The organism is Actinokineospora inagensis DSM 44258 (genome assembly GCF_000482865.1).
GTDB classification, from domain to species: Bacteria; Actinomycetota; Actinomycetes; order Mycobacteriales; family Pseudonocardiaceae; genus Actinokineospora; species Actinokineospora inagensis.
The window spans coordinates 1-57671 of record NZ_AXWW01000052.1 but is presented as its reverse complement, the minus strand read 5'-3'; the positions used below and the strand labels follow the sequence as shown (position 1 = coordinate 57671).

43 protein-coding genes, 1 tRNA gene and 5 pseudogenes (1 of these 49 running past the window's edge) are annotated in these 57671 nt (G+C 69.0%); 19 read left to right on the top strand and 30 right to left on the bottom strand.

Translation table 11 applies throughout. The features are described 5' to 3' along the window. The 3 genes from H504_RS0119825 to H504_RS0119815 all read right to left on the bottom strand — a co-directional run. Positions 1 to 2203: the 5' portion of an FtsX-like permease family protein gene (locus tag H504_RS0119825; RefSeq protein ID WP_026424190.1), read on the bottom strand. Its footprint begins 209 nt before the window's first position; the window shows 2203 of its 2412 coding nt (coding positions 1–2203); its start codon is at positions 2201 to 2203; its stop codon lies beyond the left edge, outside the window. After that, positions 2203 to 2946 carry an ABC transporter ATP-binding protein gene (locus H504_RS0119820; RefSeq protein ID WP_026424189.1) on the bottom strand — a complete coding sequence of 248 codons (744 nt, stop codon included), beginning with the start codon at positions 2944 to 2946 and terminating at the stop codon, positions 2203 to 2205. Before H504_RS0119820 ends, H504_RS0119825 begins: the two co-directional genes overlap by 1 nt. Before the next feature lie 94 nt (positions 2947 to 3040). Continuing rightward, the gene (locus H504_RS0119815; RefSeq protein WP_026424188.1) at positions 3041 to 3757 is read right to left on the bottom strand and encodes a class I SAM-dependent methyltransferase; all 717 of its coding nucleotides are present in this window, start codon (positions 3755 to 3757) and stop codon (positions 3041 to 3043) included. Positions 3758 to 4149: 392 nt separating this feature from the next. On the opposite strand from H504_RS0119815, the gene H504_RS43230 reads away from it, so the two are divergent. Beyond that, the gene (locus tag H504_RS43230) at positions 4150 to 4455 is read left to right on the top strand and encodes an ArsR/SmtB family transcription factor (protein WP_026424187.1); all 306 of its coding nucleotides are present in this window, start codon (positions 4150 to 4152) and stop codon (positions 4453 to 4455) included. Continuing rightward, complete coding sequence (locus H504_RS0119805) at positions 4440 to 4832, top strand: VOC family protein (RefSeq protein ID WP_026424186.1); 393 nt, start codon at positions 4440 to 4442, stop codon at positions 4830 to 4832. The genes H504_RS43230 and H504_RS0119805 overlap by 16 nt, the downstream gene beginning before the upstream one ends. Positions 4833 to 4886: 54 nt before the next feature. Here H504_RS0119805 and H504_RS0119800 read toward each other — a convergent pair whose 3' ends face one another. The 3 genes from H504_RS0119800 to H504_RS0119790 all read right to left on the bottom strand — a co-directional run bounded on the left by H504_RS0119800 (position 4887) and on the right by H504_RS0119790 (position 11503). After that, positions 4887 to 9872 (bottom strand): SdrD B-like domain-containing protein, encoded by a 4986-nt coding sequence (locus tag H504_RS0119800; RefSeq protein ID WP_026424185.1) that lies wholly within the window; start codon positions 9870 to 9872, stop codon positions 4887 to 4889. 186 nt (positions 9873 to 10058) lie between these two features. Beyond that, positions 10059 to 11216 (bottom strand): class E sortase, encoded by a 1158-nt coding sequence (locus tag H504_RS0119795; protein ID WP_245614372.1) that lies wholly within the window; start codon positions 11214 to 11216, stop codon positions 10059 to 10061. A gap of 83 nt (positions 11217 to 11299) precedes the next feature. Beyond that, complete coding sequence (locus H504_RS0119790) at positions 11300 to 11503, bottom strand: hypothetical protein (protein ID WP_026424183.1); 204 nt, start codon at positions 11501 to 11503, stop codon at positions 11300 to 11302. 117 nt (positions 11504 to 11620) lie between these two features. On the opposite strand from H504_RS0119790, the gene H504_RS0119785 reads away from it, so the two are divergent. From H504_RS0119785 to H504_RS0119765, 5 genes are all read left to right on the top strand, one after another. Continuing rightward, positions 11621 to 12478 carry a helix-turn-helix domain-containing protein gene (locus tag H504_RS0119785; protein ID WP_026424182.1) on the top strand — a complete coding sequence of 286 codons (858 nt, stop codon included), beginning with the start codon at positions 11621 to 11623 and terminating at the stop codon, positions 12476 to 12478. Then, a complete protein-coding gene (locus tag H504_RS0119780) occupies positions 12475 to 12660 on the top strand; it encodes a DUF397 domain-containing protein (protein WP_026424181.1) in 186 nt (61 codons plus the stop codon). The genes H504_RS0119785 and H504_RS0119780 overlap by 4 nt, the downstream gene beginning before the upstream one ends. Continuing rightward, on the top strand, positions 12657 to 12827 hold the full coding sequence (locus H504_RS40290; protein ID WP_084467902.1) for a DUF397 domain-containing protein: 171 nt from the start codon (positions 12657 to 12659) through the stop codon (positions 12825 to 12827). The genes H504_RS0119780 and H504_RS40290 overlap by 4 nt, the downstream gene beginning before the upstream one ends. A gap of 466 nt (positions 12828 to 13293) precedes the next feature. Beyond that, positions 13294 to 13908 carry a DUF6879 family protein gene (locus H504_RS0119770; RefSeq protein WP_051386050.1) on the top strand — a complete coding sequence of 205 codons (615 nt, stop codon included), beginning with the start codon at positions 13294 to 13296 and terminating at the stop codon, positions 13906 to 13908. An 89-nt stretch (positions 13909 to 13997) separates the two neighbouring features. Beyond that, positions 13998 to 16304 carry an ATP-binding protein gene (locus H504_RS0119765; RefSeq protein ID WP_211239362.1) on the top strand — a complete coding sequence of 769 codons (2307 nt, stop codon included), beginning with the start codon at positions 13998 to 14000 and terminating at the stop codon, positions 16302 to 16304. Between the two features lie 3 nt (positions 16305 to 16307). Here H504_RS0119765 and H504_RS0119760 read toward each other — a convergent pair whose 3' ends face one another. From H504_RS0119760 to H504_RS0119735, 5 genes are all read right to left on the bottom strand, one after another. Continuing rightward, positions 16308 to 17006, bottom strand: coding sequence for a FadR/GntR family transcriptional regulator (locus tag H504_RS0119760; RefSeq protein WP_026424178.1), 699 nt, complete (start codon positions 17004 to 17006; stop codon positions 16308 to 16310). A gap of 4 nt (positions 17007 to 17010) precedes the next feature. Beyond that, on the bottom strand, positions 17011 to 17772 hold the full coding sequence (locus H504_RS0119755; protein WP_026424177.1) for a 3-oxoacyl-ACP reductase: 762 nt from the start codon (positions 17770 to 17772) through the stop codon (positions 17011 to 17013). Positions 17773 to 17775: 3 nt separating this feature from the next. After that, positions 17776 to 19131 carry an aldehyde dehydrogenase family protein gene (locus H504_RS0119750; protein ID WP_026424176.1) on the bottom strand — a complete coding sequence of 452 codons (1356 nt, stop codon included), beginning with the start codon at positions 19129 to 19131 and terminating at the stop codon, positions 17776 to 17778. 292 nt (positions 19132 to 19423) lie between these two features. Further along, entirely contained in the window at positions 19424 to 20155 is a 732-nt protein-coding gene (locus H504_RS0119740; protein ID WP_026424175.1) for a gamma-glutamyl-gamma-aminobutyrate hydrolase family protein, read from the bottom strand. Next, positions 20136 to 21494 (bottom strand): glutamine synthetase family protein, encoded by a 1359-nt coding sequence (locus H504_RS0119735; RefSeq protein WP_026424174.1) that lies wholly within the window; start codon positions 21492 to 21494, stop codon positions 20136 to 20138. The genes H504_RS0119740 and H504_RS0119735 overlap by 20 nt, the downstream gene beginning before the upstream one ends. A 215-nt stretch (positions 21495 to 21709) precedes the next feature. Between H504_RS0119735 and H504_RS0119730 the strand changes: the two genes are divergently transcribed. The 4 genes from H504_RS0119730 to H504_RS0119715 all read left to right on the top strand — a co-directional run bounded on the left by H504_RS0119730 (position 21710) and on the right by H504_RS0119715 (position 27944). After that, positions 21710 to 23221, top strand: coding sequence for an amino acid permease (locus H504_RS0119730; RefSeq protein WP_026424173.1), 1512 nt, complete (start codon positions 21710 to 21712; stop codon positions 23219 to 23221). A gap of 1067 nt (positions 23222 to 24288) precedes the next feature. Further along, the gene (gene argS, locus H504_RS0119725; RefSeq protein WP_026424172.1) at positions 24289 to 26019 is read left to right on the top strand and encodes an arginine--tRNA ligase; all 1731 of its coding nucleotides are present in this window, start codon (positions 24289 to 24291) and stop codon (positions 26017 to 26019) included. A gap of 94 nt (positions 26020 to 26113) precedes the next feature. Continuing rightward, complete coding sequence (gene idi, locus H504_RS0119720; protein ID WP_026424171.1) at positions 26114 to 26695, top strand: isopentenyl-diphosphate Delta-isomerase; 582 nt, start codon at positions 26114 to 26116, stop codon at positions 26693 to 26695. 121 nt (positions 26696 to 26816) lie between these two features. Then, complete coding sequence (locus H504_RS0119715; RefSeq protein WP_026424170.1) at positions 26817 to 27944, top strand: glycosyltransferase; 1128 nt, start codon at positions 26817 to 26819, stop codon at positions 27942 to 27944. Between the two features lie 46 nt (positions 27945 to 27990). Here H504_RS0119715 and H504_RS0119710 read toward each other — a convergent pair whose 3' ends face one another. Both H504_RS0119710 and H504_RS0119700 read right to left on the bottom strand, forming a co-directional pair. Beyond that, positions 27991 to 28989 (bottom strand): hypothetical protein, encoded by a 999-nt coding sequence (locus H504_RS0119710; RefSeq protein ID WP_245614370.1) that lies wholly within the window; start codon positions 28987 to 28989, stop codon positions 27991 to 27993. A 521-nt stretch (positions 28990 to 29510) separates the two neighbouring features. Then, positions 29511 to 30212 carry a Crp/Fnr family transcriptional regulator gene (locus H504_RS0119700; RefSeq protein ID WP_035304992.1) on the bottom strand — a complete coding sequence of 234 codons (702 nt, stop codon included), beginning with the start codon at positions 30210 to 30212 and terminating at the stop codon, positions 29511 to 29513. 1522 nt (positions 30213 to 31734) lie between these two features. On the opposite strand from H504_RS0119700, the gene H504_RS0119695 reads away from it, so the two are divergent. Then, positions 31735 to 32370, top strand: coding sequence for a Crp/Fnr family transcriptional regulator (locus H504_RS0119695; RefSeq protein WP_245614369.1), 636 nt, complete (start codon positions 31735 to 31737; stop codon positions 32368 to 32370). A 75-nt stretch (positions 32371 to 32445) separates the two neighbouring features. Further along, positions 32446 to 33072, top strand: a complete 627-nt coding sequence (locus tag H504_RS36025; RefSeq protein WP_051386049.1) for a hypothetical protein — start codon at positions 32446 to 32448, stop codon at positions 33070 to 33072. A 49-nt stretch (positions 33073 to 33121) separates the two neighbouring features. On the opposite strand, the gene H504_RS0119685 is transcribed toward H504_RS36025, so the two are convergent. From H504_RS0119685 to H504_RS0119650, 8 genes and pseudogenes are all read right to left on the bottom strand, one after another. After that, complete coding sequence (locus H504_RS0119685) at positions 33122 to 35023, bottom strand: glycosyltransferase family 39 protein (protein WP_026424166.1); 1902 nt, start codon at positions 35021 to 35023, stop codon at positions 33122 to 33124. Positions 35024 to 35104: 81 nt separating this feature from the next. Then, a pseudogene (locus H504_RS36020) lies at positions 35105 to 35857 on the bottom strand (dolichyl-phosphate beta-glucosyltransferase); the annotation flags it as partial. An 83-nt stretch (positions 35858 to 35940) separates the two neighbouring features. Then, positions 35941 to 36819, bottom strand: a complete 879-nt coding sequence (locus H504_RS36015) for a sigma-70 family RNA polymerase sigma factor (protein ID WP_245614367.1) — start codon at positions 36817 to 36819, stop codon at positions 35941 to 35943. Then, positions 36816 to 37223: a glyoxalase superfamily protein gene (locus H504_RS0119670; protein WP_026424165.1), complete on the bottom strand. Its 408-nt coding sequence runs from the start codon at positions 37221 to 37223 to the stop codon at positions 36816 to 36818. Before H504_RS0119670 ends, H504_RS36015 begins: the two co-directional genes overlap by 4 nt. Positions 37224 to 37663: 440 nt before the next feature. Beyond that, a pseudogene (locus H504_RS44075) lies at positions 37664 to 38353 on the bottom strand (transposase). Positions 38354 to 38755: 402 nt separating this feature from the next. After that, positions 38756 to 40081, bottom strand: coding sequence for a caspase, EACC1-associated type (locus H504_RS38850; protein WP_051386047.1), 1326 nt, complete (start codon positions 40079 to 40081; stop codon positions 38756 to 38758). Between the two features lie 37 nt (positions 40082 to 40118). Continuing rightward, entirely contained in the window at positions 40119 to 40535 is a 417-nt protein-coding gene (locus H504_RS0119655) for a VOC family protein (RefSeq protein ID WP_026424164.1), read from the bottom strand. Positions 40536 to 40545: 10 nt separating this feature from the next. Continuing rightward, positions 40546 to 40977 (bottom strand): helix-turn-helix domain-containing protein, encoded by a 432-nt coding sequence (locus tag H504_RS0119650; RefSeq protein WP_026424163.1) that lies wholly within the window; start codon positions 40975 to 40977, stop codon positions 40546 to 40548. 166 nt (positions 40978 to 41143) lie between these two features. On the opposite strand from H504_RS0119650, the gene H504_RS0119645 reads away from it, so the two are divergent. Continuing rightward, on the top strand, positions 41144 to 42649 hold the full coding sequence (locus H504_RS0119645) for a M1 family metallopeptidase (protein WP_026424162.1): 1506 nt from the start codon (positions 41144 to 41146) through the stop codon (positions 42647 to 42649). 73 nt (positions 42650 to 42722) lie between these two features. On the opposite strand, the gene H504_RS0119640 is transcribed toward H504_RS0119645, so the two are convergent. Both H504_RS0119640 and H504_RS43885 read right to left on the bottom strand, forming a co-directional pair. Continuing rightward, entirely contained in the window at positions 42723 to 44855 is a 2133-nt protein-coding gene (locus H504_RS0119640) for a M4 family metallopeptidase (protein WP_026424161.1), read from the bottom strand. Between the two features lie 687 nt (positions 44856 to 45542). Further along, positions 45543 to 46287: pseudogene (locus H504_RS43885) on the bottom strand (transposase). 113 nt (positions 46288 to 46400) lie between these two features. On the opposite strand from H504_RS43885, the pseudogene H504_RS44070 reads away from it, so the two are divergent. Together H504_RS44070 and H504_RS35995 are read left to right on the top strand one after the other, a co-directional pair. Continuing rightward, positions 46401 to 46566: pseudogene (locus H504_RS44070) on the top strand (IS982 family transposase); the annotation flags it as partial. 225 nt (positions 46567 to 46791) lie between these two features. Next, positions 46792 to 47769, top strand: a complete 978-nt coding sequence (locus tag H504_RS35995; protein WP_084467903.1) for a DNA cytosine methyltransferase — start codon at positions 46792 to 46794, stop codon at positions 47767 to 47769. 36 nt (positions 47770 to 47805) lie between these two features. Here the strand turns inward: H504_RS35995 and H504_RS40280 are convergent. From H504_RS40280 to H504_RS0119590, 6 genes and pseudogenes are all read right to left on the bottom strand, one after another. Then, positions 47806 to 48357: pseudogene (locus H504_RS40280) on the bottom strand (DUF2306 domain-containing protein); the annotation flags it as partial. Between the two features lie 63 nt (positions 48358 to 48420). Then, positions 48421 to 49047, bottom strand: a complete 627-nt coding sequence (locus tag H504_RS0119610) for a response regulator transcription factor (protein WP_035304989.1) — start codon at positions 49045 to 49047, stop codon at positions 48421 to 48423. After that, the gene (locus tag H504_RS0119605; RefSeq protein ID WP_245614365.1) at positions 49044 to 49994 is read right to left on the bottom strand and encodes a sensor histidine kinase; all 951 of its coding nucleotides are present in this window, start codon (positions 49992 to 49994) and stop codon (positions 49044 to 49046) included. The genes H504_RS0119610 and H504_RS0119605 overlap by 4 nt, the downstream gene beginning before the upstream one ends. Positions 49995 to 50156: 162 nt before the next feature. Next, positions 50157 to 51695 carry an alpha/beta hydrolase gene (locus H504_RS35990; protein WP_245614364.1) on the bottom strand — a complete coding sequence of 513 codons (1539 nt, stop codon included), beginning with the start codon at positions 51693 to 51695 and terminating at the stop codon, positions 50157 to 50159. A gap of 263 nt (positions 51696 to 51958) precedes the next feature. Then, the gene (locus H504_RS0119595) at positions 51959 to 52279 is read right to left on the bottom strand and encodes a hypothetical protein (RefSeq protein WP_026424157.1); all 321 of its coding nucleotides are present in this window, start codon (positions 52277 to 52279) and stop codon (positions 51959 to 51961) included. A 9-nt stretch (positions 52280 to 52288) separates the two neighbouring features. Beyond that, on the bottom strand, positions 52289 to 52564 hold the full coding sequence (locus H504_RS0119590) for an SH3 domain-containing protein (RefSeq protein WP_026424156.1): 276 nt from the start codon (positions 52562 to 52564) through the stop codon (positions 52289 to 52291). 185 nt (positions 52565 to 52749) lie between these two features. On the opposite strand from H504_RS0119590, the gene H504_RS0119585 reads away from it, so the two are divergent. Together H504_RS0119585 and H504_RS35985 are read left to right on the top strand one after the other, a co-directional pair. Further along, on the top strand, positions 52750 to 53019 hold the full coding sequence (locus H504_RS0119585; protein WP_026424155.1) for a hypothetical protein: 270 nt from the start codon (positions 52750 to 52752) through the stop codon (positions 53017 to 53019). A gap of 116 nt (positions 53020 to 53135) precedes the next feature. Further along, positions 53136 to 55250 carry an MMPL family transporter gene (locus H504_RS35985; protein WP_051386045.1) on the top strand — a complete coding sequence of 705 codons (2115 nt, stop codon included), beginning with the start codon at positions 53136 to 53138 and terminating at the stop codon, positions 55248 to 55250. Here the strand turns inward: H504_RS35985 and H504_RS0119575 are convergent. Continuing rightward, complete coding sequence (locus tag H504_RS0119575; RefSeq protein ID WP_026424154.1) at positions 55227 to 56516, bottom strand: phenylacetate--CoA ligase family protein; 1290 nt, start codon at positions 56514 to 56516, stop codon at positions 55227 to 55229. The two genes, H504_RS35985 and H504_RS0119575, sit on opposite strands and share 24 nt — an antisense overlap. A gap of 152 nt (positions 56517 to 56668) precedes the next feature. Here H504_RS0119575 and H504_RS0119570 point away from each other — a divergent pair. Further along, positions 56669 to 56741, top strand: a tRNA-Ala gene (locus H504_RS0119570). Positions 56742 to 57671 lie beyond the last annotated feature (930 nt).

Genomic DNA, 57671 nt, shown 5'->3' with positions numbered 1-57671 from the left:
TGATCGACACCACCGTTCCCTCCATGGCCATCATGCGCAGGACCTGCCCCCGGCTGGACCCGGTGAGGCGTTGCAGGCCGAACTCGCGGCGGCGGTTGGCGGTGGCCATGACCAGGGTGTTGACCACCGAGATCACCGTGTACGCCATGATCAGGCCGACCAGCAGGTAGTTGACCCATTCGCCCACGTCCTGGCCCTTGTCGAAGGCGGCGGTCAGGTCGCTGCGAGTGCCGACCATGGCGCCGGGAACCGTGGCCACAGCAGCGGCGACAGCGGCGGGGTCGCCCCGGGTCAGGATTTGGTGCGGCAGCCCAAGAGTCGTGTGCGGAATCACCAGAGACGCGGGCAGCAGAACAGTTTCGAACCCCTGCACGCCGGTAAAGGTCGCGACCACTCGAATGGTGACAGGAGTCCCGTCGCCCAGGCGGATGCCGAGTTGGTCGCCGACGTGGTAGCCGAGTGATTCCGGGACGGCGGCGGTGGTTCCGGAAAGCGAATCCAGCGAGCCGCTGGTCATTCGCACCGCGGTGGTTTCGGCGATGTCGCCGGACACTCCCTGGACGGGGATTCCGTTGTCGTCCTGGCCGGACAAATACGGCGAGACGATGAACATGTGCGTGCTGACGAGCGAGGACGCGGCGCTCACGCCGGGGGTGGCGCGCAGGCGGTCGGCCAGGTCGACCGGCAGTCCGACCGGTGAGGTCACGATCGCGTCCGCGCGGAGGGTACTGGCGTAGGCCTCGCTGTTGAGGGCGCTCATGGTCGTGTTCAGGTAGATGTTCGAGGTGGCGATGCCGGTCGCCAGCATGATCGGGACGACGGCGGAGGCCAGCCGAACGGTGCGGGCACGCGCGTTGAGCAGGCCCAGTTCCCCCGGGACCCCGCTGACCAACCGCAGCGGCAGGCGGATGGCGCCGAGGACGAATCGGGTGACGCCGGGGGCGATCAACGCCAGGGCGAGGGCCCACAACATCACCGACGGACCCGCGGTGGCCGCGGCGGCGGGCCCTTCCATCACGGTGATGGTCACGATGACCAGCGCGATTCCGCCGCCCAGGGCGAGGAAGGCGAGAATGGCGCGCGGAAGGGTCAACCACCGCTTTTGCAAAGACGACTCGGCCAGCGCCTCGGTCGGGCGGGTTCGGGCCGCGTGGCGGGCGGCGATGAGCGCGGCGCCCAGGGCGGTCAGCAATCCGGCGCCAATGGCGACGATCATCGGAATCCACCCGGAGTGGAACACGACCCCGGAGTCGACAACCCCCTTTTCCTGCAGCCGGTCGAACAGGAATCCACCGACCCACTGGCCCGGGACGCAGCCGAGCACCGTGGCGACCAGGGCGACCAGCATCGACTCGGCGAGCACCATTCGGCGCAACTGGCCCGGTGTCGTGCCGATGGCGCGCATCAGGGCGAGTTCGCGGGCGCGTTGCCGCACCGACAGGCCCAGGGTCGAGGCGACGACGAAGATCGCGACGGTGATCGCGAAGCCGCCGATCACGCCGGACATCGCGATCAGCCCCTCCCCCTTGGCCTCGGCCGCCGGGTGTTCGACGAGACCGCGCTCGTCGCCGCTGAGGACCTGGCCCAGCGGGGCGAGGCGATCGGCGAGCGCGGTCAGGTCGGTACCGGGTTCGGCCACCACCGCCACGCTGTCCACTTGGGACCGTCCGGCCAGCTCGGCGACGTCGGCGTCGGCGAACACCGGCTCCGGCGCGGACCCGACCACGGAGAACTCGTGGGACTTCCCCCGGTAGACGACCGTGACCTGCCCGCTTCCCCCACCTGGCACCAAAATCTGCCCCGCCGCCACCGTCGACCCGGACGACGAAGACCCGTGCGCCGACGCGGGCACCCCGTTGACGATCACCGGGAACGAGTAGTCCGGCGCCGCCGAGCGCACGCCGGGAACGGCCCGCACCTTGTCCACAATGGATGCTTCGAGCCGGACCTGCTCGGGCAGCAACGCGGATTCGGTCTTCGGGTGTTCCTCGTCCGGCGCGTTGTGCGCCAGCTCGAAGGTGTGCGGGGCGACGACCTGGAGGTCCGCGCCCGCCATCCGCTGCGGCGGGACGGCGGTGCGGATGCCGGTCTCCATCAGGCCCGCGCAGGCCAGGATGAGCGTGGCACCGAACAGCACGGCGATGAAGGTGCCGAGGAAGCCGCCCTTGCGGAAGCGCAGGGTGCGCAGCGCGATGCCCAACATCAGACGACCGCCCAGGCGCCGAGGTGGGTCATCCGCTCGGCGACCGCGTCCGGGGTCGGCTGGTACAGCTCGCCGACCAGGGCGCCGTCGGCGAGGAAGACGACGCGGTCGGCGAACGAGGCGGCGACCGGGTCGTGCGTGACCATGACGATGGTCTGGCCGCCCGCGGTGACGGAGTCCCGCAGCAGGCCGAGCACCTCGCGGGCGGTGCGGGTGTCCAGCGCGCCGGTCGGCTCGTCGGCGAAGATCACCGCGGGGCGGGTGACCAGCGCCCGCGCGATCGCGACCCGCTGCTGCTGCCCGCCGGACAACTGCGCCGGGCGGTGGCCGAGCCGGTCGTGCAGGCCGACCCGCCGCACCACCTCGGCCATCGCGGCACGGTCGGGCTTGCGGCCCGCGAGCTTGAGCGGCAGCGCGATGTTCTGCGCCACGGTCAGCGCGGGCAGCAGGTTGAACGCCTGGAAGACGAAGCCGATCTTCTCGCGGCGCAGCCGGGTGAGCTGCTTCTCGCCGAGCCCGGTCAGCTCCACCCCGGCCAGCTCGACCGAGCCCGTGGTGGGCCGGTCCAGCCCGGCGGCGCAGTGCAGGAAGGTGCTCTTGCCGGAGCCGGACGGGCCCATCACCGCGGTGAAGGTCCCGCGCGGGAATCCGATGCTCACGCCGTCGAGCGCGGTGACGGCGCCGCCGCCCTTGCCGTAGGTCTTGCGCACCTGGGTCAGGCGCACCGCGTCAGTCACGTCGATCTCCCCGGGTCAAGTGTGGACTCGGGAATGACGTTATGGCGCGGTGCCGCCGCGACCCATGGCGCTGGCAGGCGGGTCCCGGGTGGGGCTGCCCCTACCCCTCGGCGCGCGCGACGACGTAGGTCATCGGCAGGTCGAGCCGGTCGCCGTTGGGCAGGAAGTCGGTGCCCTCCAGGGTGACCGCGCCGCTGTCCAGGATGACCAGCCCGGCGCCGGTGAGCACCTGCCGCAGCTTGCCGTCGACCCAGGCGGCCGGGGTGAGGTTGTGCTTGAACACCTGGCGCATCTTCGGCACCGAGTCGGGGCCCTGGTCGATCGCGTCCTTGATCGTCTCGCCCGCGGCGGGGGCGAGCTCGACGGCGAACAGGTGGCCGCTCGCCCCGAGCAGTGTCCGCAGGGACAGGGCCGCGTCCGCCCTGCGCTCGTCCGGCATCTGGTGCAGCACGCCGCGCATGTAGACGTTGGTGTCGCCGAGCTCGGTGTGCAGCCGCTCGGCGGCCGCGGTGTCGGCGAGGTCGAAGGTGCGGAACTCGACGCCGGACCCGGCCTGGATGCTGGTCGCGTGCTCGATGGCGGCGGGCGCGAAGTCGAGGCCGATGACCCGCGCGTAGTGCCCGCGCAGCGCGGCCGACTGGGTGCCGTTGCCGCAGCCGACGTCCAGCACCGGCAGGTCGACGGCGAAGTGCTGCTCGAACAGCGGGAGCTGCGCGGTCGCGGTCACCGCGGGTGAGCTGTCCCACACCGCGAGGCCCTGCTCGTGCGGCAGGTCCGTCCAGAAACCCTGCCAGTTCGCGTTGACCGGCTCACCCATCATGCCTCCACCCACTTATCCCACTGATGGATGATGGTTTACGTCGCAATCGCTACTCGCACAAGACGTTGATCCACAATTTGGGCTGAACAGGTGAAATTGGGTAACGAAATAACCCCACCATCGCGTGACTTGTCTTACATGATGTGACGGTCGGCCACGAAGTGTCGCAGCTCGACCTCCACTGTGGACGGCCGATGTGTGGCGAGTGGCCGGTCGCCACCCCGGTCGACCTGCGAATATCTTTCACACGACCCGGGGGCGAATGCCTGGCGCGACTGGGCCATAATTGGTGGTTTCCGCATTGGCGGCACCCAATTCCGGCTATTCACCCGCGCGCAACGCATTCGTCGGACTTGTCAGGCAAGTACTCACTTGCCTATCGTGGCCGGGTGGCGGACGAGCTGTTCAGGGCACTGGCCGACCCGACCCGCAGGCGCATCCTGGACGAGCTGGCGGAGCGGGACGGCCAGACCCTGTTCGAGATCTGCGCCCGGCTGGTCGGCAGGCACGGCCTCGGCCTGACCCGCCAGGCCGTCAGCCAGCACCTGGCCGTGCTGGAGGCCGCCGACCTGGTCCGCACCCGGCGGCAGGGCCGCTACAAGTTCCACGACCTCAACACCGACCCGCTTGAGCAGATCGCCACCCGCTGGCTCAGGCCCCACCCCCCGGAGCACCCCCCATGCGAATCCACCTGACCAGCGTCTTCGTCGACGACCAGGCGCGCGCCGAGCGGTTCTACACCGAGGTCCTCGGCTTCCGGACCAAGACCGACATCCCGCTCGGCGAGCACCGCTGGCTCACCGTCGTCTCCCCCGAGGCCCCGGACGGCACGCAACTGCTGCTGGAGCCGTCCGAACACCCCGCGGTGCGGCCGTACAAGGAAGCCCTGGTGGCCGACGGCATCCCGGCGGCGTCGTTCGCGGTGGACGACGTGCGGGCCGAGTTCGCCCGGCTGCGCGACCTGGGGGTCGTGTTCACCCAGGAGCCGCTGGAGATGGGCCCGGTGACCACGGCCGTGCTGGACGACACGTGCGGCAACCTGCTCCAGATCGCCCAGTACACCACGGCCTGAGACAGGCGAAAGCCCGCCGGTCGTGGTGACCGGCGGGCTTTCGACTACCAGCGCTTACTCGTTCCCGCGGCGCTTGCGGCGGGTCACGAACACGGTGACGCAGCCGACGAGCAGGAGGATGAGGCCGCCGAAGAACGGCCACTTCACGTCGGCGCCCGTGTTGACCAGCGTCGTGCCGGACGTGTCCGATGTGGTCGGGACGGTGACGGCGACCTGGGCGACGGCGTTGTCGTTGGCCGAGTTGTCGTCAGGGCTGCCGTCGGCGAGGGCGACCGCGGCGGTGGCCGTGGTGTCCGTGACCGTCGTGAGGGCCGTCGTGTTCACCGTGACCGCGCCGAGTTCCTGACCGGGGACGATGGTGGCGTCCGTCGTGCAGGTGGCCGTCTGCCCGGAGATCGTGCAGGTCCACGGTGTCGCGGCCGCCGCGGCGGCGTCACCCTCGACGGCGAAGTCGCTCTGACTGGCCGCGGCGACGGCGGTGCCGCCCGCCGAGGTGATCTTCAGTCCGTTCGGGACGGTGATCGTCGTCTTGGCGCCGACGACCGGCACGGTACCGACGTTCTTGACCGTGGCGGTGAAGATGACCGTGTTGCCCACGTTCGCGCTCGGCGTGGGGGTGACCACGCCGACCGAGAGGTCGGTGAGCTTGTTGACCAGACCCGCGTCGACGTTGGTCAGTTGCGGGATCTTCCCGTCGATCCCCGGCACGATGGCCAGCGCGGCGGTCTTGCCGGTGACCCAGTTGATGTCGGAGTTCTTGTCGTCACCGGTCACGTACGGCTTGGTGAACACCTTGCCGGTGGGCAGGGTCACGCCGACGGAGTACGTCCCGGACATCAGGTTCAGGAAGTGGTAGTTGCCGTCGCCGTTGGTCGTGGTGGTGGTGACCACCCCGCCGGACTCGTTGTAGAGGGTGACGGTCAGGCCGGAGACGCCGGGTTCGCCGGAGTCCTGGACGCCGTTGCCGTTGGTGTCGCTCCACACGAAGTCACCGATCTGGCCGAGCTGCTCGCCGAAGTTGACCACCTTGCCGGAGATCGTCGTCGGGTTGAGCTGCACCAGCGTGATCGGCACCGAGTTCGGCGTCGACGAGCCGTACCCGTCGGGCTGGTGCTCGACCACGATGTAGCTGCCCAGCGGCAGGTCCTCGAACGCGTAGTGACCGCTGTTGTCGGTCGTGGTCGTGGTGATCACGGTCCCGCCGCTGTTCTCCAGGTCGACGGTCACGTTCGGCAGGAAGGTGGTCTCGGTCTGGCCGATCAGCCCGTCGCCGTCCACGTCGAGCCACACGGTGCCGCTGACCCGATCCGGCAGTTCGGCGAAGGTGTAGCCGGTGGCCGGTTCACCCGTCGGCAGCACGATGCCGATGATCGTGTCGTCGCCGCTGGTCGTACCGCCCGCGGTACCCGGGGTGTCGATGCCGTCGTTGTACGTGTCCGGCTGGTCCTCGTCGAGCACGTAGTTGCCCGCGACCAGGTCGGGGAACAGGTAGGTGCCGTTCGCCTTGGTGGTCGCCGTGACGTTGACGGTGTTGCTGTTGACGTCGGTACCGGTCAGGTGCAGCACCACGTCCGGGATGCCCGGCTCGCCGACCTGCTTGATCCCGTCCTTGCTGTTGTCCTGGAAGACGACACCGGACAGCGAGTTCAGGTTGTCGGTGAAGTCGTAGCCCACGGACGTCTTGTTCGGGTCGAGGCCGATCCCGGTGATGACGTTGGGTGTGACGGGGGTGCCGCCCTCGTCACCCGGTGTCGCGGACCCGTCGGCGTACCCGGTCGGCTGCGTCTCGACGAGCGAGTACTCGCCCGGACGCAGGTTGGTGAACGAGTAGGTGCCGTCGTTGGCGGTGGTCGTGGTCAGGTTGACCGGGTTGGTCAGGTCGTCGGTGCCGGTCAGCGTGATGGTGATGTTCTTCAGCGGACCCGGCGTGACGGAGTTGTTGGTCACCGTGCCCGCCAGTGACGACGGGACGAGTTCGCCGAACGTGTAACCGGTCGCGGCGAAACCACCGGCCAGGACGATGCCGGAGATCGTGTCCGTCGATGAGTGCGTACCGCTGGAGTTGCCGACCGTGTCCTTGCCGTCCAACCGCGTTACCGGCGTGGTCTCGACGATCTGGTAGGTACCGCCGAGCAGGTTCGTGAAGCTGTACGCGCCGGTGCTGGCGTTGGAGGTGACGTTCTGGGTGACCGCACCACCGCCGGTGGCCGTACCGGTCAACGCCAGCGCGGCCGCGATACCGGGCTCACCGGCGTCCTTGATGCCGTTGTTGTTGTAGTCGTCGAACACGAAGCCGGAGACGGAACCCCGCGTCTCCGCGAACTTGTAGCCGGTACCGGGTACGCCGGACAGCAGGTTGATCCCGCTGATGACGTCGTTGACGGAGATGTTGCCCGCGGGACTGCCGGAGGACTCGGGTCCGTCGCCGTAAGCGGGCGGTTGGGTCTCGGTCAGCGTGTACGTGCCCGGCGCAAGGTTCGGGAACGAGAACACACCGGAGGCGTTCGTTGTCGTCGTGCCGCTCGACTGACCCGACAGTGCGATCGAGACACCTTGGATCGGGTTGTTGCCGTCGTCGACCACGGTGCCGGAAATCCCGGTCGCCAGGTAGTTGCCGAACAGGTAGCCGCTACCGGTCGTCCGCGCGGCGAGGGTGATGGTCGAGATCGCGTAGGGCGGCGACAAGGTGCCGGTGGCGTTGCCGACCGTCTCCTTGCCGTCGAGGTAGCCCGACGGCTGCGTCTTGGTCAGCGTGTAGGTACCCGGTCGCAGCGCCGGGACGGTGAACTTGCCGGACCCGTCCGTGTAAGCCGCGACGTTGTAGGTGTGGCTGTCGGAGTCGGTGCCGGTCAGCGTCACCTGCTCCTCGACCAGGCCGTTCTCGCCGATGTCCTTGACGCCGTTGTTGTTGGTGTCGACGTAGATGTAGCCGACCAGCGACGACGTGGCCCGCTCGGCGAAGTTGTTGCCCGTGCTGCTCTGGCCTGCCGTGAGCGTGACGTTGATGATGTCGTCCGGGCCGTTGGTGGCGTTGACGCCCGCTGTGTCGATGCCGTCGTCGTAGGCGGACGGGGTGGTCTCCGTCACCTGGTAGGTGCCCGCCTCGACCGCCGTGAAGGAGTACGTGCCGTCCGAGGCCGTGGTGGTCGGGATGTTGACCGTGGCGCCGCCGTTGGTCTTCGTACCGGTCAGGACAACGGACACGCCGCTGATACCGGTGTCGTTGGTGCCAACGTCGAAGTTGCCGTTGTTGTTGCGGTCGGAGAACACGCGACCGGAGATGGTGCCCACGGTCGGCGCGGACGTGGTGACGGACTTGGTCACCGTCGCGTTGGTCTGGTCGGTACCGGTAACGGTCGCGGTGTTGCTGTCGCCCACGATCGGCGCGGTGGCCGTGCACGTGTAGTTGTTCGACCCGCCGGTGCCGAGCGCGCCGATGTTCTTGTTGCAGGCGGGCAGGCTCGGGTCGGACACCGAGACGGCGGTCAGCGGGCTGTCACCGTCGTTGTGGACGGTGATGGTGAAGGTGATGGTCTCGCCGGTCGCGTAGTTCGCCTTGTCCGGCGTCTTGGTGATCGCGAGCGACGGGTGGATGACCGTCACGTCCACCGAACCGTCCGAGGAGATCTCATCGCTGTACGCGCTCAGCCCTGATGCCGTTGCTGTGTTGGTGAAGCTGTTGGCTTGGGCTGTGCCGGTACACGTGTATGTGTTCGGGTTACCGCTCAGCAGCGAACCGATCGTCTTACTGCAGTTGGTCGCGTTCGGGTCGGAGACCGAAACGGCGGTGGCATCGCCGCCGGTAGCCGTAACAGAGATGCTGTACCCGACGGTGTCACCGGACTTGAAGGGGCCCGCGGAGGTCAGCGTCTTGCTGATGTAGAGGTCCGGTACCGGGATCGACACGACGATGTTCTGTGCCAGGTAGGTGTCGCTCGTTGTGGCGAACGAGAGACTTGCCGTGGTCGTGCCCGCCGGGATAAGAGTCGTGGTGAACGTTTTGGCGTCCACGCTCATGTTGTTGGCTACGGACGGGCTCACGGCGCTGTCGGCGTTGGACACGAAGAAGTTCGAGGTCGTGCCGCCGCTGTACGGCTCTGTCACCGCTGTGGAGTTCACCGAGAAGGTGTCACCGGTGAGGTTGAAGTCGCCCTCGTAGGTCGTGACGCCGACGCGCGCGGAGCTGCTGGCCGCGCGGAACCCGGAGAGGTTGACGGTGGTGGCGGAGTCCGAGGAGGACTGCCGGACGTGGCCGTCGTAGATGGACACCTGGTGCGCGGTGGTCGCGCTCGGATTCGGGCCGTCGAAGTACCACACGACCACCAGCGACCAGCCGGAGAAGCAGCCGAAGCCCTCCGGGGTCCACACGTTGCCGATGCTGATCGTGTTCGACCCGCCGCTCAGGTTGCCCTGCATGAACGAGGTGACGTCGGCGTAGGCGGTGTAGTACTGGGCCTGCGCGTCACCCACGTTCGCCAGCGCGTCGCGGCTGATGGTCTGCGGGGGGACGGTGATCGAGCTGCTGCCCGCGGTCACCCACACCTGGGTGGACTCGGGGGTGCCGGAGGGGGTGTTCGCGTTGCCCGCGTCGGCCAGGTACTGCCGGGTGCTGCACCCCGGGTCCTCGTTGATGGTGCCGTCGGTGCCGCGCACGGTGCCGGTGTTGCCCGCCCAGTTCAACCGGGCGAAGTCGATCTTGGCGCCCACCGGGATGGAGACGCTGCCGGAGCTGGAGTTCCAGGTCGGGATGAGGCTGTCGGTGTCAGCCCAGCGCATGTAGTAGTCGTCGTTGATGCCGGTCGCGGCGGTGTAGGTACGGGCCTGCGCGCCCGCGCAGTTGCTCCGGGCCTCGCCGAACGGGTCGACCGGGTCGGTCGGGTCGGGGCAGCGCATGGAGCCGTTGCCCGTCTGCACGAAGTCGCCGTACACCTTCTCGTCGTAGTTCTTGGTGAACGGGCGCACCACGGTGGCGTCCACCGGCGCGGCCGCGACCACGACTACCCCGGCCGCGGCTGTCACCGTCGCCAGTGCCGCGGCCACGAGACGGCGAACACCTCTCGTTGTGGACATCCTCGACTCCCATGCAGGCAGACAGTTTCCGACGAATCGGAATCTGCCGTGCGTGTTCGCCGGGCGCGAGCCGGTGGTCACATGTTCACCGGGATGGGTAGATGTCGGTAACGATGCAGGTCAGGACTGTTTGAAGTGGACCTTCGACCACCGGGCCTACCGCGTCTCGGCGAGCTCCGCGGGCAGCGCCTTGGGGTCGGCCGGGTTCTTGGGCTGCTCGCGCACCAGGATGCCCTGCAGGATCATCCGCTGCCGGTTGGAGAACTTCGGGTGGCAGGTGGTCAACGTGATCATCTTCTGCCGCTGGTCGACCGGGACGGTGGCAGCCGGGTTACCCGGAACGGGTGCCACGACCTCCCCCTGGTTCGGGGTGACGATCTGGCGGCCGACCGCCCGGGAGTAGGCACCGGTCTGCGGCGCGACCCCCTTGCACGCCGGGTCGGCGGCCTTCGCGCCCCAGTTCTTCGCGTCGTCCGTGGTCGGCAACAACCGGTACACGAACCACGACGCCTGGGTCTCCACGACGATCGCGTCACACGACTGGATGAGATCCAGGTCGTTGAACGGCGCCCCCTTGCCGACCCGGTGCCCCGCGACGGCGAAGTTGCCGGGCTGACCGGGAAGGGCGGACTTGACGTAGTGCCCCGGCCCGATCGCCAAGTCGTCCTCAGTGGTGCCTTCGACGATGGTGAAGTGGTAGTCCTCGCCGAGCGCGGGCACGTACAGCTTCGCGACCCCCTGCCCATCGGCGAACTGGAACTGCGTCTGCCGCCGCGGGTCGACCGGCTGGTTCCACTGGTCGTCCATCGCAGTGGTGGCCTCAGCCTGCTTCTCCGCCGACATGATGTCGGTGACCCACACCTCGTAGACCACGAACAGCAGGACCACCAGACCGAGGGTCACCATCACCTCCCCGATCGAGCGAACGGCGACATAGCCCGCGCCCAACTTCTTCCGGGCGGGCTTGGCCTCAGCAGGTTCGGGGTCGGTTTCCGGGTCGATGCGGACAGTCTCGGGGTCCTGGTAGCCGGCCGCGAGACTGCCGCGATGAGCCCGGATGAACTCGGTCGGCTCGTCATCGGGGCGGATGGCGGGGATGAACTCGGTCCGCGCCTCAGCCGGGTGCGGCCGGCGCACCGGACGGCCGTTCACCGGTCGCCTGCCGTTGACGGGGGCCTGACCGTTGCTTCGGGGCCTGCCGTTCACCGGCGGGTGGGTGTTGGCGGGGACGGGTGGGTCGGTGAGGCTGCCGGACATCGGGGTGTCGTAGTCGGGCGGGCGGACCCGCCGCCGGTCGTCCTGCACTTGACTCACCCCCTGCTCCACTCGGCCCTACCAAGGTACGGCACGGGAGCGTGGGTGGACTGTGAATCGGACACCCGGCGGCGGGCGCTGGGTCACACCGCGGCGGATTTGAGCAGGTCGCGGCCGCGGGTGGCCGCGGCGATGAGCTGGTCGAGGCCCGCGGGGCTGAACAGCATCTCGAAGTTGTCGAGCTGGCCGCGGAACTGGACGGACAGGTCACCGCCCTCCACGGCCACCGAGATGTCGCAGGTGTCGCTGACCTTCGCCCAGGTGTTGATCTCCAGATCGGACCGCATGAGTAGCACCTTCCCTTGGTTGATTGATGTTCCGCCAAGCTAGTGTCGAGCAACTTGCTCCCACAACGCCCCAATCGAGTACACGTGCCTCACTCGGACAGTCGCTACGCTCCGTCCATGGCGGCAACACCGACCCGACGCAAGAAGCGACTAGGCCGATACCTGCGCGACCTCCGCGAAGCAGCAGGCCTGCGCGCGGCCGACGCCGCGAACGAGCTCAAGACCGAAGAGAGCACCATCAGCCGGTACGAGAACGGCATCTACAAACCCGGCTGGCCCGCCGTGAAACTCCTCCTCGGCTACTACGGCGCCGACCCCACCGCCTACACCCACGCCAGCACCCTCTACGACGCCGCGTCCGTCACCATGCCCAAAATCCGCCTCCCCGCCGACTCCCCCAAAGCCTTCCGCGAACTCGTCAACACCGAACGCGAGGCCGAGCAGTTGTTCATCCTTGAGACCTCACTGGTCCCTGGGCTGCTCCAGACGGCGGAGTACGCCATGGCTGTCTTCGACTCCGCCAAGCGCACTCGCGATGTCTCGTCCGATGTGGATGAACTGGTCAACATCCGGATGGAACGCCAGCGATACCTCGAAGACCCCGATGCCATGCAGGTATGCATCTGCCTCGACACGGCCGTGCTCTACCGCGAAGTCGGTGGGCGCAAGGTGCTTCACGACCAGTTGAAGCATCTACTCGACCTCATCGAGCAACCAAACGTGACCGTGCATGTCATCCCGTTCGAGACGGGTGCCTACGGCAACATGTCCGGCGGTTGCTGGATCATGACCTTCGGCGACGAAGGTGACTCGGATGTGGTGTATCTGGAGCACCCCGCAGGTGGCGTGTGGGTGGAGAATGAACACGACGTCCGGCATTTCCAAGCCATGTTCGATGACGTTCGGGCCCAGGCCCTGAACCCCGAGGAGAGCGCGGAGGTGATCCGCGCCAGAGTGAGGAGTTTGAGCAAGTGAACGACCTTCAGTGGCGCCGCAGCAGCCGCAGCGGAGCCGGCGGCGGCAACAACGCCTGCGTCGAGGTGGCCCGCCCCACCACCGAGTCCACTGTGCACCTGCGCGACAGCAAGCACACCACCCCCACGCTCCACTTCACGCAGGAGAACTTCACAACATTCCTCACCGGGATCACCCGATGACCTGGCACCGCAGCACCTTCTCCGGCGCCGCAGGCGGCAACAACAACTGCGTCGAGATCGCCCGCCCCACCCCCACCGCCGTCCACCTGCGGGACAGCAAACACACCACCGCCACCCTCCGCTTCCCCACCCCCTCCTTCACCACATTCCTCACCACGGTCCGCTGACCCACCGGTGGCCCCCGACCAACTTCGGGGGCCACCACACCCAGGCCCCCCGCTGTCACGAATCCGTCATGTGACGTCGCCAAGACACGCTCCGCGCACAATCCAGCGGTCTTAGCGCCGGTTCCCGCACGTGCCCCGGGACACCACTCCTGATCCGGGGCGTCCGGTCGTCATATCGCGATCTCCAGCCCGCCGCTCGACAATTCGACACCACTGCGCGCCCGGCGCCCGCCAGGGTGATTGAGTCCACCTCACCCCGGCGATACCGTGTACGGGACTTCGTCATCGGCCTGAGGGAACATCATGAACCGAATCGGGGAAGCGGACCCGTCGGCCGGCTTCGCTTGTCGTCTTGGCAAACCAGCGGCCTTGTTGGACGAACCCAGGAGTGGCGTACGCGACGGTTGTCCGGAGATCTGGGCGATGGACAACGGTGATGTCGCGGTCATCGGACGCGATCTGACCGATGCCGATGCTTGACCTCGATCGGGCTGCCCTCACCTTGACACCGGGGACGGGCGAGCGGCTGGCTTTGGCGCAGTACAGAGCGGATTTCGCGGAACGGCAGCGCGCGATCCGAGGCAGGGACTCGTGGAAGTTCGAGCGGAGCCAGTATTTCGAGGAACACCACCTCGGCAGCGACGAGTTCCACCGGGGCGATCGGAGCGCGGCCCGGCGAGCCATCGATGAAGGCCGGGCCGAGTTCGCGAACTGGGTCGCTCAAGACAACGCGAACGGCACAACCTTCTACCGGGTTCGCATAGTGGAGGAGCCACTGACACCCTATCTCCACTGGGAGATGCTACTGCTGCGAGCGCAGGCCGAATGCGGGAACAAGATTCGCGTCGTCCACGCCGAGGCGATCAGGCACCTGGAGGTCGATGGCGTTCTTCCTGAAGTCGTCACCCTCGGCGGCCAGACTCTCTACGAAGTCATCTACACCGCATCGGGCGCCCTGGACGGTGGGGTGCGCCATGTCGACCAGCACAAGATCGAGCACTGGCAGACCTTCACCGCACGGCTGTACGAATCCGGTGAAGACGTCGTCGACTACACAACTCGAACGCTGAAGGATGTGTAGAAAACAGGGTGGGTGGACGTGAGGACGGACTTCCGGAAACCCAGTCGGAGATCACTGGGGATTCACGGGACGTGGTACAAGCCGGGGCGGTGAGCGGTGGGATCCACCTCCATCACACCACGGAGAAGGTCGAGCGCCCTGTCGCGCGGCGCCCGCGGCAACTGCCCGCGGACATCCCGACGTTCATCAACCGCACGAAGGAGATGCGGTTGATGGACAAGCTGGCTGCCGAACAGGTGGGCCGCCCGAACGCGGGCGCCGTGCACATCATCACCGGGATGGCGGGCGTGGGCAAAACCGCGCTCGCCATTCGGCAGGCCCACAGGTTGGCGCCCCGGTTCCCGGATGGGCAGTTGTACATCAACCTGCGTGGCTACGACCCTGGCGCGCCGATCAACGCCCTGATGGCGCTGAGCAGGTTCCTGGTCGAACTGGGTGTTCCCGCCGCAGCGGTGCCCGGGGACACCGACACCGCGGCGGCGACCTACCGATCACTGGTCGCGGACCGGGCAATTCTCATTGTCCTCGACAACGCCGCGTCGGCAGGCCAAGTGCGTCCTCTGATACCGGGTGGCGCGAACTGCGTCACGCTGATCACCAGCCGCAACCAACTGTCCAGCCTCACCATTCACGAAGGCGCCCGACGTGTCACCATCGGAACGCTGACCGAGCGGGACAGCGTCACGCTGCTGCGCAAGACCATCGCCGGTTACCGCACCGAGGACGCGCCGCACAAGGTGGCCGAGCTCGCCCGGCTCTGCGCCCGACTCCCGCTCGCCCTCCGCATCGCCGCGGAACGGGCGGTGAGCCACCCGCACACCTCCATCGACGAACTCATCGAGGGACTGCGCGGCGAGTCGTCGCTGTGGGACATGCTCAGCGTCGGTGGCGAAGGTGAGGAGGAATCGGTCCAACCGGTGTTCTCCTGGTCCTACCGCGCGCTCTCGCCCGATTCCGCCCGGCTGTTCCGGCTGCTCGGTCTGCACCCCGGATACGACTTCGGAATCAACTCGATAGCCGCGTTGTCGGCGACCCCGGTCCGCCGCACCAGACAACTGCTGGACAGCCTGGTCGCCGCGCACATGATCGAACAAATCGTCCCGGGCCGCTACGAGTTCCACGACCTCCTCCGCGCATACGCCCTCGACAAGGCCAACATCGACGAGACGCCGGAAAGCCGCGAAAAGGCGCTGGTGCGCGTCCTCGACTGGTACCTGCACACAGCAGGCGCGGCCCGTGAACGCCTCACGCCCGCGTATGGGCACGTACCATTGAAGGATCACGACAGCGAGGTCACCCCGCAACCGTTCGCCGACTACGACAGCGCCGCCGACTGGGCCGAATCGGAAGACACCAACTTTCCGGCGCTGGTGGCCGCGGCCGTCAAGGCCGGACTGGACAGCCACGCCTGGCGCCTCGCGTTGTTGGCCGCGAACGCGCGAGCACCGTCGGCGCCCGCCACGACTTGGCCCGCCGTCGGTCTCGCGGGAGTGGGGGCAGCGCACCGGACCGGCGACCGAACGGGCGAAGCCGACCTGCGCCGAGCCCTCGGGTACGCCCACGTCGAGCTCAACCAATTGCGCGAGAGCCTGGCCAATCACGCGCAATCAGTGGAGCTGTACCGGACGTTGAACGATTCGGCGGGCCTGGCCGAGTCCCTGAACGCGCTGGGCGTCGCGAACATGCGATGGCGTCGACTGGTCGCCGCAGAAGCGTGCTTTCGGGAAGCGAAGGAAATCTTCGATCGCGGCGAATCACTCGACTGGCAAAACCTGCTCGTCGTGAACATCGCGAGCGTGCACCTCGAAGCAGGCAGGCTCGACGAGGCCCGCACGGGCATGGAGCAGTCGCTGCGCTTCAACCAGGAGGTCGGCAACAAACGGGACGTCGGTCACGCACTGCGGCAACTCAGCGCCATCCGCCTCGACCAAGGCGACGCCACCACCGCGTTGCGCCTGGCGAAGACAGCCGTCGACCTGGCCCTCGACCTGCGCAACCACCTGGTCGAGGGCTATTGGCTGCTGGCTGTCGCCGACGCGCACACCGCCCTCGGGCAATTCAACGAAGCGCTCACCGCCTACCAGCGTTCGGCTGCCCTGCACCGCCGCATCGGCGACCGCGAACGTGAAGCACTCGCCTGGCACGGCACCGGTGTCGTCTACCAGCGCCTGGGCCGCGCCGACGAGGCTGCCGACTTCCACCGCGCCGCAGCCAAGACCCAGCACGAACTCGGTCACACCTGGCACGAGGCCATCGCCCGCGACGGACTCGCCGCCGCTCTCACTGATCTTCCCCAACAGCTAAACCAGTGGCGGTTGGCGCACGAACTTCTTGCGCCGTTTGACGATCCTCGCGCGGTGGCGCTCCGTGGGGAGATCGAGGCGAAGCTCAAGTAGTGCTCACGTCAGGAAGCCGCGTAGCAGGGCGGCTGTGCCTGCGAGGTGTTCGGACATGGCGGAGCGGGCGGTGGGGGCGTCGCCGTCGAGGATGGCGTCGATGATGGTTTTGTGTTGGTCGTCTGAGTGGTCGATGTTGGTGGGGATGATGGGGATGGCGGCGAGGAGGGCGTTGAGGCGGGTGCGGGCGTCGGCGACGGTGGCGGTGAGGGAGGGGGCGGCGGTGGCTTCGGCGATGGCCAGGTGCAGGCGGGAGTCGGTGCGGCGGTAGTCGGCGGTGGGGGCGTTGGCGCAGTCGGCGAGGCAGGTGCGCAGGTGGCGGCGGACCTGGGGGGTCAGCGACCGCGACGCGGCGACTTCGGCGGCGCCGGTTTCCAGGGTGTAGCGGAGGGTGAGGATGTCCTCGACGTCACCCGGTGGGGGCATGGGGAGCGGGTCCGACGCGGGGAGGCGGACGAAGGTGCCGCCATAGCGGCCGCGGCGGGACTCGACGTGGCCGGACTCCTGCAGCGCCCGCAGCGCTTCACGCAGCGTCACCCGGCTGACCCCCAGGCGGGCGGACAACTCCCGTTCGGGGGGTAGTCGGCCGCCGGGGGGTACGACGCCGAGGCGGATGGCCTGCAGCATCCGCTCCATGGTTTCCTCGAAGGCGTTGCCCGCGCGTACCGGCCGGAACAGGGCGTCGGCGAGCACGGGGTCCATCGGCTCAGAGGGGAGTGACATAGGCCCCGGAGATCCCGCCGTCCACCAGGAACTGGGACGCGGTGATGAACGACGAGTCGTCACTGGCGAGGAAGGCGACCGCGCCCGCGATCTCCTCGGGTTCGGCGAACCGGCCGAGCGGGATGTGCACGAGTCGACGGGCGGCGCGCTCCGGGTCCTTGGCGAACAACTCGCGCAGTAGCGGGGTGTTCACCGGACCGGGGCACAGCGCGTTCACCCGGATTCCCTCGCGGGCGAACTGGACGCCCAGTTCCCGGCTCATCGCCAGCACGCCGCCCTTGGACGCGGTGTACGAGATCTGCGAGGTGGCCGCGCCCATCACCGCCACGAACGAGGCCGTGTTGATCACCGAGCCCTTGCCCGCGCGGCGCATGTGCTCGATGGCGTACTTGGAGCACAGGTAGACCGAGGTCAGGTTGACCTCCTGCACGCGGCGCCAGGCGTCCAGGCCGGTGGTGAGGATCGAGTCGTCGTCGGGCGGGGAGATGCCCGCGTTGTTGAACGCGATGTCGACCGAGCCGTAGGTGTCCTGGGCGGCCTGGAACAGCGCCTGGACCTCGGCCTCGCTGGTGACGTCGACCTTGACGAACAGGCCGCCCACCTCATCGGCCGCTTTCTGCCCGTTCTCGGGGTCGATGTCGGCCACGACCAGCTTCGCGCCCTCGGCCGCCAGCCGTCGCACGGACGCCAGGCCGATCCCGCTGGCGCCGCCGGTGACCACCGCTACCCGGCCCTCAAGCCGCATGCCTCACTCCTGGGTGTCGATGAAGACGTTCTTGACCTCGGTGAACGCGGCGAGCGCGTCCGGCCCCAACTCGCGGCCGAGCCCGGACTGCTTGAACCCGCCGAACGGCGTCCAGTACCGCACCGACGAGTGCGAGTTGACCGAGAGGTTCCCGGCGTCGACGGCGCGCGCGACCCGCAGCGCCCGACCGACGTCGCGGGTCCAGATCGAGCCGGACAGGCCGTAGTCGGAGTCGTTGGCGATCTTGACCGCGTCGGCCTCGTCGTCGAACGGCTGGACGGAGACGACCGGGCCGAAGACCTCCTCGGTGAGCGCGCGGTAGTCGCCCGGTCCGAGCACCGTTGGCGGGAACCAGAAGCCGGGACCGTCCGGTGCCTGGCCCCGGAAGGCAACCGGCGCATCGTCCACATAGGACTGGACGCGCTCCCGGTGCGCCTGGGAGACCAGCGGACCCATCTCGGTGGACTCGTCCGCCGGTGCGCCGACCCTGACCTTCTTGACTGCCTGCTCGAACTCGGCCATGAACTCGTCGTAGACCGAGCGCTGGACCAAGATCCGCGAGCGCGCGCAGCAGTCCTGACCCGCGTTGTCGAACACCGCGGACGGTGCCGTGGCGGCGGCTTTGGCCAGGTCGGCGTCGGCGAAGATGATGTTGGCGGACTTGCCGCCGAGTTCGAGGGTCACCCGTTTCACCTGCTCGGCGCAGCCCGCCATGATCTGCTTGCCGACCCTGGTGGACCCGGTGAACACGACCTTGCGCACGCTCGGGTGGGTCACGAACCGCTGCCCGACGACGTCGCCGCGCCCCGGTACGACCTGGAAGACACCCTCGGGAATCCCCGCCTCCAGCGCCAGTTCGGCCAACCTGAGCGCGGTCAACGGCGTCCACTCGGCGGGCTTGAGCACCACCGTGTTCCCCGCCGCCAGCGCGGGCGCGAACCCCCACCCCGCGATGGGCATCGGGAAGTTCCACGGCACGATCACCCCGACCACACCCAGCGGCTCGGCGAACGTCACGTTCACCCCACCGGGCACCGGAATCTGCCGCCCGAACAACCGCTCCGGCGCCGCCGAGTAGTAGTGCAGCACGTCACGGACGTTGCCGGCCTCCCAACGGGCGTTCCCGATCGTGTGACCGGCGTTGGTGACCTCCAACCGCGCCAGGTTCTCCAGATCCGCGTCCACCCGCTCCGCGAACCGCCGCAACACCCGCGCCCGATCCCCCGGCGAGACCGCTTTCCACCCCGGCAACGCCCCCACCGCCCGCTGAATCGCCGCGTCGGCCTGCTCCAGACCCGCCAACTCGACCGAGGCGACAACCTCCTCGGTCGCCGGGTTGATCACGTCGAACGCGGTCACCGCGCACCCCTCTCCACAACCCGGACCGCCGGACCACCGCGCGCCACCCAGCCGACATCCGAGGACCGACAGGCGGATCGCGACGTCACCGCCACAACCCAACCCAACCCACCACGCGCCGACCAATCACCACTCGCGCCGGGCCACCCGTTCACCGACCGCGCGACCGCCGAGTACCGCCAAGCCGCCAGGCCGTTCACCCGCCCGTTGGCCGGCCTGGATCGCCCGCCACCGGCACCGGACCAGCCAAAACCACGTCGCCCACTCACCGGCCACCGATCGGAGCGCCCCGTCACCGGTCACCTCTCCGCTCGGCCGCCGCCCGGACCAGGGCGGCGAACAGCCGCACGTCGTCGGCGTTCTGTTCGGGGTGGGACTGCATCGCCACGAAGAAGCGGCGGGACGGCAACTCCAGTGCCTCGACCGTGCCGTCCTGGGCGTGTGCGACAACCTGCAACCCGTCAGCCAACCGGTCTACCGATTGGTGGTGGTGGCACAGCGCGGACACCGACTCGCCCAAGATCCCGCCCAGCAGGGAACTCGGCGAGACCGACAGCTCCGTCTTGCCGAACGAGGCCACGTGCGGGAGGTGGTCGTTGGTACCCACGACCTCCGGTGTGTGCTGGTGCAGGGTGCCGCCGAGGGCCACGTTCATCACGTGCAACCCGCGACACACCGCCAACAGGGGAAGGTCCATCTCGTAGGCGGCGGCGAACAGGGCGAACTCGGCGGCGTCGCGCAGGGGCTGCGGGGTGCCCGTCGTCGGGTGCGGGGGTTGGCCGTAGCGGCACGGGTCGACGTCGGCGCCGCCCGCGAGGACCAAGCCGTCGAGCCAGTCCAGGGTCGCCACCCGCCAGTCGCCGACCGGGGACAGCAGCACCGGGTTGCCGCCCGCCGCCCGAACCGAGTCCAGGTAGTCGCGGTGCAGCACCGCCGCCTCGGTCTCCCAGATGCCGAAGGTGGCCTGCTCCAGGTACGTCGTGATCCCGATGACCGGTGGTCGGTCAGAGCCGTTCGAAGCCACGCACCCGCTCCCAGTCGGTGACGGCCGCGTCGAAGGCCCGCAGCTCGACCTCGGCCGCGTTGCGGTAGTGGTCGACCACGTCGGCGCCGAACTCGACCACCGCGACCTCGCTGGTGGCCAGCAGCTCCGCCGCCGCGCGCAACGTGCCCGGGACGCGGGGCCGCGCCAGGGTGTAGGCGTTGCCGGTGACAGCGTCCTCCAGCGGCAGCTCCTCGTCCACTCCGCGCAGACCGGCGACCAGCATCGCGGACACCGCCAGGTACGGGTTGACATCGCCGCCCGGGATCCGGTTCTCCACCCGCAGCGACGCGCCGTGCCCGACGACCCGCAGCGCGCACGTCCGGTTGTCCACACCCCACGCCAGCACGGTCGGCGCGAACGAGCCGTCCGCGAAACGCTTGTAGGAGTTGACGTTCGGCGCGCAGAGGCAGGTCAGCTCCCGCAGGTACGCGAGCTGGCCGGCGATGAAGTGCCGCATCAGCGGGGAGAAGCCGTGCTCGCCGTCGCCAGCCATCACCGGGGTGCCGTCGGCGTCGCGCAGGCTCAGGTGGATGTGGCAGGAGTTGCCCTCGCGCTGGTCGTACTTGGCCATGAAGGTCAGGCTGTGCCCGTGCGCGGCCGCGATCTCCTTGGCGCCGGTCTTGTAGACGCTGTGGTTGTCGCAGGTCGCGAGCGCCTCGTCGTAGCGGAAGGCGATCTCGTGCTGACCGGGGTTGCACTCGCCCTTGGCCGACTCGACGTACATCCCGGCGCCGTCCATGCCGAGCCGGATGGCGCGCAGCACCGGCTCGACCCGGCCGGTACCGAGCAGCGAATAGTCCACATTGTACTGGTTGGCCGGGGTCAGCCCGCGGTAGCCCGCGCGCCACGCCTGCTCGTAGGTGTCCTCGAACAGCAGGAATTCCAGCTCGGTGCCGACGTACGCGGTCAGGCCGCGCTCGGCGAGCCGGTCGAGTTGGCGGCGCAGGACCTGGCGCGGCGAGACGGTGACCGGTTCACCGGTGGTCGACTCGACGTCGGCGAGGACCAACGCGGTGCCCTCGTACCACGGGAGCAGCCGCAGCGTGCGCAGGTCCGGGCGCAGCACGATGTCGCCGTAGCCGCGTTCCCAGGAGGAATTCCGGTACCCGGCAACGGTGTTCATCTCCACGTCGACGGCGAGCAGGTAGTCGCACGCCTCGGTGGCGTGGTCGACGACCTCGTCCAGGAAGAACCGGGCGGTGACGCGCTTGCCCTGCAGCCTGCCCTGCATGTCGACCATGGCGACCAGGACGGTGTCCACCCGACCCGCCTCGACCAGCTCACGCAGCCGCGCGAGCGGCAGGGCGGTGTCGCGCACGCGACCTCCTGAAAAGGATCAGACGTGGACCATTGGCGCCGTGTCCACAGCATGCTGACAGCGCGGGCCGCCCGGCGCAACCGCCCATTTGGTCACCGGATGTTGCCCGAATTCGACAGTTCCGGCCGCGCGGAGCCGGACCTTGACCGGCCGGCATGACCGGGATCACACTTGTGGGTCCGTCAATGGAGCGGGTTAACACCATTGGAGGTCGCATGTCCGATGGCGGGTCCACGGCCGACGAGGCTCGGCTGCACGCACTCGGGTACGCCCAGGAACTGCGCCGGTCGCTGTCCGGGTTCAGCAACTTCGCCGTGTCGTTCACCATCATCTCGATCCTGTCCGGCTGCCTGACCCTCTACGGGTTCGGCATGAAGACCGGCGGACCGGCCACCATGATCTGGGGCTGGCCGGTCGTCGGGTTGTTCGTCGTCGTGGTCGGCCTCGGCATGGCCGAGGTCTGCTCCAGCTACCCGACCGCGGGTGGCCTGTACTACTGGGCGGCGAAACTGGCCCGCCGCAACGCGCCCGCGTGGGCCTGGTTCACCGGGTGGTTCAACCTGGTCGGCCAGGTGGCGGTCACCGCGGGCATCGACTTCGGCGCGGCGCAGTTCCTCAACGCCTTCCTCGACCTGCAGTTCGGGTTCGCCGCCACCCCACCGCACACGGTCCTGCTGCTCGCGATCATCCTTGTGGTGCACGGGTTGTTGAACACCTTCGGCGTGCGGCTGGTCGCCATCCTCAACAACATCAGCGTGTGGTGGCACCTGTTCGGGGTGCTGATAATCGTTGGCGTGTTGGCGATTGTGCCGGACCACCACCAGAGCGCGTCGTTCGTGTTCGGCGAGTTCGTCGACCGGACGGGCTGGCAGACCCCGGTCTACGTGTTCCTCTTGGGACTGCTGCTGGCCCAGTACACGCTGACCGGGTACGACGCCTCGGCGCACATGACCGAGGAGACGCGCGGGGCGGCGACCGCCGGTCCGCGAGGGATTGTCACCTCGATCCTGGTGTCGCTGGCGGCGGGCTGGGTCCTGCTGATCGGCGTCACTTTCGCGATCCAGGACTACGGCGGCGAACTGGACTCGTCAACCGGGGTGCCACCCGCACAGGTGTTCATCGACGCGGTGGGGGTCGGCACCGGCAAGTTGCTGTTGCTGATTTGCGTTGGTGCCCAACTGTTCTGTGGGATGGCGGCGGTCACCGGCAACTCCCGGATGATCTACGCGTTCGCCCGCGACGGTGCCATCCCCGGGTCGCGCTGGTGGCACCGGATCAACAAGCGCACCCGCACACCGACGAACTCCGTGTGGCTGGCGGTGGTGGGAGCGTTCCTGCTCGCGGTGCCCTACCTGTGGAGCTACACCGCGTACGCCGCTGTGACATCGATCGCCGTCGTCGGCCTGTACACGGCCTACGTGATCCCGATCTACTTGCGCGTCCGCGCGGGCGACGCCTTCGAACGCGGCCCGTGGCACCTCGGCCGCTGGGGCCGTCCACTTGGGATGATCGCGGTGGTCTGGGTCGGGTTCATCTTCGTGCTTTTCATGCTGCCGCAGGTGTACCCGGTCACCTGGGAGTCGGTGAACTACACACCGGTCGCGTTCCTGGTCGTCCTCGGCGGGGCCGCGCTGTGGTGGGTGCTGTCCGCCCGCAAGTGGTTCACCGGCCCCAAAGTGCAGGGCACCGAGGCCGAGCTCGCCGCCGTCGAACGGGATCTGCGGTGAGATCTGGGAAACGGGAACCCCACCCACCGTCTTGCCGCGTTCACGCCGGTTAACAAATACTGACAACGTTCCACGCGGCAAGGAGAACCCCGCTCAACCATCCGGCGAACTCCAACGAGGGCTGGACAACCCGGAGACCCTGCACCGAGCGCCTCCCCCGCCCCAGGGGAACACCCGGCGACGGCGGTGGCCCACCCCCACCGCCGCGCCCTCCCCCAGCCAGCCCTCCTGGAGCCTGTCCCAATCACGGGGCTCCCATTGGCGTGGGGGCCACGGCCCACCGCACGGGTCCGTGGCCCCCACTGCCACCTCTCCTGGAGCCGGTCCGGTTGAGAAGCGAACCGAGCAGCCTGGTGGCGCCGAGTTGGCCTGTGGTCGGAACCGGTTCGGGCATGTCGCGGTCTGGATCCAGTCGGTTCGGGCAGCCTCCAGCCTGCCCGCGGTCAGGTCGAGCCAGGCCAGACAGTCCAGTTCAGGCCAAGCCGGTCCGTTGGGTCGAGCTGTCCTGGGTCGAGCTGTCCTGGTTCGAGCTGTCCTGGTTCGAGCTGTCCTGGTTCGAGCTGTCCTGGTTCGAGCTGTCCTGGTTCGACCGAGCGGGTTCCGCGGCGGATTCCTGGTCGTGTCGCCAAGGCCAAACAGGCCTCCCGAGTGGGCACCGCCCGCGTCGACGACTCCTGTGATCGAAGCCGAGCGGAGTCGCCACCCGACCTCAGCTCACGCCCAACCGCCAGGTAGCCACCTGCCACACATCCCCAGGTCACCACCACATCCCCCTCTCCGAGTTCACCCGTCCCAGCGACAGAAGTTATCCACAGGAGGCCCCCTCCGCTCCATCGTCCAAGATCTTTTGACAGACCCCGCCAGTAGACTGGCATCGAGGGCTGCCCCCGGGAGGGTGGGGGCCGCCCGTAGGGGGGTGGGGGTGGCTTGGCAAGTGGGTGGGGGTGGGTTCACCGGGACGTGTGGGGTGGACGGGGGCGGCGGTGGGTGGGGTGGGGGTGAGGGTGGGCGGTAAAGGGGGTGCGTGGGGCTGGGATAGTGGGGGGTGACGGTGAGGAGGTGCCAGGGTGGCGCACGGGGATGTCGGGCTGGAGCTGGGGACGCGGGTGGCCGGGGCGTTGCGGCGCGGGCTGGGCCTTGAGGTAGCTCCGGTGGACGCCGTCATTCGTCCGTCTGCGCGTGAAGGTGTTGACTACCAGTGCAACGCCGCCATGAGCCTGGCGAAGCGGGTGGGGAAGGCGCCGCGGGAGGTGGCCCAGGTGATTGTGGATCACTTGGACTCGGCGGACATGGTTGAGGCGCCGGAGGTGGCCGGGCCGGGGTTCATCAACCTGCGGTTGCGGGACGAGTGGTTGGCCGCGCGGGTCGGCGGGCTGTTGGGGGACGCGCGGCTCGGGGTGCCGGTCGTCGCGGAGCCGAGGCGGTTCGCGTTGGACTACTCGAGTCCGAACGTGGCCAAGGAGATGCACATCGGGCACGTGCGGTCGACGATCATCGGGGACGCGGTGCTGCGGCTGCTGCGGTTCAGCGGGCACGAGGTGACGCCGCACAACCACCTGGGGGACTGGGGTACGCCGTTCGGGATGTTGATCGAGCACCTGCTCGACGAGGGGCACGCGGTCGACGCGGAGATCAGTGACCTGAACCGGTTCTACCAGGAGGCGCGGCGCAAGTTCGACGCCGATCCGGGGTTCGTGGACCGGGCGCGGGCGCGGGTGGTGGCGCTGCAGGGCGGCGACGAGCAGACCCTCACGTTGTGGCGGGCGCTGGTGGACGAGTCGACCCGGCACTTCCAGCAGGTGTACGCGGTGTTGGGGATCGAACTGGCCCCGGCGGACGTCTACGGCGAGAGCTTCTACAACCCGTACCTGGACACGGTGATCGACGAGCTCACCGAGAAGGGTCTCACCGAGATCAGCGACGGCGCGGTGTGCGTGTTCCCGCCCGGGTTCACCAACCGGGAGGGCGAGCCGCTGCCGCTGATCGTGCGCAAGAGCGACGGCGGCTACGGGTACGCGGCGACCGACATGGCGACCACCCGGTACTGGGCCATCGAGCGCGGCATGACCGACCTGCTCTACGCGGTCGGCACCCCGCAGGCCCAGCACTTCCAGATGGTCTTCGCGGCGTCCCGGCAGGCCGGGTACCTCACCGACGAGCAGACGGCCGTCCACATCGGATTCGGCACCATCCTCGGCGAGGACGGCAAGACCATCCGGACCAGGGCGGGCGGGTCGGTGAAACTGGCCGAGCTGTTGGCCGAAGCCGTTGAGCAGGCCGCGAAAACCGTCGCCGAGCGGTCCTCTTTGGACGCCGATCGGCAGGCGGAGGTGGCGCGCGCGGTGGGCATCGGCGCGGTCAAGTACGCCGACCTGTCCAACGACCGCGAGAAGGACTACGTGTTCACCTGGTCGCGGATGCTGGCCAAGGAGGGCAACACGTCGGTCTACCTGCAGTACGCCAACGCCCGGTGCCAGTCGGTGCTGCGCAAGGCCGAGACCGCCCCCGGTGGCGACGTGCTGGTGACGGCCCCCGCCGAGCGGGCGCTGATGTTGCGGCTGCTGCAACTGCCCGCCGCGATCGCCACCGCCGTCGAGGGCTACGCGCCGCACAAGGTCACCGGGTACCTCTACGACCTGGCGTCCACCTTCACCACGTTCTACGACAACTGCCCGATCCTGCGGGCCGACGTCGCCCCCGAGGTCCGCGCGTCGCGGCTGGTGCTCACCAAGGTCACCTCAGACGCGCTCACCCTCGGGCTCGGCCTGCTCGGCATCGAGGCACCGCACGAACTGTGACCGGGTTGCCCTGTCCGGTTGGACCGGGCGCCGCGACCGGGTTGCGTCGCGCGGACGGGTTGCCCCGGCCGGAGGGCGGCGGCATGGTGGCCGGGTGACAATCGGCGAACAGGTCGTCCTCCTCGACGACGCGGGCAACCAGGTCGGCACGGCGGACAAGTACGCGGTCCACCACGACAGCACTCCGCTGCACCTGGCGTTCTCCAGCTACGTGTTCGACGGCGCTGGTCGGTTCCTGCTGACCCGCCGCGCCCTGACCAAGAAGACCTGGCCGGGTGTGTGGACGAACTCGTGCTGCGGGCACCCGCTGCCCGGCGAACCCGTCGCCGACGCGGTCGGCCGCCGGTTGACCGACGAACTCGGCCTGCCCGGACCGCACAAACTCGACTTGGTCCTGCCCGCGTTCCGCTACCGCGCGACCATGCCGGACGGAATCGTGGAGAACGAGATGTGCCCGGTGTACCGGGTGGTCGTCGACACCGAACCGGACCCCAATCCGGACGAGGTGGACAGTATTCGGTGGGTGGCGTGGACCACGCTGCTCGACGAGATCAGCTCGGGCGCGCTGGACCTGTCGCCGTGGTCGGTCCTGCAGCTCACCGACCTGATCCCGCTGGGCGACCCGGTGGACTGGCCGGTGGGTGACCCGGCTCACCTGCCGCCCGTTGCCCACTGATCTCGGCGGTTGTCCAGCCCCGGCGCACGAATTGCCTCTTTTTCGGCTGATCTCTCACCGATATGCCGCAATGCACGCGAATCACATCCCACGGCGGGCCGAAATTGCCTACCGTGGAATTGTGAAGATCCTCTTCAACAGCCTGCCCGCGCACGGGCACACCTACCCGCTGCTGCCGCTGGCCATCGCCGCCAAGCAGGCGGGCCACGAGATCAGCTACGCCACCTGGGACAACTTCCAGCCCACGCTGGAGAAACTGGGGTTCGAGTTCATCCGCGCGGGCGGCGACATGCGCGCCGCGTTCGCCACCGCCGCGGGCACCGAGGTCCGCTCGGCCAGCCAGTTCGACAAGGAGGAGTCGTCGGCCATCGCGCGCCGCGTGTTCGGTGAGGTCATGCCGCGGCAGACGATCGCCGACCTGCGGCCGGTCGTCGCCGCCCGGCGGTTCGACCTGGTCGTGTACGAGTCGGCCGCGTTCGGCGGCGGGATCACCGCGCGACTGGAGGGCGTGCCCGCCGTCAGCCACGGCATCACCAAGGGGACCGCGCTGGTCGAGGCGCTGGGCGAGTTCCTGCCGCCGCTGCTCGCCGAGCAAGAGGTCGACTTCGGCTTCACCGACCCGTACCTGGACATCTACCCGGCGTCACTGGTCGAGCCCGTCGCGGGCGGACCGCTCCTGGACCGGGTCCCGCTGCGGCCGGTGCCGTTCGCCGAGGGCGGCGCGCTGCCGGACTGGGTGGCCGACCACCCGGACAAGCTGATCTACCTGACCCTCGGCACCGCGTTCGGCAACCCGCGGGTGCTGACCGCCGCCATCCAGGGCCTCGCCGCCACCGGCCACCGCGTCCTCGTCGCGGCCGGACCGACGGTGTCCCTGGCCGACCTGGGCGACCCGCCGTCGAACGTCACCGTGCAGCCGTGGGTCCCGCAGGCCGAACTGCTGCCACACGTGGACCTCGTCGTGCACCACGGCGGCTCCGGCACCACGCTGGGTTCCGCCGCCGCGGGCGTCCCGCAACTGTTCCTGCCCCAGGGCGCCGACCAGTTCGACAACGCCGAGACGTTCACCGGCGCGGGCGCCGCCCGACAGCTCCTCGGCGACGACGTCAACCCGGACGCCATCACCGAGACCGCGAGCGCCCTGCTCACCGACGAGGCCATCGCCAAGGCCGTCGCGACCCTGGCGGACGAGATCGCGGACATGCCGAGCCCCGCGGACATCGCCGCGCGCCTACCCGAATGGGCTTAGCCCGATGGTGGTTGACCGCTCGCTCCGAGTGGTCAACCACCCCGGGTCAGTCCGTGCGGTTGCGCCATTGCAGGCCGTAGCTGAGGCCCTGTTGCAGGTCGTGGAACTCCAGGGCGATGTCGCCGACCCGGTCGATGGTGAGCTGGTCGTCGCCGGGTTCGAAGTCCTCGTAGGCCTTGGCGGGCAGCCCGTTCACCCGCCACACGGAGTCCGGTGGCGTCGCCGGGTCGAACCGGACCCGGACGGTGAACTCCTCGCAGCGGCGCAGCGGGGTGAAAACGTAGTAGGGGCGCATCCAGGAACGCGGATAAGCCGTGAACTTGATGCTGTAATCGTGGCGTTGGCCCAGGCTCAACGGGCTCGGCAATCGCACGATGAACCGGGTGTGGCTGGACGAAACCCGCTGTTCCTCGACGATCTCGCCGCCATACGCGATTTCCGCACGGATTTCCGGGCCGTCCGGTGGCATCGCCTGGTCGCGCGGCGCGCTGAAGGACAGGACCAGTTCGTCCAACTCGTCCACAGCGGCCACGATCTGGCGTTGCTCGGTCAGCGTCGGGACATCCAGGTCCAATCGCAGCGCGGCGCGCAGGGATTCGACATACCACCCGTCCGGGGAATACGAGCCGGAGCGCTGGTCGCGCATTCCGGCGTCGTAGAGCAGTTCGGCCAGCAGTTGGAACGCGCTGTCCACCCGGCGGCGGGCGGTGCGCGGGTCGCGGTCGAACCGGGTGGCCAGCCAGTCGATCCGCTGGTCGAGGAAGCCGCCGTCGGCCTCCTTGTGCAGGCCGAGGGCGGCGTCGGCGGCCAGGTTCAGATCCGACGGCAGCCGGGCGCCCAGGTGCGTCAACTTCAGCACCAGCTTGCGCCGGACCAGGGCCGGGTCGTCCAAACCGGTTATCCCGCAGGCCATCCGCAGCGCCGGGCCGACCCGGCTGTGCAGGTCGTCGGAGCGGACGCCCCGGCCCCGCCGGATCTCCTTCAACTCGGCGACGACATCGGCGATCTCGACTCCCACCCGGCCACCAGCCTTCCGCGCGCGCACGGTTGTTCCTCCATCCCAGGATCGCAGGGTGCCGCACCCCGTTACCAGTGACAAATCCAGCCCGACCCGGCGTCACCGGACAAATACCGGACACCATGGCAGGCCGGAAAAAGGGCGCCCGGCCCGGGGCTATTCACCCCGGACCGGACACCACCCCCTTGTCCCCCCGCTCAGTGGGCGCTCGCCGGGTTCCCCGGCAGCCCGGCGAGCGCCGCTCACACCAGCAACAACGCGTGCAGCCAACCGACCAAGTGGCTCTCCATGGCGCGACACACCTCCTCCGGATTTCGGGCAGCCTCCAGCCCGAGTCGAACAGCGGATTTACCCTCGTGCGGACCGGGTCAGAGCCCGAGCACCAGCAACATGCCGGAACCGAGCCCGGCAAGGAAAAGCCAGAAACCGATCCGCGCGACCGAGCCGACCGTCATCAACATCCTCATCCCGATCCCCTCCCAGGATCTCCCGCTCGCAGGATCAAGGATGCCCCTGGGACAACGGCGCCGCGATGACGTTTGGCGCGCTCAGTCCATGCCATTTGGCATGTCGCGGACGAAGGCGCGCAGCACGTCCGGTCGGGCGATCACGGTCTGCCTGCGGGTGTTGATGACGATGCCGCGGTCGCGCAGCACGGCGAACGCCCTGGCCACCGCCCGCAGCGAGGCGCCCACCCGGTTGGCGACATCCTGCTGGGTGAACGGGACACGCAGCGCGACGCCGGTGTCGGTCCGCACGCCGTAGGTGCGGGAGAGCCACAGCAGGTAGGTCGCGACCCGCTCGGTGACGTGCATGGTGGCGAAGTCGGCGCGGGCGTTCTCCGCCTCGCGCAACCGGGACGCCAACTGTTTGATCATCGCGAGGGCGACCGACGGGCGCTGGTCGAGCAGCGCGCCGAACTCCTGCGCGCGCAACTGCACCGCGGTCACCTCGTCCAGGCTCTCCACGTCGGCCGTGCGAACCCACCCGTGCAGGGCGGCGAGATCACCGAGGACGTCGCCGGGACCGCGGAAGGCGATCAACACGGTCTGGCCGTCCGCGCGGCGGGACAGCACCCGGGTCCAGCCGTGCAGCAGGACCAACACGTGGTCGGTCGGGTCGCCCTGGCGCAGCAGCGTCTCACCGGCGCCGAAGACCCGGTGCGGGCCCAGGCCGACCACGTGCGCGCGGTCTTCCTCGGTCAGGTAGGCCATCAGGGACTCGGCCACCAGGTCACTGGGAAGTCGCATGGGCCACCCTTCACCGCCGCCCGACCCCTGTGATCATGGCGGCCGGGCGCACGGTGCGCCACCGAGGCTGGACGATCACCGCGGTGACGAGCCGGGTAGTTCGGTCTCCATGGTGGATCTCCTCTCTGCTCGCCCGGGTTGGCCACCACCGACGGTAATCCGCCGCTGGGCGGACCGGCTCACCGCTCGGGCAGGTTGACCAGGTTCTGTCCACGGACCCGGTCATCCACAGTCATGTGAGCCATCCACAGGTCAGGCCGCCGCCCCCTTGACAAGACGCTTGTCGCGGTAGTTTCAGGAATGGGCCCCCGGCCCCCGGGTGGGCGGGCCCCTGCGTGCACCCGGGTGAAGCCAAAGTCAACCCCCCGGCGCGAGGTCCCCGATCGTGGGTCGCCTGCCACCGCAGGTCACGATCTACCGTTCCGACCAGCGGCTCTGCCCACTTGTCCACAAATGCGCCGGCTATGCACAAGCAGCCACCCGCCTCCCTTGACAGCTCGCGATTCGCGCTATGTTCAGGAATGGGCCCCCGGCCCCCGGGTGGGTGGGCCCCTGCCTGGACCCGGGTGAAGCCAAAGTCAACCCTGTGCCGGGTCACGATCCACCAACAGACTCGCGACCAGGAAGCCGCGAAGCAGTCACGTCCTGAGCACAGAAACCACCGCCAGAAGCCGCAGGGCAATCCCGTGCCAACGGCGACTCTGGCCAGTTGTCCACAAGCGGTACCGCTATACACAGGCAGCCAATCACCTCCCTTGACAGCCCGTGATTCGCGCTATGTTCAGGAATGGGCCCCCGGCCCCCGGGTGGGGGGGCCCCTGCCTGGACCCGGGTGAAGCCAAAGTCAACCCTGTGCCGGGTCACGATCCACCGGCAGTCCTCGCGACCGGAGACCTGCGAGGCGATCAGGTTCGGAGCACAGAACTCACCGCCAGAAGCCGCAGGGCAATCTCGTTTCAAGCGGCGACTTCGCCTAGTTGTCCACATGTGCTGCGGCTGTGCACAAGTAGCCATCCACCACCCTTGACAACCCGCGATTCGCGCTATGTTCAGGAATGGGCCCCCGGCCCCCGGGTGGGCGGGCCCCTGCCTGGACCCGGGTAGAACCGAAGTCAACCTGTGGCGGGTCACAATCCACTGACAGACTCGCGACCAGGGAGCTGCGAAGCGACTACGGCCTGAGCACAGAACTCACGACCGGAAGCAGAGCAATCCCGTGCCAAACGGCGACTCCGGCCAGTTGTCCACAAGCGGTACCGCTATACACAGGCAGCCGATCACCTCCCTTGACAACCTGCGATTCGCGCTACCTTCAGGAATGGGCCCCCGGCCCCCGGGTGGGTGGGCTCCGGGCCTAGCGTGGTGATCTTCGGTGTGGGGGGAGCGACACGCGGGTTGGGCTGGTGGTGGTTGTGGGGAACCTGTGGGGTGCGCGTTGACGTGGCGGTGCGGCGTGCTCAGATCGAGGGAATTCCGCGGCGGGGAGCGGCGTCGCCGGTCGGTTGGGCGGTATGTGGGTGGTGTGCAGAACTTCCGCGCCCTGGTTGGCGCCGCGGTGTGGTCGTCGGTGTTGGCCGTCGGGGTGCCGCGGGAGTTTGCGCGGGCGGGGGTGTTGCTGCGCGAGGGCGAGCCGGGAGGTCATGTGTTCGCCGTCGTGCGGGGGCGGGTTCTCATCACGGCCGACGGCGGGTTGGTGCTCTCCGTGCGGGGTTCTGGCGATGTGGTCGGGGAACTCGCGCCGAGTGTGTCGATTCCGCGTACGGCCACGGTTGTCGCGTTGGAACGGTGCACGGCGTATCGGCTGGCGACCACTGCTCTCGACGGCGTGCTCGGGAGGTACCGGGCGTGCGGGGCTGTGCGCGATTACCTGCGGGCGAAGTTGGTCGACGCCGCCGATCAGCAGGTGCGGTCGGCGCGGTTGAGCAGTTCCGCTCGGGTCGCCCGGCTGCTGTTGGAGGTGGTGGCGGTGGCCGATGGGGTCGACCCGCGGGTGCCGCTGTCGCAGGAGGCGGTGGGGCGGGCGCTGGGGATGGCGCGCAGCACGGTCGCCGAGCAGGTCGCCGCGTTGCGCCGCAGTGGTGCGCTCGCGGCCGGGCCGCGGTTGGTCGTGGGCGATCCGGGCGCGCTCGCGTCGGCCGCCGGGTTGCCCGCACGCTAATCGTCCGCCGCCGGACGGTCGACTCCGCGCGGGGTGCGCATCCTGTGGTGGCGTCCCGTTCGGAAGGAGCCAGCCGTGACAAGCCACACCGAACTGCCGCCCTACCGCGCGATTGTGGTGGTCGACGTCAAGGACTTCGCCGGTCGACACGGCCGCGACCACGCCGCGCTCACCCGTGCCGTCCCGGTTTTGTTGCGGCGTGCCATGGACAATTGCGGACTTGGTCGAGAGTGGACTCGCGCCGCCGTGAGCACGAGCACCGGCGACGGCTGGGTTCTCGCCGTCCGCTCCGGTCTCCTCCCCCGGCTGCTCAACCCGCTTCTGCCCGCGCTGCAAGACGTCCTCGCCGCGCACTCCGGTGATCCCGTTCGCCTGCGTGCGACCGTCCATGTTGGACCATTGACCGGTGGGACGTCGATCGCCGCCGGGAGTGGCGCCGCTCGTGTCCAAGCGCACCGCCTGGTGGACGCGGAACCCGTCCGCGCCCTGCTGGCGCGCTCCGGCCCGGCCACCCGCCTCGCCGCCGTCGTGTCCGAACGCGCCTACACCGACGCCGTCCTCTCCGGCTACTCCGGCGACGCCCCCGAGCTGTACGTGCCGGTGCCGGTCCAGGTGAAATCCTTCACCGAGACCGCGTACCTGCGAGTCCCGGTGCCCTCCGGCATGTTGCTCACCCACGGTTTCCTGCCGTGCTGCCGGTAAACGGCTCTCGCCCGGGACGCGGTGAGCGACCCGGGCGAGAGAAGTGGGGCTACGCGGTCAGGTCGTACACGGTGGAGTTGCCAACCGTGGTGGACTTGAAGTTCGCGGCGACCCAGGTGGCGATCTCGGACGACGATGACCCGGAGCGACCACCCATGCCGCCCATACCGCCACCGGCGACGAAGTAGTGGATCTCGCCCGCCGCGACCTCCGCCTTGAACTGGTCGAGGGTGGGGGCGTCGTCGGTGCCGCTCCAGCCGCCGATGGCGATGACCGACTTGCCGGACTCGAGTTCCAGCGTGGACGCGGTCTGGGCGCCGGAGATGGCGGCGGCCCACTTCGTGGTGGTGGCGGACAGCAGCGCGGTCAACCCCGAATCGGCCGAGCCCTCCATGCCGCCGCCACCGAACGAACGACCGGAGCCGCCGCCCATCGCACTGGCGGTGGGCCCGGAGGTCGGGATGGACCCGGTGTGCGCTTGACCGGCGGTGGACACGGCCCAAGCGGCGCCGCCCAGTCCCAGCGCCAGCACCAGCGCGGCGACGAACACGGCCAGGGCCCTGCGCAGCGTGGGCAACCCGACCACCAGGAAGGTCGACACGAGCACGCCGACGACCAGGACCACGAACCGCAGCCAGGGCAGGAAGTCCGAGGAGCGGGAGAGCAACACGAAGTCCCACACCGCGGTCGCCATCACCATGGCGGCGAGGAAGGCGCGCGGGCCGAACGCCGACCGGCCGCGCCACAGCTCACGACCACCGATGGCGACCAGGGCGGCCAGCGCGGGCGCCATCGCGATCGAGTAGTACGGGTGCGTGGTGCCGCCCATGTAGCTGAACACCAGGCCGGTCACCAGGAGCCAGCCGCCCCACATCAGCAGCGCGGCGCGGGTCCGGTCGGTGCGCGGCGCGCGGCGGGTGAACCACAGACCGGCGACGAGCGCGATGAGCGCGGCGGGCAGCAACCAGGAGATCTCGCCGCCGAACGACGAGTTGAACATGCGGGTGATGCCGGTCGAGCCGCCGAAACCGACGTTGCCGCTCATCCCGCCGCCACCACCACCACCGCCACCGCCGCCGTTGCCCTCGCCGCCGAGGACGCGGCCAAGACCGTTGTAGCCGAGGGCGAGTTCGAGCAGGCTGTTGTCGGTCGAACCGCCGATGTACGGGCGGGCGCTCGCGGGCCACAGCTCGACCAGCAGGACGAACCACCCTGCCGAGACGACCATCGTCACGACCGCGCCCAGCAGGTGCAGCGACCGGCGCAACAGGTTGTACGGCGCGGCGACGAAGTACATCAGCGCGAAACCGGGCAGCACGAGGAACGCCTGCATCATCTTGGTCAGGAACGCGAACCCGACGAGCGCGCCCGCCCACAGCAGCCACTTGGGCTTCTCCAGCGCCCGCACCACGCAGTACGCGGCGGCGACCAGCAGCAGCACCAGCAGCGCGTCCGGGTTGTTGAACCGGAACATCAGCACCGCGACCGGCGTCAGCGCGAGCACGGCGCCCGCGAACAACCCGGCGACCGGACCGTTGGTGCGCTTGACGGTCAGGTACAGCAACCCCACCGCGGCGACCCCCATCAGGGCCTGCGGGGCGAGGACGGTGAAGCTGGAGAAGCCGAACAGCCGGGTGAAAGCCGTTGTCACCCACAGCGCGGCGGGCGGCTTGTCGACAGTGATCGTGTTGCCCGCGTCGAGCGAACCGAAGATCCAGGCCTTCCAGTTCTGCGTGCCCGCTTGGACGGCGGCGGCGTAGAACCCGTTGCCATAACCGGAAGCGGTCAGGTTCCAGAAGTAGAGCAGCGCGGTGGCGAACAGGAGTCCCCACGCGGACGGGCGGATGAAAGCGGGTTGGGTAAGAGGTCCACGCGCGAAGCGGGCGAGTCGACTGGGTTCCGCGGTCGCCGAGGTGGGCGTGGGCGCCGGGGGCGAAAGCAGGGCGGTCATCGGGTTCTCCAAAACTCAGACGTGCACGGGAACGCGGGGGACGGCGGTGGCCTTGATGGTCTTGCCCGCCTTGCGGGACCGGGACCGCCACATCCGGGCGACGCCCTTGAGGTCGGTGATGGCCGTGGCGACGATGTCGACCGAGGAGTCCGGGTCGTCGATCCAGTCGACCGGGACCTCGTAGGTGCGCAGGCCGCCGCGCTGGGCCAGGATCAGCAACTCGGTGTCGAAGAACCAGCCGGTGTCCTCGACCAGCGGCAGCACCGCGCGGGCCGCGTCCGAGCGAATCGCCTTGAACCCGCACTGGGCGTCGGAGAACCGGGCACCGAGCACGGTGCGCAGGATCAGGTTGTAGCTCCGCGAGATGAACTCGCGCTTGGCGCCGCGCACCACCCGGGCGCCGCGGGCCAACCGCGACCCGATCGCCACGTCCGAGTGGCCGGACAGCAGCGGCGCGACCAGGGCGGCCAGCGCGGCGAGGTCGGTGGACAGGTCGACGTCCATGTAGGCCAGCACGGCGGCGTCGGACGCCAGCCACACCTGCTTGAGCGCGCGGCCGCGGCCCTTCTGCTCCAGCCGCACCACCTCGACCTCGGCGATCTCGGCGGCCAGCCGCCGGGCCACCTCCGGGGTCGCGTCGGTGCTGGCGTTGTCGGCGATGGTGATCCGGAACCGGTAGGGCACCGACACCGCCAGGTAGGCCCGCAGCGTGCGCACGCACGGCTCCAGGTCGTCCTCTTCGTTGTAGACCGGGATGACCACGTCGAGCACGACCTGGTCGTCGTCGTTGAGTCGTCCGCCCGCCGGGGCCGTCTGGAGCAGGTTCGCCGTCATGTCCACAACGATCGGCGGCGCCGCTTTGGCCCCGTTGTGGCCGACCTATGCGAAGCCTGTGCACCCGGCGGGCGTGACGCGGCTCACCGCAGCAGCATCGGCAGTCCGAAGTGGTCGAACAGGGCGTACCCGAACGTGGTGATCTCGGCGATCCGCTCGCCCTCGACCCGCAGCACGTCCAGTTTGAACGCGCGGAACTCGCTGTCCCCCGGCCTGCGCAGGTAGCTCGCGGCGGCGGGCATCCGGTTGGCCGCCGTGGGCACCAACCGCCAGTCGCCGTCGCGGTCGGGTCCGAACCCGCGGTCGAGCAGCGTCGCGAGCCTGCCGCGCCCGTCGAACACCAGCGGGTTGGGCGGCATGGTGACCCGGATGTCCTCTGCCGCGATGGCCATGGCGGCCGCCGCGTCGCACCGCTCGTGCGCGTCGATGAACCTGGCCAGCAAATCCCGCTCGGCCGCGCTCGGCTGCCTGGCCGCCCAGTCGTCGCGGTGCGACGGCAGGTGCTCGCGCAACGTCGCCCGAGCCCGCTGCACCGCCGAGTTCGCCGCCGCGACACTGATGTCCAGGAGCCTGGCGGCATCGGCGGCGGGCATGCCGAGTACCTCCCTGGCCAACAACACCGCCCGTTGCCGGGGCGGCAACACCTGGAGCGCCACCAGGAAGGCCAACTCCACGGTCTCCCTGGCGACCGCCGCGACCAGCGGATCCTCGTCGAGCTCGCGGTCCGGGAACGGGGTCAACCAGGCGACCTCGGTCCGGGCCCTGGCGGACCTGGCCTGGTCGACGCAGACGTTCGTGGCGATCTTGTACAGCCACGCGCGGGTGTTGCCGCCGTCGAAGGTGTCCCTGTTGCGCCACGCGCGCAGGAAGGTCTCCTGGACGGCGTCCTCGGCTTGCTCGTAAGAGGCGAGCATGCGGTAGCAGTGGACGTGCAACTCGCGTCGGTACTGCTCGTAGGTCACTTGGACGAGTACTGCACAGCCCACGCGTTGCCGTCGGGGTCCTCGAAGAAGACGAACGAGTTGAAGTCGGCCCCATCCGGGTCCGGACCCGGCGTCATCACACCGTCCACGAAGTGCTGAACCCCCGAATGAGCGACCCCCGCCTCGGTGAGCTGCCGCGCCGCCACGTCAATGTCCTTCACCACGAACTGGCACCCCTTCACCGACCCGGGCTCACCACCACCGACCCCCTGCCCAAAGACGATCGAACACGCGGAGCCAGGAGGCGTCACCTGCACCACCCGGAAGTGGTCCCCCGCCCGGTGGTCGACATCGAGGGTGAACCCCAGCTTGTCGGCGTAGAACTCCTTCGCCCGATCAACATCGGCGACGGGGACGATGACGACCTGCAACTTCCAGTCCACGGTGAACTCCTCTACTCGGGGCCTCGCGGCCATCTTGGTACCCGTACAACGCAACCGCCCCCACAAACTCATCGGTGTCACGATGAGTTCCCGCTGACCAGCGGAAACCCTGCGCCAGAGCTGCTCGGTGGCCGAACCACCGCCCCTGCCAACCAGCGAAGCCGCCAACGCCCCAGCGAGCACCGCCACCGGCGACGGCGACCCACGGCTCAGCCCCGAGCGAGCCGGCCCCGATCCCAACGCCCCTCCACTCGACCGACACTTTCCTGCCGAGTTATCCACAACGCCCCCAACCATCCCCTGACCTCACCAGCTCCCCCCGCCGCCCGCCCAGCACCGGTAGACTGGCACCGGGGACGCCCCCCGGAGAGGGTGGGGGCCGGGCTGCGCCCGGGGGATGCACTAAGAGGCTGGGCGTGGGTAGAGGCTACGGGCGGGTCTTATGTGGGAAGTCTCGCGAGGCAGGTAAGGGCCGCGAAGGCGCGGGTGGCGGCGGGCGTGGCGTTCCCAACGACGGCGAGTCGGTGGTAGCCGTTGGCGAGCCAGGCCACAGCGGTGTCTCCCGACTTGGTCGGATGTCGGCGCGATGACGTTGCGGACGATGCGATCAGCCATCGGCGGGGTTCACGCACGTCGTAGGCATTGTCGGCGCGGAATCGTCGCTCGGTGGCGTGGCACCGCCTGGACGAATGAACGTAGGGCGTGGTGGGAGTTGCGGTTGGCCGCCGTGGCGCCGATCAGCAGCGGCAATCCAACTCGGTCCAGACGTGGATCTTGGAGCAGGGTTCGGCCCGATCAACGATCCCCTTTCGTCGCCCGCACCGAAGCGGCGTCGACCACCGCCCAGTCGACGAGGCCCTGTTCACCGGCACGATCCAGGACCGCCCGGTGAATGCGACCGCCGAGGCCAACCTTGGTCCAGTCGGTGAACCGCCGATGTGCCGTGCCCCCGAACGAACGCGGCAACATCCGCCACGCATACCCACTGGTCACCACGAACACGATCACGATGAACACCGCCCGATCACCCAACAGCGCCGTCCCACCACCCCGCGGACGAGCCGCGAACCCCGGAATCCACGGCTCCACAACTCATCCGGCACCAGCCGCGACGACAAACCCCTCCGCACCGATGATCATCCAGCGTCAAGATCAACCACGCGAAGCAGGAACTCAGAGGTGCCCACAACCTTCGATCCGACCCACCCCTACCGCCGAGTTATCCACAACACCCCCACACATCCACCACACTCGCCAGCTTCCCCCGCCGCCGCCCAGCACCGGTAGACTGGCACCGGGGACGCCCCCCGGAGAGGGTGGGGGCCGGGCTGCGCCCGGGGGGGTGCGCTAAGAGGTGCGGGGGCAAGAGGACGAGGTTGGGAAGAGGGTGGGGGTTGAGGCGCGGGCGTAAGAAGTGGGGCGACGGCAAGAGGGGGTGGGGTAGGGGTGGGTGGGGGTAAGAGGTGGGGCGACGGCAAGAGGGTAGGTGGAGGTAAGAGGGCGGGTGGGGCGGGCGCATCAGGGGGCAGGGGTCAGGCGATGGACCAGAGGTCGTTCGGGAAGGTGAGGGGTCCGGCTGTGTTGGTGGCGGCGAGGTCTTGGCGGGTTTGGGTCAGGACGGGGTCGGTGGCGGGGAGGGACGCGGCGCGGGTGGTGGTGAGTTCTTCGAGGATGCTGATGGCTTCCTGGAGGTTGGTGCCGCTTTCGTCCACCGTCATGGCGAGGCAGCGGGCCAGGACGTGGTGGGCGCGGGAGGTTTCGGGGGTGGCGTACCCGAAGGCGTGGCGGAAGGCGGGGGTGGCGATGCGGAGGACGTCGACGGCGTCTTCGAGTTGTTCCGGGTCGCCGAGGGCGGCGGCGCAGGTGGCCATGTAGTAGTAGGTGATCAGCAGGTCTGGGTGTTTGTCGTCGTGCAGGATGCGTTGTTGGTCGTCGCAGACTTCGGTGAGGTGGTCGCCCGCGGGGTCGATGGGGCCGCGGGCGGCGTGGGCGAAGTGCAGGTGGGCGCGGGTGCGGAGGAGCTCGGGGTCGTCGGCGGCCAGGAGGCGGGACTGGCGGGTGTGGATGTCGTCGAGGTCGTCGGCGACGGTGCGCCAGCCGAGGGTGCGGGCCTTGACCAACACGGCCGCCAGGCGGTCGCGCAGGGTGTCGGGCGACTCGGCGCGGGCGCGGTTGGGGGCGATGGGGTAGCGGTCGGCGGTGCGGGTGCCGCGCTTCTGCGGGCGGGGCAGGCCCGCGCTGGTCATCGCGGCCAGCAGGTGGGTGTAGACCTCGTCGATGGTGAGGTGGTCGCCCGCGTCGGGGATGCCGGTGTCGAGGACCCGCAGGAGTCGGCCGGTGAAAGCGGTGTGCGGCTCGCCGGGGAGGACCAGCGAGACCCGGTTGCTCTCGGTTGACGTGAGCAGGTAGGTGCCGTCGATGGCGAGCTGGCCGACGACGGCACCCGCCGGGTCGGCCAGCGGCTCGCCGAGGGCGCGGCCGGAGAAGCAGCAGTCCAGGATGACGATCTTGGTGGCGGCGGGGCTGTCCAGCACCCGGTCGCGCAGCGCGTCGTAGGGCAGCGAGCCGAACGAGGGGTGCTCGTAGTCGGTGCCGGGCATACCGAGGTACAGCTCGTGCTTGCGGCCGACGATGCCGTGGCCCACGTAGTACACGAGCAGCACGTCATCGACCCCGTGCATCGCCGCGGTCAGGCCCGTGCTGAGAGCGGAGAGGTCCGGCTGGTCGAGCAGGACCGTCGGGGCGAGGTCGGCGAAGGCGCGGGCCAGGTCGGTCAGGCAGCGCGGGACGACCGGGATGTCGGGCAGCCGGGCATCGCGGTAGGACGATGTGCCGATGAGGACGGCGCGGGACGACATGTTCCCCCTCCGGAGCGGGGGGTGCCGGTCCCCCGCGTCACGCCTGCTTGTGCTGGCTGATCCGGAGCAGGTTGCCCGACGGGTCCCGGAACGCGCAATCGCGCACGCCGTAGTGCTGGTCCATCGGTTCCTGGACGACCTCGGCGCCGGTGGCCGCGACCGCGGTGAAGGTGGCGTCGCAGTCGTCGGTGGCGAAGATGGCGCCGCGCAGCAGGCCCTTGGTCATCAGGTCGTGCAGCGCCTTGGCGTCCTCCGGCGAGGTGTTCGGGTCGGCGGCCGGGGGCTCCAGGACGATCTCGATCTCGGGCTGGGCCTCCGGGTAGAGCGTCACCCACCGCATCCCCTCGAACGAGACGTCGTTGCGGACCTTGAGGCCGAGCGCGTCCCGGTAGAACGCCAGGGCGGCGTCGTGGTCGTGGACGGCGATGAACGTGTGCGACAGAGTCAGTGCCATGTGGACCACGCTACGAGGCGCCGCCGCCGTTCGCTTCTCCGTTCCTGACCGATGAGCGGACCGGCCGGGTCAGCCGCTTCGCGTAGCAGGCCGGGATGACCTCGGCGACGGAGTGCTCGCGGGCCCGGTACGCGCTGGGCGTCTCCCCCACGAGTTCGGTGAACCGCGAACTGAACGAGCCCAGCGACGAACAGCCGACCGCGAAGCAGACCTCGGTGACGCTCAGGTCGCCGCGGCGCAGCAGGGCCTTCGCGCGCTCGACGCGGCGGGTCATCAGGTACGAGTGCGGGGTCTCGCCGAACGCGGCGCGGAAGCTGCGGGCGAAGTGCCCGGCCGACATGTGCGCGCCACGGGCCAGCGCGGCCACGTCGAGCGGCTGCGCGTAGTCACGGTCCATCCGGTCGCGGGCCTGCCGCAACCGGACCAGGTCTTCGGTCGGCACCGGCACAGCATCCCATCCCGCGGTGGCACCCGACTGAGCGCAATGGCCCACGTCACCACTCGACAAGCCCGGATTCCGGATTCCCAGTTAGTAGGAGCCCTCTTTCGGCTGTATGTCGGCGGCTAATAACCCACTACCTTCGGCGGCGCCCACGAGGGAGGGAAACATGCGCAGAACTGTCCGCGGCGCTACCGGCACCGCACTCGCCTGCGTCACATCTCTGCTGATCACCGGGGTTGCCGCAGCGGCACCTGCCCCCGGTTCGGCCGGGATCGGCGACCCCTACTACCCGAATGCCGGAAACGGCGGGTATGACGTTTCGCACTACGACATCCGGCTCACCTACCAGCCCGCGACAGATGTCCTGGCGGGCACGACGACCATCACCGCGACCACCACGCAGGAATTGTCCCGATTCGACCTCGACTTCGGGTTGAAGGTCACCTCGGTGCTGGTGAACAACGTCCCGGCCACGTTCTCGGCGAACGCGGCAGGCGACGGCGAACTGATCGTCACCCCGGCCAAGTCGTTAGCCAAGGGGCAGTCGATCACCGTGGTCGTCGCCTACTCCGACCGCCCGTCCACCGTCCAGATCGACGGCGAGAACGGCTGGACCAAGCTCCCCGACGGCGCCCTGGGCGTCAACGAACCGCAGAGCGCCGCCTGGTGGTACCCGTCCAACGACCACCCCACCGACAAGGCCACCTTCGACGTCTCGGTCGAGGTCCCCGACGGCGTCGCCGCGCTGTCCAACGGGACCCTGTTGCGCACCAGCAAGACCCGCGCCGGGTGGACCCGCTGGTCGTGGCGCAGCACCAAGCCCCAGGCGACGTACCTGACGTCGCTGGAGGTCGGCAAGTTCGAGGTCAACCAGCAGGTCAGCCCGGACGGCAAGCCGTTCGTCACCGCCTACAGCGCCAACCTGGGTGACACCTACGGCGCCGCGAAGGCCAGCATCGAGCGCACCCCGGAGATCCTGGACTTCCTGTCCAGCCAGTTCGGTCCCTACCCCTTCGAGGCCGAAGGCGGCGTGGCGACGACCGGCATCGGCTTCGCGCTGGAGAACCAGACGCGACCGGTGTACGGGTCGCGCATCTTCGCCTTCGGCTCCAACGCGTCGGTGGTCGCGCACGAGAACGCGCACCAGTGGTTCGGCGACAACGTGTCGGTCGGCCGGTGGAGCGACATCTGGCTCAACGAGGGCTTCGCGACCTACGCCCAGTACCTGTGGTCCGACCACGTCGGCGAGGGCACCCCGGCCGAGCTCGCCCAGTACGTCTACGACCTGCACCCGGCCGACGACCCGTTCTGGCAGGTCCTCCCCGGCGACCCCAGCCCCGCCAAGCAGTTCGACGGCGCCGTCTACGACCGCGGCGCGGCCGCCATCCAGGCCCTGCGCACCCTCGTCGGCGACGACGCGTTCTTCACGATCCTGCGCACCTGGCAGCAGACCCGCGGCTACAGCACCGGCCGGATCAGCGACTTCACCGCGCTGGCGGAGAAGATCTCCGGGAAGCCGGTGTACTCGCTGCTGCAGACCTGGCTGTACACGGCGGGCAAGCCCGCCGTCGGCCCGAACGGCGCGACCGCCCGACTGGCGGCCGCCAAGGAACCCAAGTCCTACAAGGAGATCCGCACTGCCCTCGACTTCATCTCGGGCAAGCTGAAGTAGCTCGGGGCGGTCCACGCACGACAGCGGGCGGGCACCCGGTCAGGGTGCCCGCCCGACTGTCCTCAAGGGACGATCAGCCCAGGTTGAGGGCCAGGTCGTCGATGACGAACGAGGTTTGCAGGTTGGTGTCCTCGGAGCCCGCGAACTTGAGGGTCACGGTCTGCCCGGCCAACGACGAGACGTCGTAGGTCTTCTGGACGTAGCCGGTGGCCTTGTTCGTGTTGGAGAACTGGGCCACCGTGGACGAACCGAGGCTGACGGTGAGCTTGTCGTACGCCAGGTTCTCGGTTTCCGCCGAATCGACGTGCAGCCAGAAGCTCAGCGTGGCCTTGCAGCCGGACGGGATGCTGATCGACTGGGTGACCGTGTCGGTGTGCGCCGAGCCCCAACCGCCGAGCCAGGACGAGTACGAGCCGCTGCGGGCGGGCTCGCGGTAGCCGGTCCAGTTGCCGATGGTGGAGTTCGGGTCGGTCCAGTTCGCCTTGCCCGACTCGAAGCCGGGGTTCAGGATCTTCTGACCCGAGCAGCCGCCCGGCTGGGTGGTGGTGGTCGGCGAGGTCGGCGGGGTGGTGCTGCTGGTCGGCTTGGTGGTCGAGCTGGTCGGCGGCGTCGTGGTGGTGCCGCCGGTGCAGGTCGGGTCACCGGACTGGGCAGGCACGCTCACCGCGTCCCACGCGGCCTTGACCGCGTTGAACTCGGCGCAGCTTCCCTGGTACAGGTTCTTCGCCGCGGTCAGCGTCCAGGTGCGGTACTTCAGGTACGAACTGCTCGAGGTCTTGAGCTGGATCGCGCCGTGGATGATGTTGATGGCCTTCTGGATGCTGATGCCCTGCAGCGAGGTGTTGTTGCAGGTCGGGCTGGTCGGCTGGCCGTTGCTCGGGTTGGAGCCCTCAGCCAGCAGGTAGAACCAGTGGTTGCCGACACCGGCCGCCGCGTGCACCTCCATGTTGGGGACGCTGGAGGAGTAGCAGTTCGGGTCGCTGCCGTGCTTCGACGGGTCGTACATGTAGCGGATCGGGCCGCTGCCGACCAGGTCGACCTCCTCGCCGACGATGTAGTCCGGCGCGTCGTACTGCGACGGCTCGTTGGCGTACCACTCGGAGGCGGCGCCGAACACGTCACCGATGAACTCCTGGGTGCCGCCGCCGGAGAAGCCGCCGGACCCGGAGTGGTCGTCGATGCCGTGCCCCATCTCGTGACCGAGGACGTCCAATGAGGACACCCACTGGCCGCTGGGGTTGTGGCCGATGTTCACGTACGCCGGGCGCGAGTTGTAGTAGTACGCGTTCTGCTCGTCCAGGCCGACGTTGATCTTCCACGCGCCGCCCTGGCCGTCGAAGCTGTTGCGGCCGGTCCAGGCGGAGAGCATCTTGTTCTCGGTCTGCGTCACGAACAGGGCGTCGACGCAGTCGGTCTCCTTGTTCGTGGCCTGGCCGTTGCCCCACGTGTCGTCGGAGCCGGTGAGCACCGAACCGGAGCTGTAGTCGCGGCAGTCCAGGCCCGCGATGTTCGGGTCGGACATGCTGTAGGTGCTGCCGGACTTGCTGGTGTTGATGGTCAGCGGGCTCGGGCCGTTCCAGTACCCGGTGCCGCTGCCCTCGGCGAGGTGCTCGACGGTGCGCAGCACGGCGCCCGTGTTCGCGTCGACGTACACGCTCAGCGCGCTGGCGTCGCCGTGCTCGTCCTTGCCGATGACGTTGCTCTCGTAGGCCAGCTTGCCGGAGCCGTCGGCCACGACGACCTTGCGGCCCGCGCCGTTGGACTTGGCGTTCTTCAACTGCTTGAGCGCGATGGCGTCGGCCTGGGCCTGGGTCAGCTTGGCCGAGGTCGTGTCGACCTCACCCAGGGTGTTGTCCTGGGCGACCGAGGTCGCCTTGATCGTGCCCTGGTTGTCGGTCGCGACGACGAAGTCGCCACCGATGACCGGCAGGTCCTGGTAGGTGCGGTTGTAGGCGACGTAGTTGAGCCCGTTCGCCGAGCGGACGGCGGACTGGGTGAACTTGTCCTTGCCGCTGGCGTGCAGGGCGGCGGGCGGGTTGGCGACCATGGCCGAGACGGCGTTGGTCGCGTTGGCCTGCGCCTGCGCCGCCGTCATCGTGGTGGCTTGCTGGGCCGGGGTGTTGGGCACGGCGATGGCGGTTCCGACGACCACCATTCCCGCGGCAACCGCGCCGCCGATGGCGAGCAGGCGATGTGCCGGCTTCATAGTGCTCCTTTCCCAGGTTTTCGCGGCGGGATAACCACGACAGGGAAACCTGGAAAACGCAGGGACGAACAATGGCGTCGAACGTTAACCCCGGGCGAGTGACCGGAACAGGCCTTTCACGGCGGGAGTTCTTCACACCGGCATCACTGTCAAACCGAGCGAAACCCCAGGTCAAATCGGACAAAACAGTCGGGACTGGTGACGATAACCGGCCACCGAACACCAGGACAAGGCCGAATTGATATTCCCGTTTGCCGGGAACGACAATTCACCGAATGCCGCTCAGAACAACGAACTCCCCACCAGTTCGGCGGCCGCCCGAGCACCACCGAGCATCGCGACCGCGACAACGGTCACCACCGTGCACAACCGCGCGAACACCATCGGCGCGCTCCTCTCCAGCAGTGAAGTGCGCAGACGCTAGCCCTGGTTTTGTCCGTTTTCAAGCCCCCGCCGCCTGGGAAAATTCGCAGGCCACGCGGCTGCCTCCCCCGCCACGGCCACCTGCCACACCGGGCGGGCTCGGCCAGCCGACAGCGACACCCCCGCGGCCGCACTTCACATCAGAACCGACAACCTGCTGAAGGACACACCTCACCTGGCAACGTGACTGCCGAGGGTCCACCTGCGGCCCCTGGTTGACCGACGCGGAGTTGGTCAACCGGGCGGTGGTCTAGGCACTGAGGCTTATTCAGCGGTGTAGAAGTAGAGGCCGATGACGGCCGAGATGGTGGTGGTGAAGGTCGTGATGGGTCTCCGGTAGTCGGTGTGCAGGATCCGCCAGGTCTTCAGGTGTGCGATGGCGCGTTCGACGACGACGCGGATGCTGTTGTGGTGGCGGTTGTAGTCTTTCTCCCCAGTCGAGGTACTCGCGGTTGCGGGGTGTGCGGATCGGGGTGAGGATGCCGGACCCGACATGGCCTTTGTCGCCGAGCCAGTCATGGGGGTCGCGGCCGTCGAGGATGCGGGGACTGCCGGAGGTTGGCGATGTCGTGCCGTGCCCCGGCATCGGGTCCGACACCCACCGCAGGCGGCCGTCGAGGGTGCACACGACGTGGACGTTGAGCCCTGTGGTGCGGTGTTTGCCGGAGAACGGTTCGGGGTGCGACGCCCAGGACCAGCACGGGAGCAGGGTCCCGTCCACGACGTAGGCGCGGCGGTCGTCGAGGTCGTCCGCCGTGGGAACGCCCCGCTTGAGGACCTCGGCCAGGACCGGTGTCACCGCCGAGACCGCCCGGCTGATCGTCGACTGCGACACCCCGTACGCCTCGGCCAACTCCGCCTGCACCCGGTTCCGCCGCAGATACGCCAAGGTCACCACCACCGACCGGAACAACCCCAGGACCGGCGGCCACCCACCACCCCCGGCCCGGTGGATCAGAACACACAATTCCTCGACACGGTCTCGGGTGAGACCGGTGGCCTGATACATGTCAGGCGGTCCGAGTGGTGAATGTTGGCGTGGTAACCACATTCTCTCAAACGGACCGCCTCCCTCGTTGGGCGGGTCAACACCTAATCCCCATCAACCCACCTGAATAAGCCTCACTGTTCAAGTCCACCTCCGATGCCCGATTCCTGCGCCATACACACGCCCGCCTGGGACACCTGTTCCGCTACCTGCCCGGGGCAGTCCGGATACACAGAGCGGCCTCGTCTCGCCGCCAACCTGCTCAAGGCCATGACGCGGGTACCGGCGGGGACCGACACGGGAGCAGACGCGGGAACCGCCCCGGGCTTCCCCACTGGCAGGAACCCCAGCCGCCACGCCCGAAGGTGAACCCCAACATCGCCGGGCCACCGCCACCGTCACGAACCCCGCGTCGGTCAGCCTCGATGTACACCCACCCTCACCCATTCCCAGGCACCACCCCCACCCAGGACTTACTCACCTGGTGGCTCGACTCAGCTACTAGGATTCGCCGCTGTGGCGCGGATGGTTGACCTGTTTGCGGGGCCGGGTGGCCTCGATGTCGCCGCGCGCTGGTTGGGTGTTGACGCGGTGGGTGTGGAGTGGGATCGCAACGCTTGTGCGACCAGGGCTGCCGCGGGGCTGGCTACCGTCGCCGACGATGTTCGAGGCTACGGTCCCGACGACTTCCCCGACACGGATGTCTTGGTGGGTGGGCCGCCGTGTCAGACGTACACCGTGGCGGGGGGTGGGGCGGGGCGGCGAGCGCTCGACCAGGTCTTGGCCCTCGTCAAGCGGATGGCGGCGGGTGAAGATGTCACGTCCGACCTGACGCACCTGTCCGACGAACGCACCGCCCTCGTCCTCGAACCCCTCCGGTGGGCACTGGCGGCCGACCGGCTCGGCAGGCCGTACGAGGCGATCGTGTTGGAACAGGTCCAGGCCGTGTTGCCGGTGTGGGAGGCCGTCGCCGAGGCTCTCGCGACCATCGGCTACCGCAGCGCCTACGGCATCCTCAACACCGAGGAGTACGGGGTCCCGCAGACCCGCCGCCGCGCCATTCTCATCGCCCGCCGCGACCGGCAACCGGTGCTGCCCGCCCCGACGCACCGCCGCTACCGCAAGGGTCTCCCCGCCGCCGCGGGCGACCCCCGCCTCCTCCCCTGGGTGTCGATGGCCGAGGCCCTCGCCCGCCCCACCCCGTTCACCGTCATCTCCAACTACGGCACCGGCGGTGACCCGAGGGCCCGCGGTCGCCGCACCTCCGCCGAACCGGCCGCCACCGTCACCGGCAAGATCACCCGCAACCGCCTCACCAGCCCGTCCGGCGAGCCGCTCGGCCGCTTCACCCTCGCCGAGGCGGGCAGCCTGCAGACCTTCCCCGCGGACTACCCCTGGTCCGGCAGCGACATCGCGCAGCAGATCGGCAACGCCATCCCGCCCAGGCTGGCCGCCCACGTCCTCGCCGCCGCGCTCGGTCTCGGCGTCCACTTCGGACACTGAGGTGCCGCGCGGCGCCACTCGCCGGATCAACCACTCCGCCACGACAACGTTGACCACCCACCCGGCCAGCAACACCACCGCGCGCACGTTCCCCACGGGCTGGCCGACCGCGGCCACCCACAGCAGGTTCGTGATCACCTGTGTTCCCGCGCCCATGCCGATCGCGTATCCCCGCAGCACCCAGGCCCCGTGTGCCCGGAACTCGCGCCGCCGGGCAGTGACGTACGCGAGCACGAGGGCGACCACCATCGCCGACCCGAAGACCAACCGGAAAACCCGCAGCAGGAGCCCGTCACCATGCGCGTCCGGATAGGCGATGGCCATCCACACCCCGGACGCCCCCGCCACGACCCCGCACGGCAACAAGATCCGCCCTAAGACCCGGTGACCGCGCCGATGGCGGAACTGGAACGCCCCGATCACGCAGAACAACGTCGCACCGACGATGTGCGACACGAGCGGTACCGGATCGGCCACGAACCGGGCATTCGAGGGATCGGGCACACTCAACCCGACCACCCGCACGAGCCCGGCGACGACCGGGACCACCGACAACAACACCAAGGGCCACCACCGCAACTGAACCATGCGTCCATCGTCGCGAGCGGCGGACTGGGAATCATCGCTCAACAGGCCACACTGGAGCCGTACTTAAGGCCGAGCGCGCCCTGTCTCATAGGCCCACATGGCGATCTCGACCCGGTTCCGCACCCCGAGTTTCGCCATCAGGCTCGCGATGTGCGTCTTCACCGTGCTCACCGAGATGTGCAGGTCAGCCGCGATCTCGGTGTTCGTCCGGCCGGACGCGACCGTGCGCACGACCTCTTCCTCGCGTTCGGTCAACGGGTCCACCGGTTGGACCGGGCGCCCACGGTCCGCGAACGCGCCGAGCAGGCGAACGGTCACGGTCGGCGCGATCAACGCGTCCCCGGCGGCGGCGGCTCGAATCGCCTGGCCCAACAGTTCGGTTCCGGAGTTCTTGAGCAGGAACCCCTTCGCCCCGGCGCGCAGAGCGGCGTGGACGTGCTCGTCGAGGTCGAAGGTCGTGATCACCACAACGGGGACCGGGTCGACCAGGCGGGTCGCCTCGATACCGTCGACCCCCGGCATGCGGATGTCGAACAGGCACACGTCAGGCCGCAGTCGCCGGGTCAGTTCGACGGCTTCCGCGCCGTCTGCGGCCATGCCGACCACCGAGATGTCCGGCTGCGCGTCGAGGATCATGCCCAGACCGGTTCGGATGATCTCCTGGTCGTCGGCGAGCACCACCCGGATCATCGGGGCAACACCGCGCGCACGACCCAGCCGTCGCCGGAGTGGCCAGCCTCGCAGGTCCCACCCAGGAGTCGCGCCCGTTCGGCCATTCCGACGAGCCCGTGGCCAGCCCCACGGCGGGTGGGCACCGCACCGTCATCGGTCACCGTCAACGACACAGCATCGTCAACCACTACGCGCACAACGACTCTTGTCACGTCGACCGCGTGACGACGAGCGTTCGTCACGGCCTCTTGCGCTATCCGGAACACCGTGGTGGCCACTGCGGGTGGCACCGCGGACACGTCACCGACAACCTCGACGACAGGCGGTCCCGATCCGGCCAAGGACAACAGGTCGACCGGCTCGCGCAACGCGTGTACCACGGCGCGCATCTCGTCCAACGCGCGTCCCGCCTCAGCCTCGATGACCTTCAACGCCTCGACCGGAGCATCGGCACTGAGGTCGGCAACGGCGATCCCGGCCTGTGCTCGTACCGCCATAGCTGACACGTGGTGTGCCACAGTGTCGTGGAGGTCGCGCGCCAGTCGTTCGCGCTCGACCAAGACCACGCGTTCCATCTCGCGGGCGCGATCCGCCACTCGATAGCGCACAGCGCCGCCGATAGCGGCTACCGCCAACAGCACCAGGACGCCAGCGAGGTTATCGCCCCCATAGAGGACAGAAATCGCTGACTTGACCGCGATAACGGCGACGCCCGCCACTACCTCCCGACCTGAGCCCCATCTGAACAGGGCGTACAGCAGCACTAAGAAGAACGCGGTCGTATAGAGGATGGGCGGGCCGAACGCGAGAATGACCGCCATCGCGCCGCCGAAGCCGATGGCGGTCATCGCGAAGGGGTGGGTTCGACGCCACAAGAGCGTGGGCATCAAGAGGGCTGGCCAGGGCCACGAGTGCCGTAGCACGCCCTCGACAACCGCGAGCACGATGAGGACGCCGACCAGCACCCAGTCACGCCAGGCCCGAGGCGCGGCGCCGGGCGGGCGGGGCTCGTCCCACAACTCGTGCACCGTTCGATGCTACAAGGGTCGGGTAGCCCACGGGTCAGCCTAAAGTACGAGGTCAGCGGGCTGGGCCGCCCGGACAGCGGCCCAGCCCGAGTCCGGCGGTCAGATCCCCCAGCCGGGCAGGCCGGGGACGGGGCCGACCGGCAGCGGCCGGGTCGGCGCGACGGCCGCCGTCCGCTTCTGCGCCGTCGACGGCGAGGGCTCCACCGCCGGGCAGTGCGTGCCGTCACGCGGCGTGCGCAGCGTGGTCAGGTACGCGTCGGTCGTGCTCATCACGCACGACGACTTGTTGTACGCGCCGTGGCCCCAACCGTCGTAGGTGAGCAGGGTCGTCGTGTTCCGGGTCTGCCGGTGCACGTTGACGGCCCAGTCGTACGAGGTGGCCGGGTCGTGCAGCGAATTGAGCATCAGGATCTGCGGCGCGGCGCGGATGTCGAGCTTTCGTTGTGGGTTGTTGGCCGGGTCGGGCACGCCGGCGCAGCCGAGCACACCCAGGGTGGCCAGGGCCGATCCGCGCATGTGCGGGGCGACCTGGTTGGCCGCGCGGTCCAGGCCGACGTAGTCGCGGTAGGTCAGCGGCCGGAACGACCAGTCCTGGCAGAAGACGGCGGCGAACGGGGTCGGCACCGAGTCGCCCGCCGCGTACGCGACCGGCCGGGGCGTGGTCCGCAGCGACACCAGCCAGTCCGCCAGCTCGGTCCACTGCGGACCGTAGAAGGCGCTGAACGCAGTGCTGGTGATCTCGTCCACGCTCAGGTGGTGGTTCGGGTCGACCGAGTCGATGACCTGACCGCGGTCGGCGCGGGCGAGCAGTTTGTCCCACTCCTTGAGCACGTTCTTGCCGTGCAGCGCGCAACTGGCCGCGCGGTCACACCACTTGGCGAACTCGCGGAGCGAGTCCTCGGCGGTGGCGGCGCTGACGGTGGTGAACCGCTCGGCGTCGCTGGTGTGGTCCATGTTGGAGTCGATCACCATGGCGCGCAGGTTGCGGCCGTAGCGCTCGGCGTATTGTTGGCCAAGAAGAGTACCGTAGGACACCCCGTAGTAGCTGATCTTCTTCTCGCCCAGCGCGACCCGCAGGGCGTCGACGTCGTCGACCACGGCCAGCGTGTCGGCGTGGTCGTAGACCGGCCCGGAGCGCTGCCTGCAGTCGGCGTTGAGCGTCCGCGTGTAGGCCAGGTACTGGTTGAAATCGCGCTGCGACGCGAGGTGCGACGACGGCCTGCTCTGCAACAGGTCAGCCGAGCACACCGCGGGCAGGCTGGCACCGACCCCGCGCGGGTCGAACCCGACGATGTCGAACCGGGCCAGCACCTCCGGGCTGAAGTACTCCGGGGCGAACTCGGCGAACTCCACCCCCGACCCGCCCGGCCCACCCGGGTTGACCACCAGCACCCCGATCCGGTGCGCCTGGTCGGTCGCCGTGCGGCGGGCCACGGCCATGCCGAACTTGCCCCCGCCCGGCTTGGCCCAGTCCACCGGTAACCGCAGCGACCCGCACTCGACGTCCGGTACGCCCGCGCACGGCGCCCACCCGATCGACCCCGGCGTCCGTTCCGCCACCAGTTGCGCGTCGGCGAACGCGGCTGTCCCCACTACGAGCGCGACGGCGGTGGCCACCCCACCGACGGCTCGGATCATCGGCCGCACAGAATCCCCTCTCGTTGTCACCTGTCCAGGTGGCAGCAGGCTGACATTCCGGGCTTCGGTGCGACATCGGGCTGTGGGCGGACCCGAACATCACCCTGTGGAATGACACCCAGGGGACTGGTATCAGGGTCCCGCGGTGTGACCGGGTCGCACGGCACCCACACGACCCGCACGGGGGTCCGTCACGTTTCCCCGGGGCGCGGTCACGAGCCGCACCCGTGACCGCGCCGAGGGAAATCGGGCTGGTGATCAGATCAACACGCGGATCCGTCGTTGACGTGTTTGCCAAGCCCCGCGGTCTCCACCCATACGTCGTTGTAGGGCGGCGCATAAGGGCTGTGGTCGGTGTTCACCTGCCCCCAGGCGAAACCGCGGGCCCAGCCGGAGTCGCGGTATTCGTAGACGCTGAAGGTCTGTTTCGGATAGAGCTGGGTCCACGCCTGACCCGCCGGGTAGTTGCGCACCAGCAACACCGACCAGTCCACGCAACGACGGTCACCACTGACCGCCGACGCGGGCGTGACCAGCACGAACGCGGACACCACCGCGACCAGAACCGCACCAATCCGCTTCACATCGCCTCCTCAGGCCCGGCAGAGTTGACTGGCGAGGACATACCCGGAAATACCGTTGTAGTTGCGCACCCCGAACCGCCATCCACCGTCATCGTGGTACACCTGAAAATGCGCCCCGCGAGGCAACGAATCACGCGAGGCCGAGCCGGTGTCCTCATAGGTGTAGATGTAGGCCGTGTCGGTGTGACAAACGACGGTGTCGTACCCGTGTTGATCGGCCAACGCAACCCCCGGCACCCCCAGCAAGGCCACCGCGAGCGCGACCGGAATAGCGAAACGACGCATGGAACCACTCCCCGAACGTATTCCATTGACGTCATCCGAACCTGCCACATCCGATCGCCCGGGTCAGCCGCCACCCGGGTCACTTGCCCAAGAACTCCTTGGTGGTGGTTCGCCACCCCCGTCTGCTGCTAACATTTGTTGGCAGGTGCCATCGGAGCATAGCCACGGAAGGGGTCAGCGGGGGAATGAGCGGCAGGGAATGGCAGGAAGCGCTCGGTGTGGTCGGCGTGTTCGTCCTGCTCACCACGGTCATCACGGTCGCCATCTGGCAGTTGGCGGCCAGTTGGCGCGCCCGCGCCGCGCTGAGCCGGGAGTACGCCTACCGGGCGCCGGCCGAGTCGGTGGCCGCGACACAGGTCGCCAACGAGCAGGCGTTGGGCAGGCTGAACGCACAACTCGACGACGTTCAGGCGCGGCTGGCGAAGATCGAGCGCGTGCTCGTGGACGTCGACTAGAAACGAAATGGGGGTCGCCGAGCGGCAACTCGGCGACCCGCTGAAGCAGCAACCACCCTCGCCCGCGTGGGCGAGTTCGCACGGCGGTACCCCTTCGTGGGAAAGGACATCACTTCATGGTGCCGACTCGCAAGTCGGTTGACTTGGCGCGCCCGGACAACCCCGGATTCGTCGAACGGGTCGCGAGCTGGTCGGTTCGCCACCGCGGCCGGGCCATCGGCGGCTGGTTGGCGTTGGTGGCGATCGCGTCCACGGCGAGCATGATCGTCGGCGGACCGGACGCGCGGACCACCGACCCGGGGGATTCCGGTCGCGCGCAAGCAGTTCTCGGCCAGCAGCGCGAGTTCGACCCGGTCCGGGAGAACGTCCTGGTCCAGGGCCCGGGTGACGTGCGGGGCGCGGTCGACGACCTGGTCAAGACCCTGGACAACGCGGGCGGGGCGGCCGTCGAGGTCAGGGCACCCCTGGCGGACGAGCGGTCCACGCTGGTCACGTTCCAGGTCGCGGGCCCGGTCGAACGGATCAAGGCGAACTTCCAGACCACTGTGGACGCCGTGGCGGCCACCGCCCGCCGCCATCCCGACGTGCGGCTGGCGCAGGCCGGGGACCGCAGCCTGACCACGGCCGTCGACGAGACGATCAAGAGCGACCTGGCCCGCTCGCACCTGCTGTCCCTGCCGGTGGTGCTGATCATCCTCCTGGTCGTGTTCGGTTCCGTGGTGGCCGCGGGGATTCCGGTGCTGCTGACGGTGACCGGTCTGCTCACGTCGTTGTCGTTGCTGGCGGTCATCGGCAAGGTCGTCCCGATCAACAGCGCGGTGTCGTCGCTGGTCCTGCTGATCGGTGTGGCCGTCGGGGTCGACTACTCGCTGTTCTACCTGCGCCGATACCGAGAGGAGCGGCACGCGGGCCGGTCGGTGCACGCCGCTCTGCCTGCCACGGCACGCACGTCCGGGCATGTGGTCGTGCTGTCCGGGGTGACCGTGGTGCTGTGCCTGACCGGGTTGCTGTGCACCGGCGTCGACGCGTTCCGCGGTCTCGCCGTCGGCACAACCCTGGTCGTCGGCCTGGCCATGATCGCGTCGGTGACGGTGCTGCCCGCGACGATCGCGCTGCTCGGTGACCGCGTCGACGCCTGGCGGGTGCCGTTCCTCGGTCGACGCCGGGTCGCCGCGGGCGAGTCCCGGGTGTGGTCGGCGGTCGTGCGACGGGTGGTGCGTCGGCCGCTGCTGTGGAGCGGGGCGGCGGTCGTCGCACTGGTCGTGATGGCGTTGCCCGCGCTGGGAATCCACCTGCAGGACGCGTCGGTCCTCAACAGCCTGCCGCGATCCGTCGCGGGAGTGGACAACGCGGTGCGCATGCAGGAAGCGTTCCCCGGCACACCGACACCCGCGCGGGTGGTGGTGTGGAACAAGGACGGCTCACCCGCCAACACACCGCAGGTCATGGCGGCCGTGGAGCGGCTGCGGTCGCGCGCCTCGGCCGACGGGCCCATCCACAACCCGATCGCCGTGGCCAAGGTCGACAAGGTGGTGGTGATCCGGGTGCCGCTGTCCGGCTCCGGAACCGACGACGTGACCAACCGGGCGGTGGAGGCGCTGCGCACCGAGATACTGCCCAGCACGATCGGCACGGTGTCCGGTGTGGACTACGCGACAAGCGGGAAATCCGCTCAAGTCAGGGACTACACCCAGCGCATCGCCGAGCGGACACCGCTGGTGCTCGGGCTCGTGTTGCTGATCGCGTTCGTGCTGCTGCTCGTCACGTTCCGGTCGGTGGCGATCCCGCTGGTGTCGATCGTGCTCAACCTGCTCGCCATCGGGGCGGCCTGCGGGGTGGTCACCTGGGTCTTCCAGGACGGCCACCTCGCGTCGGTGCTCGGTTTCACCCCGTACGGCGGGGTGATGGACTGGCTGCCGCTGTTCACCTTCGTCGTCCTCTTCGGACTGAGCATGGACTACCACATCTTCATCCTCAGCCGGATCCGCGAACGCCGGTCCGTCGTGGCGGGTATCGGGGCGTCGGCGGGTGTGGTCACCAGCGCGGCGACGATCATGACCGCCGTGTTCGCGGTCTTCGTCACGCTGACCTCGATCGAGAACAAACAACTCGGGATCGCCATGGCGACCGCGGTCGTCCTCGACGCGACCCTGATCCGGGGCGTGCTGCTGCCCGCGGCGCTGACCCTGCTCGACCGCCGCTCCCGGTCAGCCCCAGGTCAGACCGGGTAGCGGGCTCGCACCGTCGGTCCACCGGGCAAGGCGCTTGGCCTTGCCCGTCTCGGTGCGCGGGATGCTGCCCGCGGCGAAGACCCGCACGTCACAGCCGATGCCCAGGCGCTCGCGCAAGGCGTGGACGAGAGCGGCGGCGAGCTGGGCCTCGTCGGTGGGGGTGCGCGGCTCGACGGCGACCCGCAACTCGGCGCGCTTGGCGACCCGCCGGTCCTCGACGACCAGGTAGTGCGGGCTGACCCGGGGATCGGCGAGCAACACGGCCTCGACCTCGGTCGGGAACACGTTCACCCCCCGGATCACCAGCATGTCGTCGGTGCGCCCGAGCAGCTTCGACATCCGCCGCAACGTCCGCGGCGAGTTCGGCGTCGGCGGGGCGAGCGTCGCGACGTCACCCGTGCGGTACCTCAGCAGCGGCATCCCGGTCTTGGTGAGCGTGCTGAACACCAACTCCCCCGGCGTCCCATCCGGCACCGGCTCGCCGTCACCGTCCACACACTCCGGGTAGAAGTGGTCCTCGGCGATGTTGAGCATGCCTTCGGAATCCAACGACTCGCAGGCCACCCCCGGTCCGATGATCTCCGAGAGCCCGTAGATGTCCAGCGCGCGAATCCCCAGCAGCCGCTCGATCGCACCGCGCATCTCGTCGGTCCACGGCTCCGCCCCGTGCAAACCCACCCGCAGGCTGTTACCGCCCGTCATCGCCTCACCCAGGTGAATGGCATACGACGGAGTGCACGCCAACACATCCGGTCGCAGATCCCGGATCAACCGCACCTGCCGCTCCGTCATCCCCCCGGACATCGGCACCACGGTCGCGCCCAACCGCATCGCCCCGTGGTGCAGCCCCAAACCCCCCGTGAACAGCCCATATCCATACGCGTTGTGCACCACGCTCCGGCTGGTGGCCCCCGCCCCGACCAGCGCCCGCGCCACCACCTCACCCCAGATCTCCACATCCCGGGCGGTGTACGGCACCAACGTCGGCCGCCCACCCGTCCCCGAAGACCCGTGAACACACACAACGTCATCGGCATCCACCGCCCGCAACCCATACGGATAGTGATCCCACAGATCCCGCTTACCCACAGTCGGTAGCCGGCCCAACTCCGCCAACCCGACATCCCGCCCGTCCCCCACCCCACAATCCCGCAACCGCCGCCCCTGCACCCCACCCGCCGCCAACAGCCGATCCACCAACCCCCGCAGCAACCCCTCCTGCCCAACCCGCCGCGCAGCCGGATCCACCCCCTCCGGACCCACCATCCCCACACCAACATCCCGCAACGACGCCATCCCCACGGTCTAACACCCCCGAGCCCCCAACGGAACCCCGAACCAACCCCCCGATTTCACCCCACCCCAAGACGTGCTGTAGCGTATGCCCAGCACGCCGGGGACAAACCCTCGAGCGACGCGGGGCTGTAGCGCAGTTGGTAGCGCATCACACTGGCAGTGTGAGGGTCAGGGGTTCGAATCCCCTCAGCTCCACAGACCCAGGCGATCTGTGCCCATGGAAAGCATGGGCCAGGTCGTCTGTTGTTTGTTGTGGGGGTCGAACCCCCACACCCCCACGGGGCGGTGGGCGGCAGATCCAGCGTGGTTTGCTCGGCCTTTGGTCGTCGCGTGAAGGTGTGTGACCCGGTACCTCACCTTCGCCGGGTCGAGGGTGGTCGCATTTGGCAGCACCAAGATCCCCCTCCATGCGCCACGTGTCCCCAGCGACCCCCTATCGGCGACACCAACCGCTCAGCCACGGCACGAGCCGACTTCACCAAGTGGCTCGCGTCACCGTCGTACAGCAGCGGGGATTCGCTCATGTACCCACAGTAGACGGCTGCCGACTGTGCCTCTGTGGAATCAAGGCGCGTCGCGGGTTGGTCTGTCACGTCGGGCTGGTGGTCCGCCGGGGCAGGAGGCAAACGGGAGGGAGAGTGTTGTTTGGAGGGTGTCCGAGGGGGACGGTTCGTTGGGGGGCATGTGCTGTTCGGCGATCTGCCTGCGCCCAAGCCTGGGGTACCGGTGGCTCCTGCTCCTGCGCCTGTTGTGGTGAAGCCGAGTGCGCCTGCCGAGTGGGCGGATCGACCACTGGCGCAGCGGCTGTTTGCTGCGTTGATTCCGCTTGCCTGGTTGGGGGGAATCGCGTTGTTGGTCACCGGCATGGTCGGGTGGCCGATCATTTTCCTGCCGATCGCGCTTACGGGAGTGGGGGGCGCGCTCTTTGGGGAGGATTGGAAGCATGATCAGCGGGGGCGTGGGCATGGGCATCACGGGCGGCCGCCGCGACCGCCGCGGATGGGGCGGCGGGATTATGGGCGTGGGTGGCACTGAGCCTCGGCTCTCATGGCCCGAGACTGTCGGTGGGCTCGTCTAGGCTGTGTATTCAGGGGCTCATGGTCAGGTTGATCATGGTGGCCGGGG

What these genes read in the sequence shown, in the direction of transcription:
- H504_RS0119815 (WP_026424188.1), bottom strand. Translation starts at nt 3,757, where the DNA reads ATGGGTGAGCCGGTCAACGCGAACTGGCAGGGTTTCTGGACGGACCTG.
- H504_RS0119805 (WP_026424186.1), top strand. Translation starts at nt 4,440, where the DNA reads ATGCGAATCCACCTGACCAGCGTCTTCGTCGACGACCAGGCGCGCGCC.
- H504_RS0119790 (WP_026424183.1), bottom strand. Translation starts at nt 11,503, where the DNA reads ATGCGGTCCGATCTGGAGATCAACACCTGGGCGAAGGTCAGCGACACC.
- H504_RS0119785 (WP_026424182.1), top strand. Translation starts at nt 11,621, where the DNA reads ATGGCGGCAACACCGACCCGACGCAAGAAGCGACTAGGCCGATACCTG.
- H504_RS40290 (WP_084467902.1), top strand. Translation starts at nt 12,657, where the DNA reads ATGACCTGGCACCGCAGCACCTTCTCCGGCGCCGCAGGCGGCAACAAC.
- H504_RS0119770 (WP_051386050.1), top strand. Translation starts at nt 13,294, where the DNA reads ATGCCGATGCTTGACCTCGATCGGGCTGCCCTCACCTTGACACCGGGG.
- H504_RS0119760 (WP_026424178.1), bottom strand. Translation starts at nt 17,006, where the DNA reads ATGGACCCCGTGCTCGCCGACGCCCTGTTCCGGCCGGTACGCGCGGGC.
- H504_RS0119755 (WP_026424177.1), bottom strand. Translation starts at nt 17,772, where the DNA reads ATGCGGCTTGAGGGCCGGGTAGCGGTGGTCACCGGCGGCGCCAGCGGG.
- H504_RS0119730 (WP_026424173.1), top strand. Translation starts at nt 21,710, where the DNA reads ATGTCCGATGGCGGGTCCACGGCCGACGAGGCTCGGCTGCACGCACTC.
- H504_RS0119700 (WP_035304992.1), bottom strand. Translation starts at nt 30,212, where the DNA reads ATGCGACTTCCCAGTGACCTGGTGGCCGAGTCCCTGATGGCCTACCTG.
- H504_RS0119685 (WP_026424166.1), bottom strand. Translation starts at nt 35,023, where the DNA reads ATGACCGCCCTGCTTTCGCCCCCGGCGCCCACGCCCACCTCGGCGACC.
- H504_RS38850 (WP_051386047.1), bottom strand. Translation starts at nt 40,081, where the DNA reads ATGTCGTCCCGCGCCGTCCTCATCGGCACATCGTCCTACCGCGATGCC.
- H504_RS0119655 (WP_026424164.1), bottom strand. Translation starts at nt 40,535, where the DNA reads ATGGCACTGACTCTGTCGCACACGTTCATCGCCGTCCACGACCACGAC.
- H504_RS0119645 (WP_026424162.1), top strand. Translation starts at nt 41,144, where the DNA reads ATGCGCAGAACTGTCCGCGGCGCTACCGGCACCGCACTCGCCTGCGTC.
- H504_RS0119640 (WP_026424161.1), bottom strand. Translation starts at nt 44,855, where the DNA reads ATGAAGCCGGCACATCGCCTGCTCGCCATCGGCGGCGCGGTTGCCGCG.
- H504_RS35995 (WP_084467903.1), top strand. Translation starts at nt 46,792, where the DNA reads ATGGTTGACCTGTTTGCGGGGCCGGGTGGCCTCGATGTCGCCGCGCGC.
- H504_RS0119610 (WP_035304989.1), bottom strand. Translation starts at nt 49,047, where the DNA reads ATGATCCGGGTGGTGCTCGCCGACGACCAGGAGATCATCCGAACCGGT.
- H504_RS35990 (WP_245614364.1), bottom strand. Translation starts at nt 51,695, where the DNA reads ATGATCCGAGCCGTCGGTGGGGTGGCCACCGCCGTCGCGCTCGTAGTG.
- H504_RS0119590 (WP_026424156.1), bottom strand. Translation starts at nt 52,564, where the DNA reads ATGCGTCGTTTCGCTATTCCGGTCGCGCTCGCGGTGGCCTTGCTGGGG.
- H504_RS0119585 (WP_026424155.1), top strand. Translation starts at nt 52,750, where the DNA reads ATGAGCGGCAGGGAATGGCAGGAAGCGCTCGGTGTGGTCGGCGTGTTC.
- H504_RS35985 (WP_051386045.1), top strand. Translation starts at nt 53,136, where the DNA reads ATGGTGCCGACTCGCAAGTCGGTTGACTTGGCGCGCCCGGACAACCCC.
- H504_RS0119575 (WP_026424154.1), bottom strand. Translation starts at nt 56,516, where the DNA reads ATGGTGGGTCCGGAGGGGGTGGATCCGGCTGCGCGGCGGGTTGGGCAG.